The sequence below is a fragment of the Nocardia sp. NPDC050630 genome, assembly GCF_044457245.1.
In the GTDB taxonomy this organism is placed as follows: domain Bacteria; phylum Actinomycetota; class Actinomycetes; order Mycobacteriales; family Mycobacteriaceae; genus Nocardia.
In genome coordinates, this window is record NZ_JBITGN010000013.1 from 171,791 (window position 1) to 229,461 (window position 57,671).

At 63.1% G+C, this 57,671-nt stretch carries 59 protein-coding genes and 1 pseudogene (2 of these 60 running past the window's edge); 38 read left to right on the forward strand and 22 right to left on the reverse strand.

The annotated features are described in order from the left end of the window. Positions 1–368, reverse strand: partial view of a transposase gene (locus tag ACIBG0_RS28700; protein WP_397036490.1) — the 5' portion only. 4 nt of this gene lie to the left of the window's left edge; 368 of the gene's 372 nt are visible here — the first part of the coding sequence; it begins with the start codon at positions 366–368; its stop codon lies beyond the left edge, outside the window. An 11-nt stretch (positions 369–379) separates the two neighbouring features. Further along, the gene (locus ACIBG0_RS28705) at positions 380–832 is read right to left on the reverse strand and encodes an Lrp/AsnC family transcriptional regulator (RefSeq protein ID WP_397036493.1); all 453 of its coding nucleotides are present in this window, start codon (positions 830–832) and stop codon (positions 380–382) included. Positions 833–976: 144 nt separating this feature from the next. Between ACIBG0_RS28705 and ACIBG0_RS28710 the strand changes: the two genes are divergently transcribed. Both ACIBG0_RS28710 and ACIBG0_RS28715 read left to right on the forward strand, forming a co-directional pair. Next, complete coding sequence (locus tag ACIBG0_RS28710) at positions 977–1,912, forward strand: DMT family transporter (RefSeq protein WP_397036494.1); 936 nt, start codon at positions 977–979, stop codon at positions 1,910–1,912. A 460-nt stretch (positions 1,913–2,372) separates the two neighbouring features. Continuing rightward, positions 2,373–3,878, forward strand: a complete 1,506-nt coding sequence (locus ACIBG0_RS28715; protein ID WP_397036495.1) for an FGGY-family carbohydrate kinase — start codon at positions 2,373–2,375, stop codon at positions 3,876–3,878. An 85-nt stretch (positions 3,879–3,963) separates the two neighbouring features. Here ACIBG0_RS28715 and ACIBG0_RS28720 read toward each other — a convergent pair whose 3' ends face one another. The 4 genes from ACIBG0_RS28720 to ACIBG0_RS28735 all read right to left on the reverse strand — a co-directional run bounded on the left by ACIBG0_RS28720 (position 3,964) and on the right by ACIBG0_RS28735 (position 8,347). After that, positions 3,964–5,235, reverse strand: coding sequence for a sugar ABC transporter permease (locus ACIBG0_RS28720; RefSeq protein WP_397036496.1), 1,272 nt, complete (start codon positions 5,233–5,235; stop codon positions 3,964–3,966). Further along, positions 5,232–6,056, reverse strand: coding sequence for an ATP-binding cassette domain-containing protein (locus ACIBG0_RS28725; protein ID WP_397036631.1), 825 nt, complete (start codon positions 6,054–6,056; stop codon positions 5,232–5,234). Before ACIBG0_RS28725 ends, ACIBG0_RS28720 begins: the two co-directional genes overlap by 4 nt. A gap of 32 nt (positions 6,057–6,088) precedes the next feature. Further along, on the reverse strand, positions 6,089–7,051 hold the full coding sequence (locus tag ACIBG0_RS28730) for a substrate-binding domain-containing protein (protein ID WP_397036497.1): 963 nt from the start codon (positions 7,049–7,051) through the stop codon (positions 6,089–6,091). Between the two features lie 234 nt (positions 7,052–7,285). After that, positions 7,286–8,347, reverse strand: a complete 1,062-nt coding sequence (locus tag ACIBG0_RS28735) for a zinc-binding dehydrogenase (RefSeq protein WP_397036633.1) — start codon at positions 8,345–8,347, stop codon at positions 7,286–7,288. 193 nt (positions 8,348–8,540) lie between these two features. Between ACIBG0_RS28735 and ACIBG0_RS28740 the strand changes: the two genes are divergently transcribed. From ACIBG0_RS28740 to ACIBG0_RS28750, 3 genes are all read left to right on the forward strand, one after another. Beyond that, entirely contained in the window at positions 8,541–9,515 is a 975-nt protein-coding gene (locus ACIBG0_RS28740; RefSeq protein WP_397036499.1) for a sugar-binding transcriptional regulator, read from the forward strand. 459 nt (positions 9,516–9,974) lie between these two features. Beyond that, positions 9,975–11,351, forward strand: coding sequence for a serine hydrolase domain-containing protein (locus ACIBG0_RS28745; protein WP_397036501.1), 1,377 nt, complete (start codon positions 9,975–9,977; stop codon positions 11,349–11,351). 43 nt (positions 11,352–11,394) lie between these two features. After that, positions 11,395–12,126: a MerR family transcriptional regulator gene (locus ACIBG0_RS28750; protein WP_397036503.1), complete on the forward strand. Its 732-nt coding sequence runs from the start codon at positions 11,395–11,397 to the stop codon at positions 12,124–12,126. A 794-nt stretch (positions 12,127–12,920) separates the two neighbouring features. On the opposite strand, the gene ACIBG0_RS28755 is transcribed toward ACIBG0_RS28750, so the two are convergent. Next, entirely contained in the window at positions 12,921–13,529 is a 609-nt protein-coding gene (locus ACIBG0_RS28755; protein ID WP_397036505.1) for a hypothetical protein, read from the reverse strand. Between the two features lie 183 nt (positions 13,530–13,712). Between ACIBG0_RS28755 and ACIBG0_RS28760 the strand changes: the two genes are divergently transcribed. From ACIBG0_RS28760 to ACIBG0_RS28770, 3 genes are all read left to right on the forward strand, one after another. Continuing rightward, positions 13,713–14,027 (forward strand): hypothetical protein, encoded by a 315-nt coding sequence (locus tag ACIBG0_RS28760; protein ID WP_397036507.1) that lies wholly within the window; start codon positions 13,713–13,715, stop codon positions 14,025–14,027. Between the two features lie 475 nt (positions 14,028–14,502). Next, entirely contained in the window at positions 14,503–15,129 is a 627-nt protein-coding gene (locus tag ACIBG0_RS28765; RefSeq protein ID WP_397036509.1) for a dihydrofolate reductase family protein, read from the forward strand. A 490-nt stretch (positions 15,130–15,619) separates the two neighbouring features. Continuing rightward, entirely contained in the window at positions 15,620–16,555 is a 936-nt protein-coding gene (locus tag ACIBG0_RS28770) for an ADP-ribosylglycohydrolase family protein (RefSeq protein ID WP_397036511.1), read from the forward strand. Positions 16,556–16,838: 283 nt separating this feature from the next. Here ACIBG0_RS28770 and ACIBG0_RS28775 read toward each other — a convergent pair whose 3' ends face one another. Both ACIBG0_RS28775 and ACIBG0_RS28780 read right to left on the reverse strand, forming a co-directional pair. Next, positions 16,839–17,144, reverse strand: coding sequence for a hypothetical protein (locus tag ACIBG0_RS28775; protein WP_397036512.1), 306 nt, complete (start codon positions 17,142–17,144; stop codon positions 16,839–16,841). A 618-nt stretch (positions 17,145–17,762) separates the two neighbouring features. Continuing rightward, on the reverse strand, positions 17,763–18,629 hold the full coding sequence (locus ACIBG0_RS28780) for a LysR substrate-binding domain-containing protein (protein WP_397036514.1): 867 nt from the start codon (positions 18,627–18,629) through the stop codon (positions 17,763–17,765). Positions 18,630–18,709: 80 nt separating this feature from the next. On the opposite strand from ACIBG0_RS28780, the gene ACIBG0_RS28785 reads away from it, so the two are divergent. Together ACIBG0_RS28785 and ACIBG0_RS28790 are read left to right on the forward strand one after the other, a co-directional pair. Continuing rightward, positions 18,710–19,204 (forward strand): cupin domain-containing protein, encoded by a 495-nt coding sequence (locus ACIBG0_RS28785; protein ID WP_397036516.1) that lies wholly within the window; start codon positions 18,710–18,712, stop codon positions 19,202–19,204. A 58-nt stretch (positions 19,205–19,262) separates the two neighbouring features. Beyond that, on the forward strand, positions 19,263–19,625 hold the full coding sequence (locus ACIBG0_RS28790; protein WP_397036518.1) for a DoxX family protein: 363 nt from the start codon (positions 19,263–19,265) through the stop codon (positions 19,623–19,625). Between the two features lie 55 nt (positions 19,626–19,680). Here the strand turns inward: ACIBG0_RS28790 and ACIBG0_RS28795 are convergent, their stop codons facing one another. Continuing rightward, positions 19,681–20,364 carry a hypothetical protein gene (locus tag ACIBG0_RS28795; RefSeq protein WP_397036520.1) on the reverse strand — a complete coding sequence of 228 codons (684 nt, stop codon included), beginning with the start codon at positions 20,362–20,364 and terminating at the stop codon, positions 19,681–19,683. A gap of 1,132 nt (positions 20,365–21,496) precedes the next feature. After that, positions 21,497–22,324 (reverse strand): hypothetical protein, encoded by an 828-nt coding sequence (locus ACIBG0_RS28800; protein ID WP_397036521.1) that lies wholly within the window; start codon positions 22,322–22,324, stop codon positions 21,497–21,499. A 673-nt stretch (positions 22,325–22,997) separates the two neighbouring features. On the opposite strand from ACIBG0_RS28800, the gene ACIBG0_RS28805 reads away from it, so the two are divergent. The 3 genes from ACIBG0_RS28805 (at position 22,998) to ACIBG0_RS28815 (ending at position 25,677) form a co-directional block, all read left to right on the forward strand. After that, on the forward strand, positions 22,998–23,480 hold the full coding sequence (locus ACIBG0_RS28805) for a DinB family protein (protein ID WP_397036523.1): 483 nt from the start codon (positions 22,998–23,000) through the stop codon (positions 23,478–23,480). Positions 23,481–24,680: 1,200 nt separating this feature from the next. Beyond that, positions 24,681–25,169, forward strand: coding sequence for a PASTA domain-containing protein (locus ACIBG0_RS28810; protein ID WP_397036525.1), 489 nt, complete (start codon positions 24,681–24,683; stop codon positions 25,167–25,169). A 325-nt stretch (positions 25,170–25,494) separates the two neighbouring features. Then, positions 25,495–25,677, forward strand: a complete 183-nt coding sequence (locus tag ACIBG0_RS28815) for a hypothetical protein (protein ID WP_397036526.1) — start codon at positions 25,495–25,497, stop codon at positions 25,675–25,677. Positions 25,678–26,156: 479 nt separating this feature from the next. Here the strand turns inward: ACIBG0_RS28815 and ACIBG0_RS28820 are convergent, their stop codons facing one another. The 4 genes from ACIBG0_RS28820 to ACIBG0_RS28835 are packed head-to-tail and all read right to left on the reverse strand — an operon-like array spanning position 26,157 to position 27,407. Then, on the reverse strand, positions 26,157–26,561 hold the full coding sequence (locus ACIBG0_RS28820) for a type II toxin-antitoxin system VapC family toxin (RefSeq protein ID WP_397036528.1): 405 nt from the start codon (positions 26,559–26,561) through the stop codon (positions 26,157–26,159). After that, positions 26,558–26,794 carry a FitA-like ribbon-helix-helix domain-containing protein gene (locus ACIBG0_RS28825; RefSeq protein WP_397036530.1) on the reverse strand — a complete coding sequence of 79 codons (237 nt, stop codon included), beginning with the start codon at positions 26,792–26,794 and terminating at the stop codon, positions 26,558–26,560. Before ACIBG0_RS28825 ends, ACIBG0_RS28820 begins: the two co-directional genes overlap by 4 nt. Before the next feature lie 50 nt (positions 26,795–26,844). Continuing rightward, positions 26,845–27,000, reverse strand: a complete 156-nt coding sequence (locus ACIBG0_RS28830; protein WP_397036532.1) for a hypothetical protein — start codon at positions 26,998–27,000, stop codon at positions 26,845–26,847. Next, the gene (locus ACIBG0_RS28835; protein WP_397036534.1) at positions 26,997–27,407 is read right to left on the reverse strand and encodes a hypothetical protein; all 411 of its coding nucleotides are present in this window, start codon (positions 27,405–27,407) and stop codon (positions 26,997–26,999) included. The genes ACIBG0_RS28830 and ACIBG0_RS28835 overlap by 4 nt, the downstream gene beginning before the upstream one ends. Positions 27,408–27,714: 307 nt before the next feature. Here ACIBG0_RS28835 and ACIBG0_RS28840 point away from each other — a divergent pair, with 307 nt between their 5' ends. From ACIBG0_RS28840 to ACIBG0_RS28870, 7 genes are all read left to right on the forward strand, one after another. Continuing rightward, positions 27,715–29,523 carry a TOTE conflict system archaeo-eukaryotic primase domain-containing protein gene (locus ACIBG0_RS28840; protein WP_397036536.1) on the forward strand — a complete coding sequence of 603 codons (1,809 nt, stop codon included), beginning with the start codon at positions 27,715–27,717 and terminating at the stop codon, positions 29,521–29,523. After that, positions 29,477–29,818, forward strand: a complete 342-nt coding sequence (locus tag ACIBG0_RS28845) for a hypothetical protein (RefSeq protein ID WP_397036537.1) — start codon at positions 29,477–29,479, stop codon at positions 29,816–29,818. The genes ACIBG0_RS28840 and ACIBG0_RS28845 overlap by 47 nt, the downstream gene beginning before the upstream one ends. Before the next feature lie 318 nt (positions 29,819–30,136). Next, entirely contained in the window at positions 30,137–30,796 is a 660-nt protein-coding gene (locus ACIBG0_RS28850; protein WP_397036539.1) for a Crp/Fnr family transcriptional regulator, read from the forward strand. Positions 30,797–30,829: 33 nt separating this feature from the next. Continuing rightward, positions 30,830–31,555, forward strand: a complete 726-nt coding sequence (locus ACIBG0_RS28855; protein WP_397036541.1) for a hypothetical protein — start codon at positions 30,830–30,832, stop codon at positions 31,553–31,555. Continuing rightward, positions 31,552–33,717 carry a hypothetical protein gene (locus tag ACIBG0_RS28860; RefSeq protein WP_397036542.1) on the forward strand — a complete coding sequence of 722 codons (2,166 nt, stop codon included), beginning with the start codon at positions 31,552–31,554 and terminating at the stop codon, positions 33,715–33,717. Before ACIBG0_RS28855 ends, ACIBG0_RS28860 begins: the two co-directional genes overlap by 4 nt. Positions 33,718–33,755: 38 nt before the next feature. After that, the gene (locus tag ACIBG0_RS28865) at positions 33,756–34,784 is read left to right on the forward strand and encodes a hypothetical protein (protein ID WP_397036544.1); all 1,029 of its coding nucleotides are present in this window, start codon (positions 33,756–33,758) and stop codon (positions 34,782–34,784) included. Further along, entirely contained in the window at positions 34,759–35,325 is a 567-nt protein-coding gene (locus ACIBG0_RS28870; protein WP_397036546.1) for a hypothetical protein, read from the forward strand. The genes ACIBG0_RS28865 and ACIBG0_RS28870 overlap by 26 nt, the downstream gene beginning before the upstream one ends. Before the next feature lie 72 nt (positions 35,326–35,397). Here ACIBG0_RS28870 and ACIBG0_RS28875 read toward each other — a convergent pair whose 3' ends face one another. Together ACIBG0_RS28875 and ACIBG0_RS28880 are read right to left on the reverse strand one after the other, a co-directional pair. Then, positions 35,398–35,802, reverse strand: a complete 405-nt coding sequence (locus tag ACIBG0_RS28875; protein WP_397036547.1) for a Pycsar system effector family protein — start codon at positions 35,800–35,802, stop codon at positions 35,398–35,400. Between the two features lie 359 nt (positions 35,803–36,161). Beyond that, positions 36,162–37,100 carry an IS5 family transposase gene (locus tag ACIBG0_RS28880; protein WP_397036548.1) on the reverse strand — a complete coding sequence of 313 codons (939 nt, stop codon included), beginning with the start codon at positions 37,098–37,100 and terminating at the stop codon, positions 36,162–36,164. A 593-nt stretch (positions 37,101–37,693) separates the two neighbouring features. On the opposite strand from ACIBG0_RS28880, the gene ACIBG0_RS28885 reads away from it, so the two are divergent. The 5 genes from ACIBG0_RS28885 to ACIBG0_RS28905 all read left to right on the forward strand — a co-directional run bounded on the left by ACIBG0_RS28885 (position 37,694) and on the right by ACIBG0_RS28905 (position 42,368). Next, positions 37,694–37,969 (forward strand): hypothetical protein, encoded by a 276-nt coding sequence (locus ACIBG0_RS28885; protein WP_397036549.1) that lies wholly within the window; start codon positions 37,694–37,696, stop codon positions 37,967–37,969. Between the two features lie 475 nt (positions 37,970–38,444). Beyond that, positions 38,445–40,751, forward strand: coding sequence for a hypothetical protein (locus ACIBG0_RS28890; RefSeq protein ID WP_397036550.1), 2,307 nt, complete (start codon positions 38,445–38,447; stop codon positions 40,749–40,751). Continuing rightward, positions 40,748–41,110, forward strand: a complete 363-nt coding sequence (locus ACIBG0_RS28895) for a hypothetical protein (RefSeq protein ID WP_397036552.1) — start codon at positions 40,748–40,750, stop codon at positions 41,108–41,110. The genes ACIBG0_RS28890 and ACIBG0_RS28895 overlap by 4 nt, the downstream gene beginning before the upstream one ends. Positions 41,111–41,239: 129 nt before the next feature. Continuing rightward, the gene (locus tag ACIBG0_RS28900) at positions 41,240–41,920 is read left to right on the forward strand and encodes a hypothetical protein (RefSeq protein WP_397036554.1); all 681 of its coding nucleotides are present in this window, start codon (positions 41,240–41,242) and stop codon (positions 41,918–41,920) included. A gap of 4 nt (positions 41,921–41,924) precedes the next feature. After that, complete coding sequence (locus ACIBG0_RS28905) at positions 41,925–42,368, forward strand: YbaB/EbfC family nucleoid-associated protein (protein ID WP_397036556.1); 444 nt, start codon at positions 41,925–41,927, stop codon at positions 42,366–42,368. Between the two features lie 113 nt (positions 42,369–42,481). On the opposite strand, the gene ACIBG0_RS28910 is transcribed toward ACIBG0_RS28905, so the two are convergent. From ACIBG0_RS28910 to ACIBG0_RS28920, 3 genes are all read right to left on the reverse strand, one after another. After that, complete coding sequence (locus ACIBG0_RS28910) at positions 42,482–43,327, reverse strand: hypothetical protein (RefSeq protein ID WP_396958404.1); 846 nt, start codon at positions 43,325–43,327, stop codon at positions 42,482–42,484. Positions 43,328–43,794: 467 nt separating this feature from the next. Further along, positions 43,795–44,172, reverse strand: coding sequence for a hypothetical protein (locus tag ACIBG0_RS28915; RefSeq protein ID WP_397036558.1), 378 nt, complete (start codon positions 44,170–44,172; stop codon positions 43,795–43,797). A 754-nt stretch (positions 44,173–44,926) separates the two neighbouring features. Then, a complete protein-coding gene (locus ACIBG0_RS28920) occupies positions 44,927–45,343 on the reverse strand; it encodes a hypothetical protein (RefSeq protein WP_397036560.1) in 417 nt (138 codons plus the stop codon). A gap of 145 nt (positions 45,344–45,488) precedes the next feature. Between ACIBG0_RS28920 and ACIBG0_RS28925 the strand changes: the two genes are divergently transcribed. Then, complete coding sequence (locus ACIBG0_RS28925; protein WP_397036561.1) at positions 45,489–45,719, forward strand: hypothetical protein; 231 nt, start codon at positions 45,489–45,491, stop codon at positions 45,717–45,719. 2,255 nt (positions 45,720–47,974) lie between these two features. Here the strand turns inward: ACIBG0_RS28925 and ACIBG0_RS28930 are convergent. After that, the gene (locus tag ACIBG0_RS28930) at positions 47,975–48,412 is read right to left on the reverse strand and encodes a hypothetical protein (protein ID WP_397036635.1); all 438 of its coding nucleotides are present in this window, start codon (positions 48,410–48,412) and stop codon (positions 47,975–47,977) included. A gap of 90 nt (positions 48,413–48,502) precedes the next feature. Then, positions 48,503–48,733, reverse strand: a complete 231-nt coding sequence (locus ACIBG0_RS28935) for a hypothetical protein (protein ID WP_397036637.1) — start codon at positions 48,731–48,733, stop codon at positions 48,503–48,505. On the opposite strand from ACIBG0_RS28935, the pseudogene ACIBG0_RS28940 reads away from it, so the two are divergent. The 12 genes and pseudogenes from ACIBG0_RS28940 to ACIBG0_RS28995 form a co-directional block, all read left to right on the forward strand. Next, a pseudogene (locus ACIBG0_RS28940) lies at positions 48,734–49,159 on the forward strand (toxin glutamine deamidase domain-containing protein); the annotation flags it as partial. It lies immediately after the preceding gene. Between the two features lie 109 nt (positions 49,160–49,268). Next, positions 49,269–49,802, forward strand: coding sequence for a hypothetical protein (locus ACIBG0_RS28945; protein ID WP_397036638.1), 534 nt, complete (start codon positions 49,269–49,271; stop codon positions 49,800–49,802). Next, on the forward strand, positions 49,739–52,558 hold the full coding sequence (locus ACIBG0_RS28950) for a hypothetical protein (protein WP_397036640.1): 2,820 nt from the start codon (positions 49,739–49,741) through the stop codon (positions 52,556–52,558). Before ACIBG0_RS28945 ends, ACIBG0_RS28950 begins: the two co-directional genes overlap by 64 nt. A gap of 151 nt (positions 52,559–52,709) precedes the next feature. Further along, complete coding sequence (locus ACIBG0_RS28955) at positions 52,710–53,825, forward strand: DUF6301 family protein (protein WP_397036563.1); 1,116 nt, start codon at positions 52,710–52,712, stop codon at positions 53,823–53,825. Positions 53,826–53,889: 64 nt separating this feature from the next. Then, positions 53,890–54,240 (forward strand): hypothetical protein, encoded by a 351-nt coding sequence (locus tag ACIBG0_RS28960; protein ID WP_397036565.1) that lies wholly within the window; start codon positions 53,890–53,892, stop codon positions 54,238–54,240. Positions 54,241–54,415: 175 nt separating this feature from the next. Further along, entirely contained in the window at positions 54,416–54,913 is a 498-nt protein-coding gene (locus ACIBG0_RS28965) for a DUF6301 family protein (RefSeq protein WP_397036567.1), read from the forward strand. After that, complete coding sequence (locus tag ACIBG0_RS28970) at positions 54,910–55,359, forward strand: TY-Chap domain-containing protein (protein ID WP_397036569.1); 450 nt, start codon at positions 54,910–54,912, stop codon at positions 55,357–55,359. Before ACIBG0_RS28965 ends, ACIBG0_RS28970 begins: the two co-directional genes overlap by 4 nt. A gap of 18 nt (positions 55,360–55,377) precedes the next feature. Further along, a complete protein-coding gene (locus ACIBG0_RS28975) occupies positions 55,378–55,734 on the forward strand; it encodes a DUF6301 family protein (RefSeq protein ID WP_329414682.1) in 357 nt (118 codons plus the stop codon). A gap of 113 nt (positions 55,735–55,847) precedes the next feature. Further along, positions 55,848–56,330, forward strand: coding sequence for a DUF6301 family protein (locus ACIBG0_RS28980; protein ID WP_397036572.1), 483 nt, complete (start codon positions 55,848–55,850; stop codon positions 56,328–56,330). Continuing rightward, positions 56,327–56,896, forward strand: a complete 570-nt coding sequence (locus ACIBG0_RS28985) for a TY-Chap domain-containing protein (RefSeq protein WP_397036574.1) — start codon at positions 56,327–56,329, stop codon at positions 56,894–56,896. The genes ACIBG0_RS28980 and ACIBG0_RS28985 overlap by 4 nt, the downstream gene beginning before the upstream one ends. Further along, the gene (locus ACIBG0_RS28990) at positions 56,875–57,141 is read left to right on the forward strand and encodes a hypothetical protein (protein ID WP_397036576.1); all 267 of its coding nucleotides are present in this window, start codon (positions 56,875–56,877) and stop codon (positions 57,139–57,141) included. The genes ACIBG0_RS28985 and ACIBG0_RS28990 overlap by 22 nt, the downstream gene beginning before the upstream one ends. A 123-nt stretch (positions 57,142–57,264) precedes the next feature. Continuing rightward, positions 57,265–57,671: the beginning of an ADP-ribosylglycohydrolase family protein gene (locus ACIBG0_RS28995; protein WP_397036578.1), read on the forward strand. It continues 673 nt past the right edge of the window; the window shows 407 of its 1,080 coding nt (coding positions 1–407); its start codon is at positions 57,265–57,267; the stop codon falls past the right edge of the window.

Sequence of the window (57,671 nt, forward strand, 5' to 3'; positions counted from 1 at the left end):
TGCGGATCCATGGATCCGGCTGTCGGTTGTCGAGGGGCCAATCGCCGTGCCATGGTCATGATCGTGGCGATGTAGACCATGGCTTCGTGGTGCTCGGGTCGGGTTTCGTAGTCGCGGACGCAGCGGCGGTGCTTGCTGATCCAGGCGAATGTGCGTTCGGCGACCCAGCGGCGTGGCAGCACGACGAAGCCGGGATCGCAGCGTTTCACGATCGCTACGGTCAAGTTCAACACCTGCTGAGACCAGCGCACCAACCGGCCGGAATAGCCGGCATACGCCCAGGTCAGCGTGATTCTGGAGAACTTGGCGCGCACGGCCGCCAGCAATGGTTGTGCGCCGTCGCGGTCCTGGGTACTGGCGGCGGTCACGACCACCAGCCTCAAATCGGCTCGATGACGCTCTTGCGCAGGTGCCCGTAGACCACCGAAGTGCGCACGTCCGCGAGTTCCTGCCGCACGGTCAGCTTGTCCAAGACCACCGCGTGCAGATGGTCGGTGTCGCGAACCGCCACATGGAGCAGGAAGTCCTCGTTCCCGGTGAGCACGAAGACTCCGATCACCTCGGGCATCCGCGCCACGAAGGCCTGGAACTGCTCGATGATCGCCCGCGTCGGCGGCCGTACCCGCACGGCGATGATCGCCTGCAGGCCCCGGCCGATCGAGGGCAGGTCCACCTCGGCGTGGAATCCGAGCAGTACACCGCGCTCACGAAGCGAGCGCACCCGCTCCAGGCACGTGGAGGGCGCGATACCCAACTCCTGTGCCAGGTCCCGGTTGGTGCGCCGACCGTCCTGCTGCAGAAGCCGCAGCAACGCCGAATCTAGTTCGTCCATATTCCGCCTCATCCGCAAGGAACCGAATTTGGTTCGGCCAGCATCCCATAAGCCCGGACTAATTGCTAGCTTGCTCGCAGTATTCCGTTCATGATGCGCTTCTCCGCGACGCGGTCGGCGGCGATGAAGTAAGGGGTTTCAGTGGTGGACGAGCGCAGCACCAAGGTCTTGGCGATTAGTTCCGTCGTGACGGCCGCGCTGTTGTGGAGCAGTTCGTACGCGGTGACCAAGCAGGTGCTGGCCGATGTCGGGCCATTGACCATCGGAGCCATCCGCTTCACACTCGCCGCCATGCTGCTCGGGATCATGGTGCGCATGCGCCGCAACCCAGCCGCGCGGCCGGATGCCCGTCAGCGGCGAATGATCTACCTGAGCGGCGTGCTCGGCATCACGGTCTACTTCGTGCTGGAGAACATCGGCGTCGAACTATCGACCGCCTCCGACGCCTCGCTCATCGTGGCCACCTACCCGCTGATGACGATGCTCGTGGAACTGGTGGTCTTGCGGACCAGGATGCCGCTGCTGCGAGTCGGTGGCGTCCTGCTCGCCGCGGCAGGAGCCTTCCTGGTCGTGCGCAACGGCGCGGAAGTCGGAGGCAGCGCACGCTGGTTCGGCGATGTCCTGCTGCTGCTCGGCGGGCTGGTGTGGGCCGGATACAACGTGCTGGGCAAGTACGCGGGCCGCGACCAGGACGCAGTGAATCTCACCTACTACCAGACCATGGCAGGAGCCACCGGCTTCCTGCTCGCCTCGCTCCTGGAAATCCGGGACTGGCGGGTACCGGACACCACGGCCGCAGCGCTGCTCGCCTACCTGGCCGTGGCATGTTCCGTCGGCGGGTTCCTGCTCTATAACTACGGTCTGCGCCGAATGACCTCGAGCGTCGCGGTCAACATCCTCAACCTGGTGCCTGTGTTCGGTGTGCTCGGTGCCGTGGCGATCAACGGCGAGACGATCCGGCTCGGCCAGATCCTGGGCGGCCTGATCATCATCGCCGGTGTGACAGTCGGTTTGATCGAGCGCCGAACAGTGCTGGAGAAAGCCACGATTCCCGCGACGCGAATCGGCGAGTGCGCGTAAAGGAGTCCGAAGAGAGCCGATGACGGGGATTCGAACCACGTTGCGGCACTTGATAATAAGGCAGTCAGTCGGCCACGGCCGCGAGAGGACCCAGCGATATTCGATCAGTTCGATAAGGACCGCGCCGCGGCCGGTCCCGCACCGAAGGAACTGCACTTGGTTTCGGCGGCCGGTTCTCCGACGACCTGGAAGGCACCGAATTCGAGGGCTGAACCCGAGAACGGAAAACGGGCCAGTGGTTCGATAAAGACGGTCAACCAGGTCAGCAAGGCGTGACAAGGGAAATTGCTTCGGCCGATCGGCTGGACGCCCGCACACGTTCGGGGTCTGCCCCTGGGGTGCTGCCCGAGGTGGCGACGAACGGAAGCAAAGCAGAGCTGGACGACGGGAACGGTCCGGTATCCGCCGCCCGACTCTATTACGCTGATGCCGAACGCGCGGGAATGATGTGGAAGTGCGGGTGACTGGGTTGTCGGATCTGCTGCTTGGTGTCGACATGGGTACGGGCAGCACCAAGGGGGTGCTGACAACCAGCGACGGCAGGATCCTCGCGATGGCGGTCCGAAAACACGGCATGAGCCTTCCTCGGCCGGGCTGGGCAGAGGTAGATGCAGAGACCATCTGGTGGAGCGATCTGGTCGAGGTATGCCGCGAACTCGTTCCCCATATCGCAGAGCATCGTCTAGCCGGCATATGCGTCAGTGGCGTCGGTCCGTGCCTGCTGCTGTGTGACCAGGATTTGCGCCCGGTCCGGTCGGCGATTCTCTACGGAATCGACATGCGGGCTACGGCGGAGATAACTGAACTCACTGACCGACTCGGTGCCGACGAAGTGCTGCAGCGTTGCGGTAAAGCGCTGTCGACGCAAGCAGTGGGACCGAAAATGCTGTGGGTGGCGGGGAACGAGCCCGATGTGTGGCGACGGGCCACCCGGTGGTACAACTCCAGCTCATATGCCGTCGCAAAACTGACCGGGGCCTACGTGCTCGACCACCATACGGCCAGCCAGAGTGACCCGCTGTACGACCTGCGCGGGCAGGATTGGGCGAAGGATTGGATCGGCGATATCGTCGGGCATCTCGAGATGCCGCAGATCGTTTGGCCACATGAGGTTGTGGGCGCAATAACGTCAGCGGCCGCACAGGAGACGGGCCTACCCGCCGGCACTCCCGTCTGCGCGGGTACCGTCGACGCCTGGAGTGAGGCTTTCAGTGCCGGGGTGCGGCGCCCCGGGGACGTGATGCTGATGTACGGCTCGACGATGTTCTTCGTCCAGGTTCTTCCTACCCTCCAAACCCACCCGCTGCTATGGACAACCGCTGGCATCGAGCCGGGGCAGTTCACGCTCGCCGCGGGAATGTCGACCTCCGGGTCGCTCACGTCATGGGTTCAGCAGTTGACCGGGGACGTGCCGTTCGAGCAGCTCATCGCCGAGGCTGCGGCCGTGCCGCCTGGATCCGACGGCCTGGTACTCCTGCCGTACTTCGCTGGTGAGCGCACGCCGATTTTCGACCCGAGAGCACGTGGCGTCGTCGCCGGACTCAGTCTGCGGCACGGGCGGGGCCACCTCTTCCGTGCTGCCTACGAGGGCATCGCCTACGGCATCCGGCAGATCATCGAGTTTCTCGACAGCGAGCAGACTCCGATCGAACGGCTCGTGGCTGTCGGCGGCGGAACGCAGGGTGGCTTGTGGACTCAGATCGTGAGCGACGTCGTCGGCCGACCCCAGGTGGTACCGACCCAAACCGTGGGCGCTAGCTACGGCGACGCGCTGCTCGCCGCGATCGGAACCGGCCTGGTTCCACCGGAGACCGACTGGGCGACCGTCGGTCAGCTCATCGAACCCAACCCCCGCACCCGGACACTTTACGACGAACTGTTCGGCGTCTACGACAGCCTGTACGGAGCGACGAAGCCGCTCGTGCACACGCTGTCCTCCATCCAGGAGTCCCCCTTCACCGAGTGACTGACGGATGTTCGCCCGACATGCAAGTCCGGCCGCAATTGGCCCTGTTCACATCTCCCGAAGATGTTGGACGCTGGCGCGGACCTCATGCCTGTCCGTGCGAGACGCGGGATCGGCGCGCCAATGAATCGATGAGTACCGCCAGGGCAAGAACAGCACCGGTGATCATGAACCGCGGGGCCGACGACAGATTCAGCAATGTCAATCCGTTCGAGATGGACTGGATCACAAGGATTCCCAGCAGGGCTGAATACGCCGATCCTCGACCACCGAACAGGCTTGTACCGCCTATGACGGCTGCGGCGATGGCGTTGAGATTGACGTCGCCGGTGCCAGCACTCTGGCTGGCCGAGGCCAGCCGGGCCGCCATAAAGATACCTCCGAGCGCCGCGAGCGTGCCGGTGAGGACGAACGCAGACGTATAGACCCGGTTGACGTTGATACCGGCCCGGCGCGCGGCCTCCACGCCGCCGCCGACCGCGAACATGTGCCTTCCCCAGCGGGTCCGGGTCAGGCCATAGTTTGCCACCACGACCGCGATGACGAACACCATGAACATCCACGGCACTCCATTGTCCTGGTTGAGATACCAGGTGGCGGCGAGGAGGACGACCAGGAGCGCACCGCTCTTGATCAGCCGGGATTGCACAGAGGGCCGGGATAGATTGGCCCGTGCCCGTTCTCGGATGTTCGCCAGACCCGCGACCAGCACGCCGACCGCGGCGACGACGCAGATTACATAAGCCACAGCGGGTGGGAGGAACTGCTGCTGGCCGAAGGTCACCAGCTGCGAACCGTACGGGAGGTTGATCGACCCGTGGCTGCCGAGCAGCTGGAGCTGAAGTCCGAGGAAGGCGAGCAGGCCGGCCAGAGTCACAACGAAGCTCGGCATACCGAATCGGGTATAGACCAGTGAATAGAGCAGCCCGATCAGCGCACCGCTGAGCAGAGCCGCGAGGACGGCGACCGGCATGGGCCAGCCCTTGTTGACCCACAGGACCCCGAGGAACGCCGCCGAGAGACCACTCAGGGAACCCACCGACAGGTCGATCTCCCCGAGAATCAGGACCAGCACGATGCCCAGCGAGATCATGCCGACGGCCGCACTGTCGTACAGCAGGTTGACCAGGTTGGTCGAGGTGAGGAAGACCGGGTTCAGGGTCTGGAAAACAACGGCGATGCCGACCAGACCGACGAGGACAGGGAGCGCTCCCAGGTCACCGGAGCGCACGCGGCGACCGAATCCGGTGATCACCCCGCCGACGCCGCCAACACCGACGGTTACTCGGCTGTCCTGGCGGTCGAGTTCAGTGTGCTCGGTCACCTCGGACTTCGTGGACGTTTCCGTCTGACTCATGACAGCTCCTCTGCGGTGTTCGCAACAGCCGCGTCGACCTCGACCGCGCGCCGGGCCGATCGACGAGCGACGACGTTGTCCGTGGCGCCCGTGATTGCCGCGACGAGCTCGTGGTTGCTCACATCAGGACCGAAGGTTCCGTTGTTGCGGCCGAGCCGGAGCACCACGATCCTGTCCGCGACCGCCCGAACGTCCTCCATGTTGTGACTGATCATGATGACGCCGAGCCCCTTGGCGCGCACCCGCTCGATCAGGTTGAGGACTTCTGCGGTTTGCGCCACCCCCAGCGCGGCAGTCGGCTCGTCGAGCATGATGAGCCGGGGGTTTACCAGCAGCGACCGGGCGATAGCGACAGTTTGGCGCTGACCACCTGACAGCGACGCGATGGGGACGCGAACGCTCGGGATGCGAGCCGATAGCTCCCCGAGGAGCTCCCAGGACCGGGTCTCCATCTCGACCTCGCTGAGCCGCGCCCTACCGAGCTCTCGACCGAGAAACAGGTTGGCGACGACGTCGAGATTCTCACAGAGCGCGAGATCCTGGAAAACGGTAGCGATGCCGAGTTCGAGTGCCGCGTTCGGCGAGGGAATGGTGACGGGCTTCCCGTCGAAGAAGAGCTCACCTGCATCGGGCTGATGGACACCGGACAGGACCTTGACCAGGGTGGACTTACCAGCCCCGTTATCGCCGACGAGGGCGACCACCTCGCCGGCGTTGACTTCCATGTCGATGTCGGTCAGCGCGGAGACCGCGCCGAAAGTCTTGCCGACACTGCGAAGGCTGAGCACCGGCGTCGTGGACGATGTTGCCGTGGCTGTCATAAGAAACTCTATCGATGACGTGAAGGCCGGTTTCAGGAGATCCCCAGTGCCGTGCATCCGCTGGCATAGGCACCAGTACACAGCTCCGCCGCGGTGTTGATCTTGGCGTCGACGATGTCGGCCTTCAGGTTGTCCCGTGTGACGACCTTCGGCACGAAGAGCATGGTCGGGGCCGTGAAGATGGTTGTGAGGTTGCCGCCACCGACGGCCTCGACCTGCTTGCCCTCGACGAGATCGACGACGACTTCAGCTGCCGCGGAAGCAACTATCTCGCTCGGCTTAGAGATCGTGTTGTACTGGTCCCCCGAGATCACGAGCTGGAGCCCGGCGTTGGTCGCGTCGTTACCAGTAACCGGCGGGATAGGTTTGACGTTCGCGGCCTTCAACGCGGCAATGGCACCACCGGCCGTCCCGTCGTTGGCCGCGACGATCCCACCGATCTGCCCGCCGAACCGGGAGACCTGGCCTGCGACCCACTGCTGAGCAGCGGTCGGCTCCCAGTCAGGGGTGTCGTACTCGGCGAGCGTCGCGTACCCGCCGCTGGCGAGGCCTTCGTGGATGCCCTTCTTGATCAGACCTGCTGCCGCGTCGGTCGGTGATCCATTGACCTCGAGGATCCCCTTGTCGGTTGGGACGCCGGTGTCCTTCATGTGCTTTACGAGCGATTCGGCGATCGCCTTGCCGATGGCCTCGTTATCGAAGGACACGTAGTAATCGACCTTCGCGTCCGGGATAGGCCGATCGTAGGCAACGACCTTGATTCCCCTGGCCTGAGCACGTGACACCATCGAGGCCGCGGCGGTGGAGTCGACCGGATCGATCACGATGGCCTTGACGCCCTGCGAGATGGCAGCGTCGAACTGCTGCTGCTGCTTCGCCGCATCAGCGTTGGCGTTGTTGTAGAGCACCGTACAGCTCGCGCACAACTTGCTGAGCGCAGCCTTGAAGCCCGGCGCATCGTGCTGCTCATACCGGGTCGATGCCTGGTCCGGCATGAGGAAGGCGACCTTCGCGCCATCGATACCGCCGGTAGCGGTTTTGGCGTTCTTACCCGAGCTACACGCCGCGAGCGGCAGGGTGAGGGCAATAGCGAGGACAATGGCGGCCCGGGTCGTCTTGGTAACGTTCATAACGATGTCTTCCGATCTGATGTGATGTCCGGGTGGCAGTGGCGACCATGGTTCGGCCAGTCGCGAGCCGATCGTTTTCTGTCAGCTCGAGCCGACTGATCAGGGAATGAGTGAGACCTTGATCGACTCCTTGCCCGACGCGACGAGGTCGAGTCCGCGCGCGAACTCCGCAATCGGCAGCTGGTGGGTGCAGATGTCGTCGAGCGGGAGCTTGCCGCCCTCGATGAGCCGGATCGCAGCAGGCCAGCAGTTCGGTCCAAGATGGGCGCCACGCACGTCGAGTTCCTTGTCATCGCTGATGATCGTCCAATCGACGGTCACCGCCTCCTTGAAGACGCTGTATTCGATGAAGCGACCGAGCTTGCGCAGCAGGTTGAGGCCCTGGATCACCGCCGACGGGTGCCCGGTCGCCTCGAGGTAGACATCGGCGCCATAACCACCGGTAAGTTCTCGAACGCGGGCAACGGGATCTTGCTTGCTGATGTCTATCGTCATCGTGGCCCCGGCGCGCGCCGCAAGCTCCAGCTTGCGCGGCTCCATGTCCAGAGCAATGACCTGGGCCGGAGATTTCGCCGCCGCACCCGCGACCATACCGAGGCCGATCGGCCCGCACCCGGCGACGACAACCACATCGGAGAACGTGATGTCGGCCCGTTCGACGGCGTGGAGTGCGCAAGACAGCGGCTCCGCGAAGGCCGCGTGCGCGGGGGGAATGTCAGCGCTGATCCGATGGACCAGAGAACCCTGCGTGATGACCATGTACTCCTGCATGCCGCCATGGGTTGCGCGCTTGAAGCCGTAGATGTCGTGCACCTGACACATGTGGTAGTTGCCCTCGGCACAGTAGCGGCAGCTCCAGCACGGAACGATCTGCTCGACGACGATGCGATCGTCGACGTCGACGCCCCAGCGCTCGCGAGCGGCATCGTCGAGCTCCACCACCCGCCCGGTGATCTCATGCCCCGGGACGACCTCCGTCTCCGCCCATGCCGCCCGGTTTTCGTCACCCCAGAACTTCGATGCGCCGTGGTAGCACTTCAGGTCGCTCGCGCAAATGCCGACGGCCTCAACGCGTATGAGCGCCTCTCCCGGTCTCCGCGACGGGACCGGTAGCTTCTCCAGCCGGTAATCAGCGGGACCGTGACACACGACTGCCTGCATCGTGTCACCAGCGCGAACGGCTGACCGGGTGCGTTGTCGATCAGTCACCAGCGACTCCTTCTGCCATGCTGCCTCCCGAGGGAGGCGTGTTCTATGTCACTATAGACATCGGTGAAAAAATGTACAGCACGAATGTTCAGACGCGATCGAATACTCTGAACATGTGCACGCTGAGCACGAAAGGAGGATGCCGATGACAGACCGAGCAGCCGGGAGTATTGATGCGGGCGCCCGCCGCCGGTTTCCTCCCGGGCTGGTGTACCAGGCGGCGCGGCTGTATTACCTGGACAACGCGAATCAGGCCGAGATCGCACACCAAATCGGCACCAGCCGTGCGACCGTGAGTCGTCTCCTCGCCGAGGCGCGCGAGACCGGCATCGTCCAGGTCACGGTCCGCAACCCGCAGAAGCGGGCGCTGACCGACCTCGAGCATGATCTCCGCCAGGCTCTCGGACTAACGGCGGCATACGTGACACCGGAGTCCCCAGGCGTCGAATTGGGGACGCTGCTCGCTCCCCGCGTCGCCGACGCTCTCACCGAGGCGCAACTGCGCCCCGGAGACACGCTTCTAGTGTCAACCGGCGCAACGGTATTCGCAGTCGCACGGCACGATCTTCCACCACTGCCCGGCGTCGTCCTGTGCCCGACAGTCGGCGGTATCGAAGAGCCGGAAGCGCACTACCAGTCGAACGAGATCACGCGGGCGCTGGCGCTGCGGGTCGGCGGGGTCCCCGTCATGCTGTACACCCCCGCCATGCCGACACCGAACCTGCACGAAGCGTTGATGAGCGACCCACAGATCCAGCGGGTCCAGCAGCTGTGGCGGTCTGCGCGCGCCGCACTACTCGGGATCGGTGCTCCACCGCTGCACCGCTCGTCGCTGCCGAGCGTCATCTCAGCGCGGGAGGAAACGCTCGAGCACGCCGTCGGTGACATCTGCGCCCGCCCCTACGGACCCGACGGAGCGCCGATCGAGTCCAGTGGGTTCGAGCGCCTCATCGCCATCCCGCTAGAGGACCTCCCACGCATTCCGCACACAATCGGCGTGGCCATCGGCCAAGACAAGGTGGATTCAATCCTCGTCGCGGCTCGCGCCGGCTACGTGAACACCCTCGTGACCGACAGTCCCACGGCGGAGGGTCTCCTGAGAGCGGCTGCCGTCAGATAGACGACCGGCACAGCACCCCCCACCCGGTTCCGTGTGTTCCGGGTCGACGTCAGCACGCCTTCCAGGCGTGGAATGTCCTCGGGGCCGTAGAGGCGGGTGCCACCGAGCGGATCCGGTCGGGCGCTCGCCGCGGATAGGACCTCGGCCAGCATGCCGCCGACCGACTGAATGAGTCGGCGCGACGGAGAGGTACCCGCCGCTGGCTCGACGTCGCCGCAACCCGACACCTGGCCTCCCTGCATGACCATCTACCGCAATATCCGCGTCGGCCCGCGCACCACCGCCACCTGACCCGCTGGCACACGAGTGCGGGAATTCCTGCGGTGCAGTCGACTTCGAAAATCGCCAGGTGGTCCACGCACCAAGTCGGCGTCCGGACTCGACTCGATCACTCTGCGGTCGGCGAGTTTCGCCTAGGGGCTTGACCTTGCCCCGGGGGCAAGGTTCGAGCATAGTGGCATGAACGAGATAGCCCAGGAACTTTCAGAATTCGTTGCGGCCTCGGCCGAGAAGTTGGGCGTACCGGGTGTCGCCGTCGGGGTGTTGGCCGGTGGTCGAGAAGACTTCGCGTGCCACGGGGTGACGAGTGTGGACAATCCGCTTCCGGTGGACCGGGACACGATGTTCGTGGTCGGGTCGGTCAGCAAGACCTTCACCGCTACCGCGTTGATGCGGCTGGTCGCCGAGGGCCGGGTGGAGCTGGAGGCGCCGGTGCGGCGGTATGTCCCCGAATTCGCCCCCACCGATGCGGGCGCGGACGAGATCACGGTGATGCGGCTGCTCAACCATACGGCCGGGCTGGAATGGAAACTCAGCGTCGACACCGGCGAAGGAGACGACGCGTTGGCGCGACACGCGGCGAAACTGGCCGAGTCGCCCCTGATCTCGGAACCGGGCGCGCGGGCGTCCTACAGCCAGGCGGGGTTCAACCTTGCCGGCCGGATCATCGAGAACGTCACCGGATCGACCTTCGAGCGGGCCGTCGCGTCACTGTTGTTCGAACCGCTCGGGCTGGCACACAGCTGCTACGCGGTCAACGACGCCATGACCCGGCGGTTCGCGGTGGGCCACAACGTCGATGCGGACGGTGTGCTCACTGTGGCCCGGCAGTGGAAGGACAACCGTTCCAACAACCCCGGCGGCGGTGTGGCGACGTCGGTGAGCGATCTGCTGCGCTGGGCGCGATTCCATGTCGGCGACGGCCGGACCGAGGACGGCGAGCGCATTCTCCCGACCGAACTGCTGCACCGGATGCGGGAACACACCGTAGAACTGCGCGGCAGCACCTTGGGTGACGCATTCGGTATCTGCTGGTTCCTGCGCGAGGTGAACGGTGTCGCGACGATCGGACATGGTGGATCGGGCAATGGCCAGTTCGCCGACCTGCTCATCGTGCCGGAACGGAACTTCGCGGTCGCCGTGACGTCGAACGCGGGCCCCGACGCCGGCCTCGCGTTCAACCGGACCCTGATGAACTGGGTGCTCGAACACTACCTCGGCGTGGTCGAACCCGACCCGGAACCGCTGCCCTACGACGCGGAGCGGGCGGCGGAAATCGCTGGTAGCTATGAGAACGAGATGATGCGGCTCACGCTCGACGCCGACGGAGCTGTGTTGACGATCGGATGTGCCATCAAACCGGAGGTCCGGGCCGCGGCGGACACCGAAATGCCGCCCGACCTGCCACCGGCTGTCCTCGGTCTGCTGCCTGGCGACGCGGACGAGTACATCGTCACCGAGGGCGGTCTGCAAGGACAACGTGGGTTCTTCACCCGTGATGAATCCGGCGCGGTGGCAGGAATCGATCTCGCGGGCCGGTTGTTCACTCGCGTGTGATGATGTGCCACGCGCCTGGGCGCATCGACGAAGGGAGACGCGCATGATCACGATCGGGCAGCTCGCGCGGTATGCGGGCGTGACGATCAAGGCCGTGCGCGTCTACCACGAGCGCGACCTGCTCCCCGAGCCGCCGCGCGACTCCTCCGGCTACCGCCGCTACCGTGCCGAAGACGCCATCGATCTGGTCAAGATCAAGACACTGGCGCAGGCCGGCGTGCCCTTGGCACGTATCAAGGAATTGCTCACCGCGAACTCCGACGAGTTCGCGGCGGCGATCGCCGAGATCGACCGCATGCTCGCCGAACGCGCCGAGGAGATCCACCGAACCCGTGAGCGGATCGCCGAATTGGGTTCCGGCGACCGACTATTCGTGTCCACCGAAGTCGCCGAGTACCTCGATCGCCTGCAACAACTCGGGGTCAGCGACCGGGCCGTCCGGATGGAGCGCGACCTCTGGATTTTGCTGCAATCGGTCGCCCCGAAAGAGGCGGCCGGCTGGATCGCCGACAAGCTCGACGCCATCGACGACCCGGAATTCGCAGCCATCTACCTCGACTATGACGCAGCATTCGACTGGTCCCCCGACGACCCGCGCCTGGCGAACCTGGCCGACCGCACCCGACGGTGGCTGACCGGCAGACGCACGGGAGCAGGCCGGACAACCCCGACGCTGGATCCGAAGCTGATCCGCCTGGTGAACGAATCCGTCGGAATCACCTCGCCCGCCTGGGAACGGCTAGCGCAGAGCACCCAGAATTCCACTACCGTGTAACGCTCGCGTCGCAGCGTCAGATCCGCCCGGACAGCTCCCAATCCTCGATCCGGATTGCGCCCGATATTCTCACTCCCCGCGCTCACCGCTCTTCTGCTACCGGACCATCGTCATCGCCACCCCGACAGCGCGAAAGCCAGGCGATCGACCCGTTACCCGGGACGCGAGCGTGATGTGAGCTCGACTGACCGGCGGCAAGATTCTCAACGTACGAGCTGGGTCTTGGTGGATGCGTCACGGAAGATGAAGCCTCCAGAGCCGGTGGGTTCCCTGAGATGCCGTTGCGGCCGCATGTGGTGACATACGCACCTGACTAGGCTGGCTCAACGCTACTGCCTCGCGTTTCGTGGGACGGATGACGGATTCGAACATGTTCCGGCGCTTGACTATTCGCCTGGTCAATAGACTGAACTAGTCCAAATATTTTGCCGCAACAGACCTTTCAGAACCTTTGAGCATGAACTCGATGCTTTCGAATTCTGCACACCCGAACAAGCCACAAAACGCCTACGCCCCTACATCTGGGCCCGTGTCGATGCATGCCCACGAAACCAGCCGGGTCGCGTACCCCCACGACGGCAAGAAGCCCTGACCACGTCGTGGGCCACTTTCACCGTTACGCCGGCGGTGACCCCGGAAACGGTCGCCAGGAACTCTCGGTTTGTCGCCTATCCGTGCAGCAGGGCCGACATTGCAGATATTGATGCGACTCTGACGACACCAGGTATGGGTTCCGCGCGGTCCGGTCCACCACTCGCTGCGGGCTCTTCCGATCCGTCGCGCCCGCAGGTGCATCAACTTCTGCGCGTCGCATCCACTACACAGGCATCCACGGCTCGCACCCGCTCGTCTCCCGGCGAAATACTCAGCGGTGACGACGAGGCTTTCGGGAATTGCGAGTTGCTGCGTGCGCCACCGGTGGAGGCGTAGACGACGTGGTCGCGCAGGATCCACACGTCCGAACGCTCTTCCATCTGTCCGGATGCGTCGAGGGTCGTCGCGCCGAAGAACGTGAGACGACCGTCAATGATCACCGTGGCATTGGTGAGCCGGTAGCCATCCATGGTGAGGCCCGCTTGCACCTGCGCGACAACATTTTCAGGCGCTGGCGCGCATCGCGGATCCGACAGGGGCGCCGGCGCAGCGGCCGGTGTGGTTGCCGGCGCGGTAGGCGCTGAACTGCCCGTTGTACTCGCCGCAGTCGATTCCGACTCTTCCGCACCCAGACCGAGCGCCTTCGAGATGAGCACGACGACGACTATCAGTGCGAACACACTGACAACACTGGTGATCAGAGCGTGCACCACAGCATTGGCTTGCCCGCGTATGCCAAGGCGTTCGTCTGGTTCGATGGACATGGGAATCCCTTTGTGCGATTGACGGATTGACCGCGCCGCGAGCACCTGTTGACTCTGCGCACAAGGCGCAGCAATCAGCCTTCTCACGGCACGCCATGGCAACGTTAGCGCCATAGGAACCCGAGCAGCGCGCCGATCTTCACTCACGAAATCGTGCCACGGCGCGACCACCAACGCAGTGTTACAACAAGTTTGGCCGTCTGTCGACTGCCAGTGGAAGGGTTATGCGTGCCGCGTCTGTTGCCCGAGCATCTGCGCAGCGGTTGGATGGCGAGCTTGGGTGGGCCGGAATGTGGTGCGGGAGCAACGACGATCGGGGGATTCTCAGCGAACGAGAAGCCCGGCTGCACCGGGTACGCCGACACCTGCCAGATTTCGGTCTCGACTGATCCGCAGCCGCCGGTGCCGGTCAAGAACCGAGACCTCCACACGCCCGAACGAAAGATCAACGTCATCGAGGTCCGCGTTGACGGCGGCGGCTGCGACAACGCCCGTGCCACCGCCGAAGAGCTCGTCCGGCGCTACAACCAGCTTCCCGGGTAGCCGTGATCTGATTTCCACAAGCGCGGCGTCGACATTACGGGTTCGTCGCTGGACAACACGTCCGCGAACGCAGCTCGGATGTGGGTCAAGATTCCCTACGCCCCACTGGGATCCATTGAGCGACGCGCTACATCGATGCCGTCCTGACCGACACTGGCTGCGGTACTTGCACGCTGTCAGGTCCAGTGATCGCGCTCCAAAACGATCGGCAAGTTGGAGCTGGCCGCCGACAAGGTGGCGATCGAAGAGCCAGCGCTGGCGATGACGTTTTTCGGTGCAGCCGCTGCCGGGTGACGAGTGGACCAGCCTATTCCGTCAGTGCAGCGGGAGGCGTTCCATCTTGAAGTCGAGGACGCCTACGCTGTTGCGACCGAATCGGAACACCTCCGGCGGTCCTTGATGGAGTTCCGACACGGTCGGCAGCGATTCGGCCTGAGACCGCTCAGAATCAGCGCACCACTCCGTCTGCATTCATATGAAGCTCACCGTTCAGACATTCCTGACCCTCGACGGCGTGATGCAGGCCCCCGGCGGACCCGAGGAAGATCCCAGCGACGCCTTCACCCACGGCGGCTGGCAGGCCCCGTTCCCGGACCAAGCCATCGGCGAGTTCGTCACCGAGCTCAATAGCCACGCCAGCGCGTTCCTGTTCGGTCGCAGAACATTCGACATCTTCCGCGGCTACTGGCCCGATCAGACCGACCCCGACAACACCATTGCCACCGCGATCAACTCCCTGCCCAAATACGTCGTGTCCAACTCGCTCAGTGAGGCCGATGCCACCTGGCGCGGCGAACACCCCGACACCGCTCGCCTACTGACCGGCGACATCGTCGCAGCGGTACAGGCACTCAAGAACCAACCCGGCGACGAGCTGCAGATCTGGGGAAGCGGCAAACTGCTCCAGACACTATTGCAGCACGAACTCCTCGACCGCTTCCGCCTGATGACATTTCCGCTGGTACTCGGCTCCGGTCGCCGCTTGTTCAACGACGGCATCCTCCCGGCGACGATGCGCCCAGTCGAGCTCACCGTCACCGATCTCGGCATCGTCCTGGGCACCTACGAACCAGCCGGCCCGGTCCGCCACGGCCAGATGTAACCCGGCTAACGGGATGGCCGTCCTTGGCCGTCACATCACGGCTGGCCATCACCGTGGCGATCACGGCGACACGCACCGGACTGATGTCGTACTGATTCCCAACCTCGGTCAGCCTATTGATCGACAACCCCGAGCACTCGTCCTCGATCGACACCATCCGCGCTGTATCCAAGCCTTGAAGCTCGACGCGCGCGATGTCGCGCATAGGTCCGGAATCGCGCTCGAACTCGACGAGGCATCCACCACGCCAACCGAAAGCAGCTCTGCTGGGCACGAGCAACGCAAACACGTCACCGAACACATCCACGCACCTGCGGCGACGAACCGACATCCACAGCCGCCGTTGAGGATTCAGACACACAGCCGTCAACGGCAGCTGAATTCACGCGCCGTCGACAACAGTCGCCATACACGTCGATCGCCTACCCCTCGGCTATCATCAGAGCCAATGCATGTCGAGTTGATGCTTGATTCCTTGGATGGACTATCCGTGGGCGACGCTTTAGGACAGCAGTTCCCGATCATGGGCCGATCCATCGCAGACCTACGGACAGACAATCTTCCCGCCGGACCATGGGGGTGGACCGACGACACCGAAATGGCCTGCTCCGTGGTTACCGAGCTGTCCAGTCGCGGCGAGATCGACCAGGATCGGCTTGCCACCGCTTTCGCGCGACGCTTCGACCCGGCACGTGACTACGGCTTCGCCACAGTCGCCACCTTGCATCGAATCCGCGACGGCGTGCATTGGCGCACAGCCGCCGCGGCCGCGTTCGGTGACGAAGGTTCCTGCGGCAACGGCGCGGCCATGCGCGTCGCCCCATTAGGTGCCTTTTACGCCAGCGATATGGAAAAGGTTGTCGCCGAAGCGATCCGGTTGGCACAGGTGACCCATCTACATCCCGAAGGGATCACCGGCGCCGTCGCGGTCGCACTCGCCGCAGCCCACGCCGCCCAAGCCCGCCTGAACGGGACACGGCCCACACCGACCGAATTCATTACCGGCGTCCTGGACCGCCTCGACCACGGTGACACGACCCGGCTGATCCGCCGCGCCCGCACCCTACTCGGAGCCCCCGCCGCCGAAGCCGCAAACGAACTCGGCAACGGATCCCTGGTCACCGCACAGAACACGGTGCCGTTCACGATGTGGGTCGCGGCCACATATCTGCACGACTACCCGGCCGCAATCACCACATGTATTGCCGCAGACGGAGATATCGACACCACCAGCGCCATCGTCGGCGGGATCGTCGCCGCCTACACCGGCAACCGCACGGGTCCGATCGTTGGGATACCCCAGACATGGCTTGCCGCGCGAGAGGCGTTGCCCCGCTGGTGCAACCCGATCGATCGAACACGCGGGCGCAAGAATTCTGTATTCGACCGCGCTCGACGATGGCTGTCCGGCACATCATCGCGATAACCACGCGCGGCCCGGCCGATGGTGACCTTCGCGATCGACCGGCCAGCATCCACCACCTGTCAGCATTCCTGCCCAGGCCCCCGGATCGGCCTCGGCATGCCCGGCCCGGAAATCCTTCAGCCAACGTGGCTGGTCTCCATCGTCCTCGACAATCTTTCGCAAACGCACGGCCAGTTCGCGCAAGTTGCCGGTTGCCCGGGAATCACGACACCAGGTGTCGAGCTGGTCGCTGAGGTGAGCCAGGGACATCCCGGTCTGCGAGCTCGGCCTCCATCGCAGCGAATCATCTGTTCTGTTTCTTCGACTTGATCGGCTTCTTCTTTGTCTTCGGCTTGTCGTGGTCTGGCTCCCACTCATAGCCCGCCAGGTTCTGCTCGCAGTGCCAGTTTTCAACCAAAACATCGCCTTGGTCTCGTTCGCACCAGCGTTCCGCCTTGCCACACGCAGTGAGACCGAATCCAGCCGCTACCGCGATTGCCACGGTGATCACGGTGGCGCGGAATCGGGTGTTACACATTGAGGTTTCTCCGATCTCGGTAAGTGAGTTCAGCCGCCAGTCCTCGTCGGTGATCTCAGCGACGTACTGCACGGGCGTCGGTGAAGGAATCGTGGTCGCCCTCACCCGATGACACAGCAACTTCGGCCGGGGTGGCCCGAACCCGAGCCGCCACCGAATCCATGAGCCACAGCAACGAAGGCGGCTGAGTCGAGTCTCTGCTGGTCAGTATCAGAGTCGGAACGCATATGAAATCCATTGATAGACTGCCGGTTTGGGCACCATCATCGCCAGTGCGCCTTGCAGGAACCTTAACGATTGATGAGTGAGCACCGGACGTCCAGTTCCCTTGGGATACCGAACCAACCGACGACGCCCACATCCGCAGCGAGTACGCGTTCAGGTCAGCGACCGCCATGCTGCCCATCACACCGTCGGCCGGTGCCTGGTAACCATCACGCTGTCCAGTCGGTGAATATGCCCGGCGTTCAGCGGCGAGAGTTCGGAGCGCCTCTTGCTAGTCCGCGTGAACGCGGGAATCTCGTTGCTTCTGGCGGCGATGGTCTGGGGCGGCGCGCGGGTGATCGCGACTGACGCTGGTCGGCGAACGAGATTGCGCTGTTTCGGAGCGTCGTGCGCCGGGATGCCGTCGGCATCGGACCGGTTGTGCCCGCGGTGATGCCGAACCGTTTATTCGTGGACCGAGTCGCATCACGGCCGACGTGGGGGATCGCGGTATGCGGCGGTTGCTGCCTGGGCGAACGATCGGATCAACGGGTTGGTGTCGCCCTCGTTCCAGACCACCACCACGCTGCTCGGCGCCATATCGATCAGCGGGATCGCGGCCAATTCCTCGGGGACGGTGTGCCCGAGGGGGCTTATGCCGACGGTGCCGTTCCAGAGCACGGCCTGCATGCATTCCTGGACGACCCGCACTACTGGGCCTTCACGCGGCTCGCCTCCGTTCCAGTAGGTCTGCCAGATGGGGTCGGTGCCGTCGGGGAACTGGAACCAGCGGCGGCCGGCCAAGTCGGCCAGTGTCAGATGGTCGCGATGAGCCAGTGGATCGTCGGCGCGCAGAACCGCGCCGACCGGGTCGGCGCGCAGTTCACGCACGATCAAGGCGGTGTCGTTGAACGGTGCACGGGTCACGGCGACGTCGACCAGTCCGGCCTTCAGCCCACAGGTGGGGTCGGTGAGGTCGGTGTCGCGGATGCGGATGTCGACCTCGGGGTGCTGGCGGTGGTAGGCGGCGGCCAGCCTGGTGATGCCGGGGTCGGTGGCGTCGCCAAGGATGCCGATGGTGAGGTTCGTGTTTCCGGCTGCGGCGGCCACCCGGGTGCTGACGCGGTCGGCCTGCTCGAGCAGGGCGCGTGCCTCGTCCAGCAACACGGCCCCAACCCGGGTGATTCCGACTCCGGTGGGTGACCGGTCGAACAGGGCAGCGCCGACTTCCGCCTCCAGCTGCCGGATGGCGCGGCTCAGCGGCGGTTGGCTCATGTGCAGCCGGGCGGCGGCGCGACCGAAGTGGCGTTCCTCGGCGACAGCTACGAAATAGCGCAGCGTACGTAGCTCCACGCTGGCACGATACCTGTTCGGTATTGCCATCGCGGAACAGGTCTTGGACACCCGCAACGTCCAAGCGGTGCAATCGAAGCATGACTGACGAATCAAACAGCGACGAAAAGGACTCCGGTGCAACAGTTTCGGTAGTGCGATCCGGCGAGGGTGAGACGATCATGTTGGGTGCCACGCGAATGCGGGTCCTCGAGGACGGCAGCAATACCGGCCACCGCCTCGGACTCGCCGAATCCGTCTTGCCCCCTTACACTCCGGGACCGCCCCAGCACCGGCATGCCCAGCACGACGAGGGCTTCTACATCATCTCCGGCACGGTGCGGTTCACCGTCGGCGACACCGACTACGACGCGACAGCGGGCACGCTGGTGATGGTCCCACCCGGCGCTCCGCACACCTTCGCCAACATCACCGGCCAACCGGCCGTCATGCTCAGCACCTTCACACCCGACCTGTATGTGCAGTACTTCCGCGACCTACGGGATCTGATTGCCGACGGCCGGGAACTGACACCCCAGGTGAACATGGAAGTGATGAGCCACTACGCCACCGAGCCCGTCACCGGCTCGGCCTGAACCCGAGCGCGCGATTCGTTGTGCCCTCGGCCCGCACCTGCCACTGCTGGATGGAATTGTGAACATCGCTTTCTGGATCACCGCAGGCCTGCTCGCCCTCTTCTACCTCTATGCAGGCGCACTGAAGATCACCCGAAGCCGGGATCGACTCCGGCCCACGATGACTTGGGTGGACCGCCTACCACTACCCGCCATCCGAGCCATCGGCGCGCTCGAGATTCTCGGCGCGCTCGGACTGATCCTTCCACCGCTGACCGGCCATGCACCTTGGCTCGCCGTGGCCGCAGCCATCGGTTTCGTACTCCTACAGCTCGGCGCGATCCCGGTCCATCTGACCGGCAAAGACCGACAAGTCGGCCTCAACATCACGCTTCTTCTCGCAGCTGCGGTGACCGTGTGGCTGGCGACTACCTGGGTGTGATCTCCGGTGGCAAACGACAATTTTGGGTCCGGCGTATACCTTTGGCCAGGCTTTGTCAGGTCGGCCACTCACGGGGCCTGTGCGCTCGTTCCCGCGGTTCTTGCGCGATACGGTCTGGCCATCGGGGGCGATCGTTTTGGATCCAATCGTCGACCAGTGCCTGGAGCAGCCGCATGTCGTTAGCCTGAATCTTCTTGGGATTCAGAGGTGGGGCTCCGCCGAATACCACGTTGAACCATCGCTGCACGTCATCGTGGTCAGGGGCTTGCATCAGCAGCGGAAGCAGCGACGGGCGCGGTATGGCGGGGATGTCAGCGCGACCGCCTAAGTAGGAGTAGAACTGGCGCCGAACTTGGATCCATCGGTAGATCGCGAATGTTTGGGGGAGGAAAAGGTACGGGGTCACGTTGGCCGCGAGGAAACACGCGAGCCCCCACCATCTGTGATGTTCGAGGACTGCCAAAGCGACGGCGCCTGCCCCGCTCGTGGCGGCCGCTGCGCCGATCAATAGCCATTTGATGGCGGATTTGTCTTTCCGGGTGTAGCGCTCTGCGCGGTAGGCCGCTACCCAATACGATTCGCGGATCAGGCTCTCACGCAACACCTTCGGGCAGTCCTCGCCAGTAGCCGCGACGATCTCGGCTAAACGTTTCAGGCGGTAAAGGTGGACGCGGGCTGTGGTTAGCGGGATCAGCGACCACAGCGAGGTCAGTGCGACCGCCGCCCCCGGCAACCCCACCAGAACTGCTGGCCATGGAGCACCCACAACAAGCAAGAGTAAGTCGTAGCTTTCGACGACACGACCGGAATGGGACTGCAGGCCAGAGGCACTCGGCACCAACCGGGTCAGCGGCCATCAATCGATCAATTCCCAACAACCCAGGCTCATCTCCTGTCTGCTGCCGGGCCGGCGGCCTGGCAGCAGGTGGGCAGACTTCACCCCTCAACGAAATGAAGTCCAGCAGTGCGCGAATGGCCTGTGCGACATGACGCAGGGCCTCAGCGCTCCTAGTCCGCAACACCACTACCGCGCACAGCACCAAGTAGGAGATGAAGCACACCGCAATGATCCCGACGATCTCGACCACCGAACCTCTTGGGCTCTCCGGACGCACTTCTCATTAGTTACGTCGAATCAAACCGAGGAGCTCGACGGCTCCGAATTCGACCACGGAACTGGGAGGCAGGCTTGGCGGCAACGGGGTTGGAGGAGAAGTGGCCAGTGCTCGGGCAGCACGAGCGGGCGGCGGAGTGGCTGCGGGGTGGACCGACTGTGGCCGGGCGCCGCGCACGATCGATGCGTATGCGCGGGGACTGGCCGAGTTCCTGCGGGTCTGCGAGGACAACGGCATCGATCCGGTGGCCGCGAACCGGGCTGACGTCGCGGTCTTCGTTGACGAGCTGACCGGTCGGGCCAGCCGGCGCGGCGCCAACGTGGTGTCGGTCGATTCCAGGCGCGGGCGTTGTTGGCGGAGTTCCCGATGATGCCGGCGGCGGTGATCGCCGAGCGGGTCGGCTGGTCGGGGTCACCATCGTGGTTCCGCAAGAAGCTGCGCCCGGAGTACGCGCCGAAGGATCCAGCCGACCGGCTCGAGAATCGGCCTGGTGATCAGCCGCAGTGTGATCTGTGGTTCCCGCCGACACCGATTCCGTTGGGCGCCGGACAGATCCGAACACCACCGCCAACTGGCGGATCGTGTTGTCGCACAGCAGGATAGGCGCCCTCCGGCGTCGACCGATCATCAGGTCCCGCGCTCGGAATCGGTCATCCCCATAGCCCCTCGGTTCCGCAACGGGCTCCCGTCGACCTCAACTCCGACCCGATCGTATTCCAGCCAGCGTCCGTACCGTTCCGCTAGAGTCTCCGGTCTCTACTTCTCCCGCAGACCATCCAGCGTCCTGCGGACCTGGGACCTGGCGATCGAATCGAGTTCCTCGCGCCGCACCGCGGGAGAACCCTGCTCACGCGTGAGGGAGATCTTCACCCGCACCGAGACATTGCCGTCCTGCACACAGACCACATAGGTGATGTTCGCGACGAGGTTTCCTCTGACTTCGGAGTACCAGTAGCCCTGATTGCCGAGTCCGGTGACCTCACCGGAAGCCGACTCCGCTTCGGGTGTGGCGACGTCGGCGTGCTTCCAATGGTCGTAGAAGGGCGGCGCCGCACCGTTGGTGAATTCGGCCTCGACGCTCATGCCGGCCTTGTTCATGGGGAACTCGCCGGCGGTCGCGCTGGTGTATCCGGCATCGCACTTCAGGCTGCCGCTCTCGTAGGCGGTTGGCCGCGTTTCCCTATGCTCGGGAGCACCTTTCGGCGTGGGCGACCACTTGGTCAACGGCGTGGGGTCGACAAGGTCGCATGCGTTGGTGATCGCATTCATCGAATAGGTGCCCGTTTTCCCAGTAGCCGAGGCACCGGCGGACTCACTGCTACTGTCGCCACCGCCGACGACGATGCCGATCACAACACCGAGCCCCAGCGCCACCAGCAGCCCAAGAACACCGGCGATGATCAGAGCCGCTCTGCGGCTGCCGGTCGCTGGTTGCAGATACGACAGTGTCGGCCCATATCCCTGGCCAGGTGGCCCGTAAGGCGTGCCCCAGCCGCCTGCCGGCGGATCCGGTTGCCGCGCAGCGGGATCGACGCTACCCAGCATAGGAGGCCGACCACCAGGTCCGCGCTCGGAATCGGTCATCCCTGTAGCCCTTCGATTCCGCAACGGGCTCCCCCGTCGCCCCGCAACTCACAGCAGATCGTATTCCCGCCACCATCGTCACAGGCAGCAGCCGTCTGTGTCGCTCCCGGCACGTCAGCTCCCTGGACAGAGGCTTTCGTGGATGACGCGCTTGGTCGGCATCCACCGGTGGCAGGTGCAGCCCTCAAATTGCCTCCAGACCGACGCGATCGGCCATCGAGGGCGAGCGGTTCGGCGATGTCGAGGGAGCGAGGCTGGCTGGCCATGCGGAACTGTACGAGCAGGTTCTGACAGGACTTGTTGAACACCAATCGTTCGACACTGCTCCGACGCGCCCGTCCTGTGACTCGCAGCGGTAAGTGGCGGTTTCTCAGCTTGCTATGTGGCGGCCGATGACGGTGGAGCGCGGGCGGTTTCGACGACGCGTGGAGTTCGTTGATTCAGCATCTGGGGGCATTCCAGGGCCGCCGTAGTGGTAAATTCGTGAGTGGTCCGCCGCGCCTACTTCTGACGTGGGTTGCGAAACCATCGGCGGCCCGAATCAGGATTCCTGGTCGCCAAGCATGCGACCACCCCCGTCGCCGATTCCTTCCGGCGAACCGTTTCCCAACCACCATCAGCAGATCGGTCTGTCTGGCGTGCGCCGGACCGGCCGAGGAAGGGCCAGCCTGCAATGACCACTTCGATCCGCACCACCGGCACTGAACGAGAACTGCTCGAGACCATGCTTGACCAGGCACGCGCCGACCTCATCAGCACGGTGCGCGGCCTGTCCGAAACCGACGCCAGGAGTCGGCTCGTACCCTCGCTGACAACCCCGATAGCTCTGATCAAACACGCCGCGTTCGCCGAGCGAATGTGGTTCCAGCGCACGCTCGGACGGCTCACCGACGACGACTGCGACGGCCCGCTGTGGGCACACGGAGGGTTCGAGGTGGACGATGACGAGACCGTGACCGAGGTGATCGCGGAGTTCGAACGCGCAAGCGCCCGAGCCAGGTCTATCGCAGCGCGGATCCCCCTGGACGAGACCCGCGAGCATCCACACACGGGAGCCGTCGTCAGCCTTCGCTGGATCTATGTATTCACGACCGCCGAGTTCGCCCGGCACGCCGGCCACGGAGACATCCTGCGCGAACAGATTGAGGCCCGATGACGGCATCCCGATAACCCGGCCAGTGTGTGACCGTCTGAATCTCCGCGTTGGTCGGTGTTCGCAAACGTTCGCGAGACACTCGCGGGCGCAGACCGTCCGTTGTGACCGCAAGTGGTGACATACGCAACCACACCAAGGTAGGTCACGCTACTGACCTGGCGTTTCCGTGGAGCGGATAACGGGATTCAAACCCACTGGTACGCTTCACAAAAGCCCTGGTCAATCGGCTGAGCTAATCCAAATGTTGGGCCTCAACAGACCTTTCAGAACGCTTCAGTACGTTGCGATGCACCAAGCTACCACCTGTCTGGTGACATGGTCACCAGCCCTTTGCCCGCTGCGATATTCGGGGTGAGGGAATCGCGTCCGGTATTGCGGTTACGTTCTGCGGTTTCGTTTTCGGAGCGGTCATGCTGTGGCCGCGCCGGATTCCGAAGGGCCACAGCGTCGACGAGATCGCACAACGCATAGCCCGCGAACGCACGGCGAGCTTTCACCTGAAACCGGCTTCTAGGGGGCCTATTCGGCTAACGCCGGTCGGCTCGAGCGGGTTCGCCCAAGCACGGGGGCGACTCCTTGGGCAGAAGCGGTGTTTATCGATGAGTGTGGATGCGGGTCGGCCGCCTGCCGTAGGTGTGATCCGGACGGATCTCGCAGGGGCGCGCCGCGACCGCTACGAGCTGAATATGCACGGGCTGGCTCGGCGCTACGATTTCGCACGGCCCGAAATTTTACCCTCACCGACGAAACTGCGTGCTCCACAGCAGCTCTCGTTCTGACCGATGCTCCGGAGCTCCGAAACACGAACGCTCCTCGTTTTCGATTCGGGAGGCGGGGCGCGTTGTCTGTCGAACAGACTGATTAGTCTGCGCTCGTGGCGATCCGTGAGGAGAGCCAGTCCATCTCGTCAAGGGCGGGCTCGACGTTTTCGAGGTGTTAGAGATCGGCGTCGATGGTGACCCCCAGGTCGCACTCGTCGAGGCGATTGGCGATCCCCGGCCTGGGTTCTACCCGATTTCGACGCCCATCCGCTATCTAGTGTCTGCCGACTCGCCGACCGAGGCAGATTGATTTCCCGGAATCTGCTGCTGTTAAACATTTCCCCTGTCAGGATGATCGAGCACGCGACGACTCCTGTCGGGGGAGAGCCGCCTATGAGACCCAATCCGGGCGCGTCACCACACATCGCAGGGGAGAAACATGAGCTACCAGCAGCCGCCGCATCCGCCGTACGGTCAACCGCCACGTCCTCCGATACCGCTGAAAAAGAAGTCGACGCCGGTGTGGGTGTGGATCGCCGCGGTTGTTGGTGGGTTGCTGGTGTTGGGCCTCATCGGTAGCGCGGTCGGCGGTACTTCGAAGGACACCGCTGGAACCACCACTACCCAACGAGCGGCACCCATCGCAACCGCCGCACCAGCGGTCACCGCATTCGCCACAGCCACAACTACAGTGGCGCCGGCCGCCGACCTCACTATCCCGAACGTGGTCGGCAAGAACGGCGCGGTCGCAGCCGACGAACTGAAGAGAGCCGGGTTCACCAACGTCACCTACGGGTCAGCAACACCCGGCGTTGAGATGGTGATAATGCCGTCGAACTGGACCGTGAAATCGGTAGAGCCCGGCGTGGGCACTGCCGTCGCGTCGAACTCGGCGGTCGTGCTGACGATGACGAAGAACAACCGGTGACCGGCCCATCGTGATCGACCGCAAAATGCGGAGCCCGTTGCCGCAAAAAGCTTCCGCTGCCAGGATGGTTCAGCACGCGAGGACTCCTGTCAGGGAAGAGCAGCCCACCGCGCCGATCCGGTCGCGGCACTCATCAGCAGGGGAAAAATTGAGACATCAACTCATCGCGGCCGTCACGACATTCGCCGGTGCTGTTCTGGCGTTCGCTCTCACTATCAGCCTCGCATCACCCGCCTCGGCCACACCGCAGGCGCCGGTACCAGAACCGGTTGCTGTCGCGGTCGAACCGAACGCGCCCACACCAGCCGAGCCAATCGGGATTTGCATGATGCCGGGCGACACGATCGAACTGCGTGCCGGGATCGGCGCTGTGCTCGGCGCGCTCGCCGGACTCCCGATATTCATTATCGGCGCAATACCCGGCGCTCTGATCGGCGCCGGATTCGGGGCACTGTCCCACATCATCGCGTCCTGGTCGATGCAGCAGATGGGCGGTTGCAATCCGTGACCCCAGTGCGAGTCTGAAATGACAAAGCGCCCCGACCCGGATACTTGGTCGGGGCGTCTTTGCGTTCGGGTCAGCTGCCTACATTTCGTAGGCCTCGATCGAGTCGATCGCAGGTGACCTGTACTCGGCGTTGAAGATCGGGTAGTTGCCCTCGACCACGAGACCCTACGATTCGTCGCACCGCTCGACCGTGTATGCCGCCGCCACCCTGCCACGACCCCCAGTTGCCCACGCGCCCATCACCATTCGACATCGCCTTCATCTGGGCGCTTGGTGGCAATCTTGGGGGTGGCTGTTGCGGTCGACGCGCCAATCAGTGCTGCCCAGTGATTTTCGTTCGTCTCGGACGCGGAGATGTTGTCGGTGTCGTCAAAAATCGAAGCCAATCGAGATATGTGCTCTTCGGTGGGGACAAATGCGCTCGAGCAAGTCGATACACCGGACGCGAGGGGCTTCGCGTCATTGGTACCCAGCCCGAATCAGAGCAACGTGACGCGGATGTCTGGTTTGGTCTGTTCGGCGGCCTTGGCGAGCCGGGCATCGAAAGTTATGAGCGGAGCGTCGTGTAGGACAGCGACCGCCAGGTAGGCCGCGTCGTATACCGAGACGTTGTGGCGCATCGCCCAGACCGTATGTAACAGAGAGACATCGGTTCCTACGTAGACGATCTGCATAGCGGCGAGCGCTCGGAACGCGGCATCGGCGTCATTGGCGGTCAAGCGATTGCCGAGCACGGCTTTGCGGAGGGTGCGCAGCACCTCCAATGGCATGTGCGCGGGAGCGATCCAGTCGTCGTCGGCGAGCATCGCCGCTCGCGCGGTATTGCCCTGAGTCGCAGGGCTCGACAAGGCCATAACCATGACGTTCGCGTCGACGACGATCACTCGTCGTCCTCGCGGCCGCCACGAATCTCCTCGACGACATCCTCGGCGCCCATACCGAGGCTGCGGTGCCCTGTCAAAGTCTCGAGCAGATGCTTGTTCCGCTCGGCACGCAACTCGCGTTCCAGCAGGGCACGTAGGTACACCTGAGTGGACTGACCGCGGGCCGCGGCACGTGCGGCGATAGCGTCCCGCACTTCCTCGGGCACGTCCTTGATTTGAATCGCAACGACCATATCTACAGAGTACATGCAAATGTCATGCGCATGTAGCCTATACGGTGCACCTACCCGACATCGGATTCGGTCGAGACATCACTGAGGCGGACGATCTCACCGAGGTTGGCGGTGAAGCACGGCTGAGTTCGGATGGCTTGCCGGGCCAGCCGTGTGTCGACGACCACGGTGTCGGCATAGAGGTGCTCTTTCGCAGCCGCATTCATGTTGAGTGCCGGATGCTCTGAAGAGAATTGCCCGACCCATCGTCCAATGTCCAGAAGGACCACCCGTTGCGGTTGGGGCTGACGGTCGGCTTGTAGTGCGCCACCACGGCCCCGGCCGCGCCGGTTGGTGTCTTGAAGCTCCGTCCGGCGAGCGGTCCCGATGTGATGTCGATCCGGCTGGTGTCGCGGTCGTAGGAGCCGTGCGTACGGTGACCCTCGTAGTCGGCGTAGACCGAGACCTTGATCGTCGTCTTGGTTTTCTCTGCCTCCTCGCTCGTCGTGGGGTTAGGAATGCTTGCAGCAGCCACCAGTTTGGCTACAACATCACCCGCCGTGCTGCCGCTCATGCGTGCCGCGAACTCCAAGGATCTGTAGGTCTGATCGTCCACTTCGATGGTTGCGCTCACGAGACTCCTTGTTCTTGTCGGGAGGTCACCGTAACGCAAATAGAGAATTTTACGCAAGTAAATAGAGGAGAGGACGTAAAAATAGTATGCTGTAGCGTGCTCCGGCTGGACGACTCGGTCCTCCGAACCAGATGAGGAGTCACGATCCGTGTTGGCCGAAGTTGCCATCGCGGTCGGAGGCGGGTGAGGTTGCGGGAGCAATCGCGTCGTTCGATGAGGCCTGTCCGCAACCTCACGCAGTGGGCGGAACGAGCAGCCACAATGGATAACCACCCTCAGCGGCAGAACCGATGGCACGGCACACTGGATGGCCGTGGAACGCTTCCCCGGCGAGCTCGAGTCCCTCCGTGCCGACAACGCCCGCCTGCGTCTGTTGCTCGACCTCACCGAAAACCAAGCCCGCGCAGCCGATCCGGACCAGACCGCCCTGTCGACCCCGGTCGACATGCGTTCTGCTCCGGAAGCGAAGGTCCGGTTCTACCTCGACTTGTTCCGTTGCCGCCCCGATATTTACGCGATTCGCTGGGAGAACCGCCAGGACGGTCGATCGGGCTGGATGCCCGCGATCCGGGGACGTTGGCGCACCGGCATGTCACGATCGGAGGCGTCGTACCTGCCGATCACCGACGAGGTCGTTGCCGCCCATCTTCGCGGGGCGCACCATATCGGCTTGTATCCGCTGGGCGACGACGACACCTGCTGGTGGGTCGCCGCGGACTTCGACAAAGACACCGCGATGCTCGACGCCTTGGCATACCTCAAAGCAGCCCGCACCAAGGACATCCCCGCTGCGCTCGAGGTGTCACAGTCCGGCCGAGGTGCGCATGTGTGGATCTTTTTCGCACAGGCCACCGCCGCTGCCCTGGCTCGACGGATCGCCACCGGCCTGCTCGCCGAGGCGATCCAGCTGCGCGGCAGCATGAACCTGTCCAGCTATGACCGACTGTTCCCGTCGCAGGACACGCACACCGGCCGCGGCATGGGCAATCTCATCGCCGCACCATTAAATGGAACCCGACGCCAGCACGGCACCACATTGTTCCTGGATCCGGCCACTCTCGAACCTTTCGAGGACCAGTGGGCCTACCTGTCGAGCATTCCGCGACTGTCACCGAAACAAGTTGCCGCACTTGCCAACACACTGCCCGAGCCAAAAGTCGGACACGATGTTCGGCGCCTGCAGCTGCCGACCTCTTCACGGATCATGCCACGCCCGGCAGCCGTGGTGCGCGCAACGTTCGCAGCCAGGCTCCAACTGACCGCTGCTGATCTGGGCCCCGCCATGATCTCGGCGGTCAAGCACGCCGCGTCCATCCCGAACCCCGAGTTCTACATCCGCCAGCGCGCCCGCCGAAGCATCTGGGACACACCACGCTTCCTGCGCAGCTACGACGAAACCCTCGACGGCGACCTCGTCCTGCCCCGCGGACTATTGCCCTTACTCACCACACTGGTCGAATCCGCCGACAGCACACTGCGCATCGAAGACAACCGGATCGAAGGCGTCCCACAGTCGTTGCATTGCTCGGCCGAATTGCGGCCCGAACAGCGAGCCGCGGTAGGCGACATCGAAGTCGACGACACGTGTGTAATTGTCGCACCACCCGGTACCGGTAAAACCGTCATCGCCTGCGCCGCAATCGCATCCCGGGCCACCACAACATTGATCCTCGTCGACCGCAAAGCCCTGGCCGACCAGTGGCGGGCCCGGATCGCTGACCATCTCGGATTCAAGTGTGGACAAATCGGCGGCGGCCGATCAAAGACCACCGGCGTCATCGACATCGCCTTGCTCCCCACCCTGGCACGCCGCACCAACGTAGCCGAACTCACCAACGGCTACGGATTCGTCATCGTCGACGAATGCCACCACATCGCCGCATCCGCCTTCACCGAAGTCCTCAACCAAATACCCGCCCGATACTGGCTCGGACTCACGGCCACCCCCTACCGGCGCGATCAGCTCAACGACCTGATCTACCACCAACTCGGCTCGCGCACCCACACTGTCGACAGTCCCGCGGCAGGACAACTACCGACCAACAGTGAAACGCCTGCACCCCCACCCCGTGCTCGAGATTCACCCGACGCAATTCGTCTACAACGGCGACGCTAATCCGTCCCAACCGGGCGGAATGGCCGAAATCTATCGCGCGCTGGTCACCGACGAAGCACGCCTACAGCAGATCACTACCGACATCCAGACCGCGCACCACGCCGGCGCACAAATACTGGTACTCACCACCTGGGTCAACCACCTCGAAGCGATCACCGACCGCCTCACCGACGCAGGCTGCCACGACATCATCGTGCTCCGTGGCGGCATGAAAGCGCGCGACCGCCAAGCAATTACGGAAACGATCCGCACCCGCCAAACCGATGGATCACCACTCGATGCCGTAGCTCAGTAGGCGGGGCACGGGCCGTGAACCGCCAAATATCCTCGCTGCAATAGGTTTCATCGGTTGTCCATGAAGATCGCATGTCGCGCCCCGGTCGCGGAAGCCAAACCGTGCTGGCCTTCGAGCGCGGCTTCAGTGCTTGCCGGGTCCAGCGCGACCATCTTCTTCCGCTAAACCGTTGTGCCCGAAGGCTTTCAGTGTGAGCAAAGCGGGAGCGGAATTCTAGCCGATTCATTAAGCTCAAGGAGATTGCCACGGTGAGACGCGATTGCTCACAAGGGGGAGACACTGGAATACGACGAGGCGCTCCAGTTCAGCCGGAAAGCCATGCTCGATGCCGGCATACGGCGCCAGTGGCCTGCCGGATCCCTGCTGTTGCGCGAGGGCGAATTGTCCGACCACGTGGTTGTGATCGAAGCCGGCCGGGTGAAGGTAAGTTCGTCGGCGTCGAGCGGCAAACAAGTCCTGCTGGCCGTCCGGGGTCCTGGCGATTTGCTCGGCGAGTTCTCAGCGATCGACGGAAGAGCACGATCCGCGACCGTCACCGCGTTGTCACCAGTGACAGCGATCGTGGTGCCGGGCAAGGTATTTCGTGCACTACTGATCAACGACGGCAAAGCCACGTTCAGTCTGTTACGAATGGTGGTGAGTCGGCTACGCGAAGCCGACTTACAACGCCTGGATTACGGCGCGTACACGGTCAGTGAACGCCTCGCCCGCCTGTTGCTCGACTATGCCGGTCGATATGGACAGACGGATGACGACCGAGTGGTCATCACCTTGCCGCTTTCCCAAACTGAGCTCGCACACGCGACCGGGGCGTCCCGGGAAGCGGTGGCAAAGGCATTGAAGCGACTACGAGAACTCGGCGCGGTAAAGACCGCCCGACGCCGCGTGGAACTCCTGCAGCCTGACCTACTCGCGGAACTTGCCGAAGGTCTTCCCAGTGTGCATTTGGACGCAGACGGAGACGGTCTTCCCCGATAGACATATCGGAAGTCACATCGTCGCGGAGGAGCCATGACCGAACCCACCCACCGATCCCTTCTCGTTCTGGATGTAGAAGATTCAGAATCCCTGAGCAACGTGCAGCTCGAATCCATGCGATCGACGCTCTACCGGGCACTCGACGAGGCGATCCCACACCCCGAAGTCGTTGTGGCCAAGGAAGACCGAGGGGACGGGGCCATGTTGGTGCTCGGCATTCCGGTCCTCGATGTGCTCGACCAGATTGTCGAGGCGCTGCTGGCCGGTGTTCAGAAGCACAACAACCAGGTCGGTCCGCTGGACTGGTTGCGGGTGCGTATCGCAGTCCACGAGGGCTACGTCGGCAAGGACGACAACGGCTGGTCAAGCGATGCATTGACCGCGACCTTCCGGATGAACGCAGCACCAGCGGTCAAACAGGTTCTGAAGCGCGCCCCACGTACCCATGGCGTGGTCGTGGTCTCCGATGTGGTGTACCAGGGAGTGGTTCGCCACAGCTACCGTGCCACGGTCACGCCGAACGAGTATCGCAGCACTGTGATCAGCATGAAGAACGGCGACGTCCGGATCTGGGTCCGCGTGCCGGGCTATCCAGAGCCGCCGCTTCCGGAATCCGATCCCGCTCCAGCCGGATCCAAGAGTGGCGGCGCCACCCCGCAGGCAGACGAAAACAATGCCGTCACAGCCAACAACCTGATCCTCGGCAGCGTTCGAGCGCGCACGATTATCGGTCGCGACAATATCGGCGGGCATGTATGAGCGAGCCCAACACCGAGACGACCACTGCAGACGATCGCGTGGGCGGTCAACCGGCTGATGGTGCCGACCCACCCACTGCCCATGCCGAGCATCGGGGACACGCCACGGACCAGGACCTTCTGAACGAGTCCCGCACCGCTGCCGACGCGCTATCCAATGCGGTCGACTCCTTGTGGGGGATGTCGGTCGGTGCTCGGGGGCTGTCGATCACCGCTCACACCGTCATTGTCGGCGACGCATCGGTCGGCACCCTCGTGGGCCGGGACAACCTCGGCGGCGCCCCCGGTCACCGCATCGTGCCCAGCGGACCAGTACCCGCCGTCCTGCTCGAGCAACTCGACAACACTTTCGTCCCCCCGAAGGTATTCGAGGAGATGCGACGCAGGCTCCGTGACCAGTCGCTGCTTCTGCTGCGTGCACCACTGGGCTGGGGTCGAACAGCAGCGGCTCTCCGCGCGCTCGCCGAGGAGTGCACAGCCGGTGTACACAAACTTAATCCCGACGTGCAGCTGCGATCGCTGGAGATCGAGTTCACTCCCAAATTCGGATACCTGCTCGAATCGTTCGGCGCGGAGCAGGCGAGCAACCTGCGGACTTTCCATCTCGAACAGCTGAGCCAGATGCTGACCGAGTACGGCTGCCGCATGATCGTCGTGCTGGACAGCACGGCTCAGATTTCGGCCGACGTCGACCAATTTCTACTCGACGGCGGCGAACCCGCCGACGCGACACAGCTGGTACACAGCCATTTGCGCTGGCACCTCGCCACCAGACCGCCGGACCTGCTCAAGCGCGCCGAGGTGGGGCAACTGCTGACCGATGTAGCACAGAACCGACCGCCCACCCGCGACCTCGCTCTCCTGGCAGCCGAATTGGCCGATGTGTCCGCCGGCCGAATCGACATCGTCGACGTCGTGAACCGGCACTCCGCAGCGGCCGACGGCCGTTTCCGGCAGTGGTTCGACGATGAACTGGACGTGGAGACTCGCGCGTTCGCGATCGCACTGGCGGTGTTCAACGGTATGCCGCTGCATGTCGTGTCCGATGCCGGCCGCGCGCTGGCCCAGCTCATCGCCCACGAGGAGGAACCCGACGAAAACAAACACTCGCGGTCGGTGTTCGGTTCGCGCAGCACCCAACTGCTCAGCGCGTCGCACGCGGAGTCATACCGGTCCACCGAGGAAACCACATACGGTCAAATCCCGGTCCAGGCCGTCAAATTCGCCGACGACAGCTACCCCCGCCGAGTTCTCGAGTATGTGTGGCAGGAGTACCACGCTGCGCACCATCTAGTCCGAGACTGGTTGCGAGACTATGGCAGCAACCCCAACCTAACCGTGTGCACTCGCGCCGGGGTTGCGGCGGGCCTGCTCTCCACATTCGAGTTCGAGCACGCCCGGAAGCTGATGATCGAACCGTGGGCAACCAGCGGCGAAAGGCACGACCGGCTGGCCGCGATCGGCGCGCTGCAGTTCCCCTGCCTACAGCCAGAGCTTGCGCCACTTGTCGTACGGATGCTCGCGGCATGGCTGCGACGAGACCAGCCTCTGCCCCGTCGGGTGGCCGCTGCCGAGGCACTGGGCAGCACAGTTGGTCAGGCGATGCCGGACAGTGCCATCACATTGCTGCGAAGGGCGGCACGCAGCAGCGAGTCACCGCTGCGAAAGGCTGCGTCCTTCGGTCTGGTACAGCTGTTTTGGTCGGCCGGGCTGACCAGACGGGTCCTGAGCGAACTCCGGAAATGGACCGGATCTAACCGTCCTCGCTTGCGCGACACCGGTTTCCGATGCGTGCTGGACTTGAGCCTGTACAAGGGCGTCGACACACCACAGGGGATGCGAGAGTGGCCGGTGATGGTCTGGCTGGCCGATGCGGCGGACGACCACCGCGACGACATCATCACCCTCTTCGCGCGCCTCATCGAAGCGCCGATTCATATGCCCGCAGCCTACGAGGAAATCCAGCGCTGGGTCGAGATCGCCGAGAAGGATCCGCAGCTGCGTCGACCACTGGGGAGATTTCTGATCAGTCTCGGGCAGGCCATTCAGGACACGGAGATCCTGCCCTACTACCTGCATGCGTGGGCCGAAGAACCCAATGGCCCGCGGCGTGCCGTGAACGAGTTGCTGACAACGCTCGACTCGAAGGAAAAAACGGTATGACCGCAAACGATTCAACCTCGCTGATCCACTACGTGGAGATGACCCGCGCGGCCTGGCGAAAGTTCCGTCCGGTGTCCGATGGGCACTGGGCAACCATAGCTCTGGACAGCCGCGGCGAACTTCTACTGATCAACCGGAGGCCCACCGCATCCGAAATCTTCTATAGCCCGCCCACCGGGGTGTATTGGGTGGATGTCTCGGTGCACCACGCGTCTGTGAAACTCGAGCTGCCCACCGCAGAAGGTGTCTTCAACTTCCTCGCCGATGCCGACTTGTCGTGGCGGATAGCGAATCCGGTGCAGGCAGTGCGGGACAAAGTGATCAGTGGCGAGGATATCTATCGTCCGTTCGTCGAGCATGAGCTCCGGGTAATGAGCCGGGAATTCGAGGTCGACCGCTTCATCGATGCCGAGAAACATATCAACACCAATTTCGCAGTCCGACCAGTCGATTTGCCCTGCGGGGTAGCTCTGCTGGACTGCAGAGCGAAGCTCAGGCCAGAGGCAGATACCCTGAGTCACATCAAACATCGGACCTTCGACGAGCGGGCAGAGGAACGACGGCTAGCCGAGCACGAGGCCCAACTGCGCAATGCGCGACTGATGCGGGATGAGAACGAGACTGAACACGATCTGGCGCTGCAGTCTTCGAAATTCGAGCACTCGATCGCTGAGCTCGAGCTGCGGAGCCAGCTCAACCTGGAACGCAGACGGATGGCCCACTACGCCGACGCTCTGCAGGCTGGAGACCTCGGTATGCTCGCCCTCCGGCTGGCGTCCAGCCGTGACGATGTGAACGACGTAATTCAGTTGCTGATGAACCAGAAGCAGATGGATTTGGAAACAGCGCAGGGGATTGTGAACGCGCTACTGGACCAGCGTCTCTACAACAAGAGAGATGCCGAGCCCCTTATGGCGGGCGCGAATGCGATCCTCGAGAACCACATGAAACGAACGTCACAGCGGGTTCCATCCGCGGAGCCAGCCGGAGAGTTGACCAAGTCGTCCATTCTCGAGGAAGCCGAAGCAGTCGACGACCCGGATGATGATGGCGACGACTATGTCTAGTCGTTCCGCAGCGGGAAATCCGTTGATCGACTTTCCGATTGCCGGGGATGCGGTAGCGCTCTCAGACAAGTTCCTGCTCGACCTCGGCTTGTCCGCCTTGTGGGCGGAGACTATCGAATTCGCGGTCCTGATGATCGTGTTCTTCGTCGTGCTCGTATCCATCCTCGGCCGATTGGTTCCCTGGCTGAGCAAGAGACTTTTCGAGCCGGCTCGGCAGCTGGTCGCGACGGTACCGGCGCTGTTGTTGGCGCCGGAATGGGTTGTCACTAAGCTCCTCCGCCGGTTCGGCCGTGTACCGGGGCCGATGGTGTACAGCTACGGTGAAGGCGTATTTGCTCTTACCGACGGCATACGTCTGTTCGTGTCCGAGGCACTGCAGCTGCTCGGCGCACTCGGCAGGTTCAGTCGTCCGATCGCCGGTGTGGTTGTTGTCGCCGGCGTGCTGTTGTGGAACAGCGGATCCTGCGTAGGTAGTTCGAATCCCTGTGTTTCACCGGTGCAGAGTTGGGTTCAGCTGGTAGGAACATCCAAAGACCATTGAGTTGTCTCGGTTCCGCGGCACTGGGTCGGCTGCGGCTCTCGGTCGAAAGTCGCAGCCTGATCTTTCCTCCAGTCATCTTTCGCTGAGCAATGACAGGGTGAACCAGATCAGAAATACGACCAGGCTGACCGCGCTCCAGCGCAACGCGATCCCGAACCGCCGATACTTGCGTCGGGCGATCCCCGCAAGTACCGCGGCTTGCCGCCACGCGTGATCGGCCAACACCGATTCTGTAGGCCGCCGATCGATCTCGGAAGGGAAGGTCGGGAAACTGAACCAGTTCCCGGCCCCAGCGCCCCGCAGACTGGGCCACAGCGTAGCTGCCAAGTACACCATGCACACAAGTAAGACCACCTCGAGTGCGGTCGCCACCGTGTAGACCGCTACCGTCTTCCGCGCACGAGAGGCGGATATCAGCCCCGTCAGAGCGAATCCGTTGGCGGTCAACAACATTCCGACCTTTGTGTCGGCTGCCACGATAGTGCGGTTGATCTCGGAAATAGTGCGGAGTGCTGCGGCCAAGTCATCTTTGGGTTCGAGCTGTCTTCTGCCAAATTTCATGTACTTAGAACAGCAGTGGCGCGAAGTGATCTCCACGTACAATTACACATCGGTCGAATTGAACCGCGCCAGGATTCACACCCCAGGGCTAGCCTCGCCGGCTGAACTTCTTCTACCGAGATCGTTCCCGCCTCGAAACCCGCTATCCGCTCGACATTTCGGCGCACTGAACTGAGCACCTGCAAGGGCACCTTGCCGCTGATCACTGCGAGCCCTCGGACCAACTGGCAGCCGACTGCAAGTGAGCTCAGCTAGGTCGTGTTTCGAAAGTCGGGTCACCGTAGCCACAGGTCGATGGCGGCGATGTGGACGGTAGCCAGGAAGCGGACGGCGAGTTTGTCGTATCTGGTTGCCAGCGCCCGGTTTTGCTTGAGCTGGTTGATGCCACGCTCGACCGCGTTGCGGTCACGGTAGATCTCGGCATCGAACGCATGCGGCCGACCACCTCGCGCGCCGCGCCGGAGCCGGTGACCGACCTGGTCTCCCGGCACCGCGATAGTGGCCCGGATTCCGCGTCGAGCCAGGTAAGCGCGGTTGGCGCGGGAGGAATAGGCCTTGTCCGCCAACACTCGGTCTGGGCGCACACGCGGCCGCCCACCACCGAGCCGCGGTACCCAGACCGCATCCAGCACCGCGGTGAAGTACGGACTGTCACCGGCCTGACCACCGGTAATCAGGACCGCCAACGGAGCCAAACCCTGTTCACAGGCCAGGTGCAGCTTCGTCGACCATCCACCCCGAGACCGGCCGAGCGCGTGATCGGCCGGCTCGACCTCGACCCCACCCGGCGGCTCGGCCTGAGCGCTGCCATCGCGCACAGCCCCAGCGGCATGCTGATGGGCCCGCATGATGGTCGAGTCCACACTCACCTGCCAGCCGATACCGCCATTCGCATCGGCCAGTATCTGCAACAACTTCAGCAGCAACGCCCAGTTCCCCGCACGCTGCCACCGCCGGAACAACCCATACACCGTCTGCCAGGGCCCATACCGATCCGGCACATCCCGCCACGGCGCACCCACCCGAATGCGCCACCGAATCCCGTCGATGATCTGGCGTTTGCTCCACTTCGGCGGACGACCCGCCTTCTTGCCACGAGGCAGCAACGGCTCCAACCGCGCCCACTGGGCATCGGTCAAATCCGCTCGCCCCGCCACCGCTACGCTGGCCACGAGGTCTCCGGTATTCAGGTTCTGCTTGGTCGCTGAACCCATCTACCGGAGACCTCACCCATCTCACGGCATCGACACACCCACCCCGGCAACGACTTTCAGCCGCAATCACGACGGCGGCGATCACCCCTCAGCACTTATGAAACACGCCCTAGTGGTGCCGCGACCCGTCCATCGCCCGCGACGTTGACATCAACGTCCCGTCCCCTCGCGTCGATCGACATACGCCCTGGTCGCGGAAGCTCGAATAGGGACACTGCTGCCACAGCATGCTCGCTCCGTGGCTGCACGATCGTTCCGAATGGACTTTCACGAGGTGCAGCAGCAGTCCGAAGAGCAGTTGCAGCGATCAGCACAACCAGTCATTGTCGGGGTGAGTTCGGCCCAGCACCCCGAACCGGTGGTGGATCAGCGAAGATCCTGACGGGTACACGCGGAAGGGCGAGCTCCTTCGACCCCGGTGACAAGTTCCAATACGAATTGTGCCTCGGCAGTGGAACTTTCAGCAGACGCCAACCCCGTACACAACCGTGCAATCGCATCGTCACGACCGACCCGCTTCGCCGCGATCTCGTCCTCATCCCGGCGTGCCGCCAGCCCGGCCTGCATCATCGCGATCTGTATCGTCGCGCGCAATGAGCGAATTCCATGTGGAAGACATCTTCCCGGTGAGTTTTAGATCGAATCCGTTCGTCGTCGGTCGGACCGTCGGGGACTTCGCGGTGGACCAACAGGTCGAGTTGCACAAGAAGGACGGAACGACCTACCGCGGAGTCCTGGAAGCGCTCGACTTCCACCAGACCGCGCCGGGCAAGTTCTCGCTGGTCTTCTCCGCTGATGTGTCGTCTCGAATCGAACCCGGCGACGTGGTCTACTCGGTTCCCACCGGGAAAGGTCTGCGCTCACAGTGACTACAGACATCGAGGAATGCTGGCGGCAACTTCAGCGAGAACTCGCCGAGATCCGCAGCAACAGCCAGCAGCTCACCGCGGCGATTGCTGGGGTGCGCGGCCGCAGCGAACTACGAGGAGTACTGGTCGAAGTTGTGGCTAGCGGATCCACGCTTCTGCCGCTCTGCCAGGCGGTCGGTGTTGCCGGTCGGGGGTCTCAACGCCGGGGCGCGTAATCCTGGGTGACGGCGGGTGGTTACCCACCGAATCCACGCCTGCTGCCATACATGGGTAAAGACATTGCAAAGCAACGTCTTTCAAATCGAGCGCTTCTTCCGGGTGTGTCATGATCATGAAGCCGACCGGTTTCGACGGGTTGGTATTTTGTGGGTGACATCGGAAAATGTGGAGGGGCAGTGCTTTTCGTTCCGGAGTCGGTGCTTGGTATGGCACGCACGATCGAGCCGGCGGTTGATGCCACCCAGGGGCACGCGACGTGGATCGCGGGTGTTGGATTCGAGGCAGCCCATGCTGGACAGGACTATTTGGAGCAGGGGAACAAGCTCGCGGCGGGTGTCGACGGGATCGTTACGATGCTGCAGTCGTGGTCCGAGGCCTCTGGCGCTACGGTCGAGGTTCTGCGGCAAGCAGTGACTACGACAGTGACTACCGACGAGCAGTCTCATGCTCAAATCGCCGCAGCCGAGGGCCAGTTGGGATCGGCATGACGACTCCCCAACAGTATGAGCGGCAGTATCTAGCTGGCCTGGGCAAGGCTCAGCAGGACCTCGCGCGTTTTCTTAAGGAAGACGGCAATAGCGTCTTCGATAAGGCGATCTGGAACGACAAGCCGAAACTCACTGGTTCCGATGTCAACAAACTGCTCGATCAGGCTGCTCCGGGGCTCGAGTGGTTCCGGTTGGCGCTGGTTCGCTATCACCGTGTGTGGGATTTGTTGAAACTGCCAGGGTTCGACAGCATCGTCGTCGAGCCGCTGAGTCTCGACGATTCGGCGGTTGGCGGTGAACGTATCGACACCATCAAGGATCCGAACGACGAGATGCGCCGACTAGAGGGGACCTACTACGACCAACAGCGCAGCATGAACCTCGACAGCCTGCGCAGCCTCTCCGCAGCGCTCGCCGCTGCCTCCTCAGGGACTGATTCTCACCCCAGCACGGCTGATATCACGACCGACCTGGCCGGTATAAAAGACGCGGTCCCTGAGGTATGGCAGGGAAACGCCGGCGGAGCCGCTCAGGATTATCTGGCCGGATTGCACGCGCATGCCGATCAGCAGAGCCAGTACGTGCAAGCGGTTACCGCAGCTGTCAATGGGCTGCCCGACGTGCTACTGCAGATCGTCAGGGACAAGGCGAATTTCGTCGCGGGGTTCGACAGCTCCCAATGTCCGGTCGCCGGGCACGCTATGCGGCTCGACGGCGCCGAAGACCCCGTGAGCGCGATCATCACGGTGGCATCGGGAGACAGGGACTGGTTGGGTAACGACACGCAAGTCGCAATCCGGCAGCTGCACATTACTGAGTCCGACGGCTCGGTCATGCTGAACAACGCGGCCAATATGTCGAAGATCCAGCCGGTGTGCAAACAATGGCTGACCGATCATTTCGGTCCGGCGGTGCGAGAGGCTTTCAAGGCTTTCATTCATCAGTGCGCGCTGGCCGACTACTACATTCGCCGTGCCTATCAGCCGGTGATGGACCTGCTGGACAACCACGATCCCAAACCGTTTCCCAAACCGCAGGACCAGCAGACACCTACGCAATCTTCCACGTCCCAGACCAGCGCGGCGAGCACCGGCGTGCAGACCGCGGGGGTCAACTCGGCCACACCGCAGACCACGCCCCAATCGACATCAACAATCCCCACATCGGCTACCTCGACCACTTCGCAAACGAATCCGCTGCAGACGCTGACGAGCCTTGCCGGCCAAGCCAGCCAGGTCGGACAGACAGTGCAGCAAGGTCTCAGCCAGCTCGGGACCACCGTCCAACAAGGATTGACCGGACTCAGCGGCACCACGACCGATACGGGATCAACGATTGCCGGCGCGAAGGATACATCCGGATCGAAGACCCTGGCGAACTTCACTGTCGCCGGCCAACATATGACGGTAACGCAGGCCTCGGACGGCACGGTCACCGCGAAGATCACCGGCGCCGATGGTAAGTCGCAGCAGTACTCCATGGGGATCAAGGACGGCGTGCCGTTCTTCACTCCAAGTGGGGATTCCACGACAACTCCCACGACGACCAACGCATCCAACGACTCCGGAACCCCTACTGCGGGACCCGCATTAGGTAGCGGGGCAACAACGCGGGTGGAGGCGCCGACGGCGACACTGTCTGTGCCGGTGACGCAGTCGGGAACGTCGGTGGAGCAGACATCACACACTGCGACCACCGATTCCACGTCCGGATCCTCCTCGAGCGGATCGCAGGCAACCACGGGTTCGACATCAAGCGGCATGCCTGGAAGTAGCGCGGGCGGAGGCAAGAACACAGCAGAACGCGACCGCAGCTCCACCGGACTCGTGTTGCCCCAACCGATGTGGGTCTCCCCCCCAGGTTTCGATGGGGTACTCGCCACCCCACCCGGACCGGACGGCGCAATACCCCTAGGACCGGTGCTGGCAACAGCTGGACCATTGGACAGCGGATCACAAGTTGCCTCGGACATTGAACCGCCGACCGATCCGGCGCCCCTACCCGAGCCCGCGACAACGCCGGTTCCACGAGTCGACGGTGTGAAGATCGAGATAGAAATGGGCGATCGGAAATGAACTATGCGGCCGAGATGGACCGAATCGTCGCCGAATACACGGCGGCCTCACGCACGGTTCTCAACCGGTTTCTCGACGCCGATGCCCGGACAGCTCATAGCGGTGCCGAGGTGTTCGACGACGTCCGCCAAGAGCTGATCCAGCGCGAACAACAGCACCAGCAGACCCGGGAAGAGACAGCGGCTGGCGAGGCTCGTGCCGAGCATGATCGACTGTTACGCGAAACCGCCGACAGGGCCAGGGCTACCGCGGCCGGCCCCAGAAACAGCAGGGACAACTACGTGATGCCGTCCGATTGGACCGATGAGGACGAGGCCAGGGAACAAGGTTATGGCCAACCGAAGTCCTGGCTGATCTAGCGAGTTCTATCAGTGGGCAGTTCTATTGGCCTGCGCAACAAGGTGTGTGGTTTAGATGTGGTTGCGAGTTGATCTGGCCGGGGCGTCCACATGTGTCCATCATGGCCCGAACGAGTGGTAGGGGCGGTTATGAATCTGGGCCAGCGGGCTCAACAGGGCAAGCTCCATATTTCCGATTATCTGTCGGACAGTACCCAGGTCTTGCCCGAGCCGACGGAGGCGGATTTCGCGTGGGCACGCGCCAATCCAGGTAAGTGGCAGCATTTCGTGGACCCGCGGGCCGATAAGTCGGCGATCGGGCAGACCAACGTGATCGGCGGCTGGTTGGCCGATGATAAGGGCGGATTCGCTGAGATCTGGTTGAATCCGGATTTCATTCCGACTCCGCAGTACGCGCGTCGGGACATCGCGAACGAGTTCGAGCTGGTGATGTGGCGAGTCGACTACGGGTTCAACAACATCGGTCGATTCATCGACGCGTTCAGCCGCAGCGAGCTCATTGTAGTTCTGCCCACCGATGATCCAGATGGGCGGCGGGGTTTGCCGCTGCACGCCGTACGCGACGCCATGCTCTTGCAGGTTCATACCTCTGCGGGCATGTTGCTCAGTGATGTCAACCCGTGGCTGCGCCGGACGGTCTCGGGCCGGGAAGTGCTCGAGCAAGTGTGCACGCAGGAGCAGACGTGGGTGATCGTCAACCCCGACAGCTTCCCGAACATGGAGTTGCGTGGCTCGGATCTGGCCGATTGGTGGCAGGAGTGGAATGCCGCCGAAAGTCGCCGTCTCGCAACCGAATCCGACGGGAGATGATTGCGTGGAGCGATGGGAACAGGAGCAGATCCGGTCGGCCAACGCGGGGCTGCGTTCGGCATTGGATGCGATACAGAACGACTTCGACCGTGAGATCGATGAATTGGGCGAGATCCAGCACAAGCTCGCCGCGATGAAGATCCATGCGACGACACCGAACAATCTCGCGCGGGTGACCGTGAACTCCTCCGGGATGGTCACGGAGATAACCATCGTCGACGATGCCTACCGTCGCAGCACACCGCAGCAGTTGACCGAGGATCTCAATGCCGCGATCCGGGGCGCGGTCGAGGCGGCGGCTACGGCCCGTGAGAAGGTGCTGGTGCCCATCAAGTCGATCGTGGACGGTATGGCGGATCTCAACGAAATCATTCCGGGCGCACCGAGTTTGCGGAATCTGCAGGCGGTGCTGTCCAGGACATCGCCGCCGCCCGAGCAATCACGTTGAGCTGAAATAGCTTCTTGGAACCAAAGGCGCTGCCGCAGCGTCGAAGTCGAAGACTGTCCGAAACCTGATGTGGGAGTGCGAACGTGGCTGAGCTGTGGGCTGATCCGGACCGGTTACGTGCGGTATCGCCGCTGTTCGAGCAGTTGGGCGATGACGTGAATTCGGCCTTGGAGACGCTTCGGCAGGGTATTGAGTCCGAGGGTCGCTGCTGGGGTGAGGACAAGCCCGGACAGCAGTTCGAGCAGAACTACCCCCAAGGCGACGGTCAGGGCAGTGTCGGGGAATGCCTTGCCGCGCTGGCGAACCTGGCGACCAAGCTGAAGACGACCGGTGATCGCATCACCACCACCGCCAACGGCCTGCAAACCCAAGATCAACACAACGCCGACCCGTTCCGGCCACTGTAGGGACGAACACCTATGACTCTGTGGTTTCCGCAGCTTCCGGGCCCGTTGGGATGGCTGGAGGACTTCCTTGTCGGTCATTGGCCCGAGGGCGACGAAGACGCCATGCGCCGAACAGCCGAACACTGGTCGAACATGGCCAATGCCCTGCGGGAACTGCAGCAGCCTGCCGATCAAGCGATGAACACCGCTTTGTCGGCTATCGACGGCAAAATCCACGACGCGATGTCCACCTACTGGGAGGATGTCGCCGGCGGAGACGGCAGCGATCTGCAAGGCCTCATCAACGCCTGCGACAGCTTCGCGAAACAACTCGAACACGGCGCCACCGATATCGAATACGCCAAGCTGTCGATCTACTTTTCGTTGATCGCGATGGTGGCGATAGCCTTCGTACCCGGTATCGGTCAGGTCGCCGACTTCGCTGCCGCTGCCGCCGTCAAACTCATCATCCGTAAGACGGTGCAGGAGCTGATCGACAAGCTCGCTGCCAAAGGCGCGACATTCCTCGCCGAACGAATCGGTCTGGAAGCAGCCAGCCAGTTGGGTGAGCATGCGGCATCAAAACTGACTGCCAAGATCGTTGGGGAAGCCGCCGGCGGCTCAGCTTTCGGAACGGCTTTCGGCGCAGGCACGGATCTAGCCGCCCAGAGTGTCCAGATCGCCGAAGGCAACCGCGACGGCCTCGACCTAGGCTCCATTGGCCGATCCGCCGGCGCCGGCGCCGTCGCCGGCGCGGTGGCCGGGCCGATCGCGGCGAAAGCCGGCCAGAGCCTGGCCAGCACGGTGGGCACCGACGTCGGATCGAATTCGCTGGGCGCAGTGCTGACCCGCGGCGTGGGTGCAGTCCCCGGAAACATCGCCGGCAACACCGCAGCCGCGGCCGCGGCCTCCGGGGGGCACGTCGACTTCAGCACCGTCGCCGACGGCGCAGGCGCCGGATTCGGTCGCGTCAAACCGCATGAAGTTGTCACTCCGCACGAGACCGGATCATCGACCAGCACCACGACCCCCGCCAGCACTCACGCCGACTCCTCCCATGAATCCTCGGTCACCGCTGGCAGTGGGCAACCCTCGACCACCGCCGCATCCACACCGACGCCCCAAACCCACCCCGACACCGCGGCCTCGTCCACCGCAACGAACCCAGAGGCGAGCACCTCATCGGCTGCCGCGACGACAGCAGAAGTCCAGGACACCCACGGCCCGACTTCCACTGCCGTCGGCCACGACAACCCGATTGGGACCCAATCGAATTCGGCAGGAACCGGCCATACCGCCGACAGCCGTTCCATTTCCTCCGACCCATCTGCCGCACCCACAAGCAGCACCAGCGGGCACTCGACGCCCGACCGCGGCACTGTCGGACAGGCACCGTCGGCGACCACCACGACACCCACACCGGACCGACAACTCGCGCATGGGTCAGCGACACCTGTATCCAACGCGGCTACACCCAACAGCGACCGTCCCTCGCCCACAAGTACAGCTCGGGCATCCACCGACGTCCCCCAGCGTTCGGAGAGTTCGCCCCGATCAGAGAGCCCTGCCCCGACCGATCGCAGCACAACCCCACAGCGCCCCGGCGATACTCCTCGTTCATCCAGCAGCGTCGACACCCCGGATCGGACGGCATCAACACCCCCGGCACGTGAAACGGCCAGCAACACACCATGTCTCGATTCCGCACCGCACCAGCCAACTGAGCGGACACCCGCCAACGGGGCCGGTGACCGGTCCCCACACCCCAACTCAGCCGCCAGTCGACCCGATACCCACCTGCCGGGTCCACGTGACACCGCATCCCCGCCACGAGAAACCACAAACTCGGCGAGTCCGCGCAACGCGGACACGGGACAACGCGTCGCGCCCCGCTCCCCGGAATCTACGGCCAACCGCGCGCCCACCGCCGACCGCAATACACCTGCTGCGGACCGCAATACAGAGCCCCGCAGCCACCGTGCACCAGGCGACGATCCCAACAGCGTCCCACCTCGACGAACCGCCGATCTTTCGGACCGGCCCGACGATACAAGCCACCACACACTCGAGCCAGAAGTTCGCGACACCTCGACCGAGGGCACGGGCAACCAGGCACCGCAGGTCATTACGCACCCGCCTTCCAGCGGTGACATCCGTGGAGGTTCTGCGGCATCAGGTGAGCATCGCACCGACTCGCCACACACGGATTCGACTGATCACGCGCCACGTGACGCCGCCACACCAGACGAGCCGGACGTCGCCTATTCGGGTGGAGCGGTCCGGCCACGCGACGATTTCGCGGCGTTCGAATGGGCCGAAAACGCCTACGACCATTTCCGAAGCGACGACCGTGATATCGACGACATCGCCCATGTGCTCGCCGACCATCCGCGTGACAACGGGACGCACTTCACACACGACGATATCCAGCAGATCAAGAACCACCTGTTCCGCGAAGAACATCCGATCCAGGACTACGACGGAACCGTCACACACCGGCGTTACGACGCGGACCCCGACATCGCCGAAGCATGGATCCGACTGCGATCCGGTAGACCGCACCCCGCCGATCTCGTGCTGCTCGAACACGAACTAGCCGAGTCGAACTACTATCGCGACAACCCGGGGGCGCTCTATCAACAGGCCCACGCACACGCCAACATCGACCACAACTGGGCACCAGTTGCGGCACCGCGCAGCGGCGAACGATACGACACATTATGGGGACCACACGATGGCACTACTGATCTACTACAACCAAATCAGGAACGACCCGAACGAGGTGGAATACCAGTTCGGGGAGACGAGGGACAACCTCGACCGCGTCCTGACGATCGACACGACGAACAACACCGCCCGCACGGACCAACCGGAGGACGTGATCTTCCGGTCCGCGGCGGGACAGATCATGCTCCGGGCCAAACGCGAGAAAGCGTGGCCCCAGAACGGAGTAATCGCCTCCTAACCGACAGCGGCGAGCGCCACGACACATCGGCCCCCGAACCGATTACTGGTCATTCACCTCGGCCAGAAATGCCCAGCGGAGGCGAGCACGCCTTCCCCGACCCCGGCTCCCACGACTCGACAACAGACCACAACCGCCCACCAGGGCCACGTGACGACCCCAGCGTTACGGGTGGTGTTCCAGCCGACCGGTCTGCATCGCCCTACGAGCCCGGTACCGCACCGTTCGAGTTGGCCTATCACGAGCAGAAGTTCGTCGAGAAGTACGCCGCGAACAGTGGCATGTCGTTCGACGACGTCGTCCGCGGTATTCAGGACGGCAGCCTGGTTCTCGGTAAGTACGACGTCTACAAAGTTCAGCCGCAACAACCGCGGCTGGAGACCCCCGACAAGCTCGACCCGCGCTACCTCACCGAGGTGGTGGCCCACGAGCTAGCCAACCCGCAGGAGAAACGGCTCTACGCGAGCGTCGAACCCGACGCGTTCAAACCGGGATGCCACGACAGCGAGTTGCCCGATCATCTGACGCGGTCCATGCCACGTGACGCACTGAACGACACTGTGGCACCGATCGATCCCACGCAGATGGTGGTCAGCCATCACGGCGACGACCTGTCACCGATATGGCGTGACCTCAGTGCGGGGGACGCGTTCTTGGACGCCGAGAACGCACTGTTCCGGATGGATTCGCGCGGTCCGGAGGTCTTCGGTCCAGGCTTCGCGCCACGCGACCCCAGCAACCTCAACATCGGCGCCCACGTCGGCCACACCGGCCCTGGCCAGGGTGATGGGTTCGTATCGCTGTCGCGAAGTCCCGAGCACACCATCGCACGGGAAACGGAGATCGCCGGCAACGACTTGAACCGGCTCGCCGACGAGGGAAAGCTACAACGTCTGCCCGACGGCACCTACCGGCAGACGCTGTACATGCATGAGCTCTACCACCCGCACGGCATCGACGTGGACGCCACCTTCCACGACGCCACTGCCCGCAGCCGGTACCACGCGGGCAGCCACCAGGAAGCCGAGGTCTTGGCCCCTGGTGGAATCTCAGGCGACACCGTGTACCGAATTTGGCCGCGGGAGATCATCCTCGACGCCCACGGCAACCAGGTGTCTGTCAAGGTGAGCGAACCTGTCTATAACCCGCGCTTCGCCCATCTCGACAACCCTCGATTCGCCGAAACTCATGACTTCGGCACGAATCGCGATGATCATCAATCCGCAGGAAGAACGGATCGCTCAGGAACAGGGCAAGCGAGCGCGTCCGAATCGGTTGTACCGCAGGATAATCCGGTCGACCGCTCGGAAATGTCGTCGATGCGAGCACCGGAATCGGAGTCGCCACCGCACCGTCCGGGCTTCGACCCCGAAGTCCACAAATACGTCGCGCGATTCGACGACGGCCGCATCATTCCGATGGACCCGTTCTACAGCGGCGAATACAACCCCCACATCGGCCGCTACCAACCCACCCAACAAGAAATCGCCGCCGCCCGCGCCCACCCACCGGGCGAGAGTCCACACGACATCCAGGTGCGCAACTGGCTCGACACGCAGCGACAATCGCACCCCAGCGATCCTGCTCCGGAATCCCAGCCTCCGGCACCACAGGAACCATGGAGGTCGTCGCGAGCACCGGAATCGCTGCCACCGATAACTCACGCACCGACGCACGAGCCGACGACACCACATCCGCCGACCACGCCTGACCCGGTTCCACGGCAGCCTGTATCGCCAGATCACTCACAGGCACAACCGCATTCGATGTCGCAGCACGCTTCCGAGTCACCCTCGCCGCACGCGCCGTGGATGTCCTCGCGTGCTCCCGAGTCGCCACTACCGACACCGCATGCGCCTGCGCCGGAGTCGCACTCTCCGACACCGCCGACGCAACATTCCCCTGAAACACATCGACCCGTCTCACCTTCGCCGCATCACTCACCAACGAATGTGGCGCCAGCGCCCCACAATTCGCCCACTCATAAGCCGACACCACCACACCAGCCGGTAGCCCGCACACCGTCGACACCACACCAGCGTCCACCAGAACTCAGCCCGCACCAGGTCCCGCCACCGCACTCCCGCACTTCACTGGCACCTCCCGAATCCCCTCGCAGCTCGACGCCCCCGCAAGTCATCGCGTCACACACACCGGTCCCGCCAACACCGGTACGACATGCGGGTCCAGCGGAACACTCAGCGCCGTACTCGGATTCGCGCGCACCGCAGCAGCGCGGTCCGCACGCGCACAGCTCAAATGATCCCCAGCATCCGGGCAGAGCGCCGAGGCCGGATCAGCCTGGTCCACACCAGGATCCGCAACGGCTGTCGCCTCAGGAGTTGCAGCAGGCACATCAGGTGCGACAGATACGTGAGTGGTACCGCCAGCAGCTGCCCGAGGGCGGCCACTCCACTCCGGTGCCCGCTGAGCATGGATCGAATGCCAAGCCCGCCTATGACTTCCGGCGCTACCCCGACGAGCACCAAGGCCCCGTCGCGGTAGCTGGCATCAAGGTGCATGTCACCGCCGACCGCAGCGTATCCCCAGAACAGGTGGCGCGGTTGTGGGAAAGGGCGCAGTTTGCAACGGATCTGACCTTCAATCACGGCCAACGGTTGCTGTCCGGTGACCGCGTGCTGATCGACTTGGTGCACACGCCGGATCCGGCAGCGGCGAACCTCCACATCCACGTCAGTGACACCTCCGGTCCATGGCATCCCGACGCCCACCCCGACGCGATCGTCCAGCAGTTACGCGACCATCTCGGACTGCAAACCGAATCAGGCCAGCGCGGACACGGGTTCAGCCCGGACGAGATTCGCCAGCTGAGCAACGACATCGCCAAGGCCAATACCCCAGTCACCCGCGGCGACATCGCCGATGGTCGGGTGATCGGCGAAGGCAACCTCGACAACATCGAGGATCCCGCGTATCAACACGTAGTCGAGGATTCCGTCCGTGCTGGCAATCGATTCCTTGTCGGTGCCGATCCGCACCTGTACGCACAGCACATCAACGATGGTGGCCCCACGAAACCGGGTCGTAGCAACGACTGCAGTGATTGCACGATGGCGATCCTGTCCACGCACAACGGTCGGCCGATGGTCGCTGCCCCTCGATGGCCGGATGTGTTGCCTGACGGCAGCATCGACACCCACGGAGGTGAGGCGCTCGGTCTACAGCGCGCCGAAGCATGGATCGGCGGCACTTGGCAACATTTCAACGACAGCGGCAGATCGATACCCGAGCAGTTCCAGGCATTGCATGACTGGGTAGCTCAACAAGGACCGGGTGCCTCGGCATACGTGCACAATGCCTGGCATGCCCTCGACCCCCAAACTGGGCAAAAGCTCTACAACCCCGACGGCAGTCCGATCATGGGGGGTTCGCATGCAACCGCGATCGTCTACCCACACGGGGCAAGCGGGCCGATGTGGGTAGACGCGCAACCGAAGCCGCCGATCATCTCCGATAAGCCCCCAACGCACCTGGTCGACAGGTCGATGGGGGTGCGATTCATGATTTGCGACCCGAATGGAGGATCACATGGCGGCACAACGGTTCCAAACCGAGGAACAGGTCCAGCAGTATCTGGCCCAAGCATTCCCGAGCCTGCAGTTCGAAGGGCCGATTTCGTTCCAGCACGGATGGGTGTGCCGTCCGAAACTCACCCCGGAGGAGATAGCGCGGGGCATGGATCTGGGCCTGACCAGCTACGTGGTGAACCGGGAAACGGGCGTGGTGACGGTGCACCCGAGTCTGCATCCGTTCACGATCGGGGAGATGTACGACCAGGCGATCGAAGCGGGCCAACCGGTCCAGGGCGCCCAGATCTACCCACATCGCACCCGGACGACAATTCAACGCACACACGAGGACTCGGAGACAATCCAGTATCAAGTCCGAATCGAGTCGCTGCTCCAACCCCCGGAGCCGACCGAGGAATTCCAACTGATCATCACCAAGCACCCACTCAGCGTTCGGCCGACCCGGGCTGGCGCGTCACGCACAGCGGCGTGGGCGCAATGGAAATCCCGCCAGGACGGGACCTGGCCGGAACAAGGGACCTTCGAGGACTAGGCCCCGACCACACGCAGCTACCGCGCGACGTTGCTACTCCAACCACGGCGCCGGCAGCCGACTGGATACCAGCAGGCACAGAAGGGTTCGACGTACCTCGGGACCATATTCAACCGCCGGACCAGCCACATGATCGACCCGCGTCCGACAAATTCCACCAACATGGAGCACCCGAATATCGCGACCAGTCCCATATCGATCGCAGCGACCCAAGCCTTAACTGGAAACCGCTGCAGGACAACCTCAATATCGGCAAGCCCGAGCACAACGCCCAGCCCGTCCGTGAAGCAGAAAGCTCTGGCGGCAATCAGTCCCGCGAGCCGGTCGACAAGGGTGAACTCAGTCGCCGCCTCTCCGACGACCGATCACAGACCCCAGCCAAGGAACTCATCGACAAGGTCCGGGACCGAGTCGCAGGCGACCCCGACAAATTCACGCTCAGCTACAGCGACCGAGAGCTCAGCGCACTGGTCGAGCAAGGGCGCCAGCTCGGGCTCAGCGATCGCAGCATCGCCGATCTCATACAGACCGGATCGCGCATCGCGAAACCCGTTACCGCAGACACCCTCGCGCGCCACATGGATAACTGGGCCAACGTTGTTTCGGAACGCGGCTACCCGTACCGCTTCGACAGCGCCGAACACTTCAACGCCTTCGCCCGAGACTTCCACGAAGCTCTCCACCGCGCAGGGCTCGGCGACCTCGACCCGTACATTCAAGGGTCTGCACTGCGCAAACCCGAAGCGAAAGATGTCGATTTCGCGCTCGTTATCGATCGGGACCGGTTCTATGAACTGCTTGCCGATCGCTTTGACGGTCGGGCTGCAATCCGAGCCGCTGATGCAACGCCGACAGTGCCGTTGAAGCTGAAAGATCTCACCCGATCCGAGATATGGGATCTAGCCCAGCAAATAGATGCCAATAAGAACGCTTACAACAGCCAGGCAAGAACCTTCTCGAACGCTGTCCTGAAAGGAGTTGTGAGATCCACATCCGATATCTCCAAGCCACTCAAAGCGGCAGGTAAGGAAATTCAGTCAAAATATCCAGAATTGAACATCGAAGACATATCTTTGATCGTTCCGGATAGCGCGTTCGATTCAAGTCCCGAACTTCCTGTCGTCGAAACAACCGATAAGGATCGGGCACAAGAACTCGCCGACCGATTGAACGGAGCCCGAGAGCGCGAGTCGCAGCGCGCGATCGAGGATCTCTACCGCTTCCAGGGTGAGCTCCCCAACGACAAACCGGCTCCCGAGGTTGCCGAAAATCTCGACGGCAATCAGCGCGCCAGCGCTCCCCCACGCGACCTGATCACGCAACGCGGGCAGGAGCTGGCCCGAGATTTCGCGGCCCAGCGCGAGCAGGCATTGGAGAGCCTCGCCCCCTATTGGCGGGAGAGTGTGGAGCTGGTCGTCGAGCTGGCGAATTACCGACTGCCGGATATCGAGGCAACGATCGAGCGCGCCCAAGCAAAGGAAGCCCTCGACCGGGCATGGAGCGCACTGGAGCGGGGAGGTCCACTGTCCGGGGTGAGCAGGGATCTCGTTTTGGCAAGAGATCATTTGACCACGGGGCAACGGCTCGAACTCGAAAGCCGCCTGGACGTGCTGCGCGACTTCGATCTGGGCAACTCGGCAAAAATTGCCGAGCACCTTCTGGAAATCAGCATCCACGAGCAAAATCATTCGGTAACAGCTGAACTCGAAGTCGCCGACCGACACCTCCTGGAGACTGCCACTCAGAAGGTACTAGAATTCCGCGAAGGGCATCTCGAGGAACGTGCACGATTCGTCCAGCACGAGCTGAACAGAGCTCATGAATTGGAGCGCATCCTTGCTGAGGGCAAGGCCCCGGAACTGGCCGATGTGCTACAGAACTACGATGCCGTGGAACGCGTCATTCGACATGAGCGAGAAATGGAAGCTCGAGCGATTCAGAAATTGGGACTGGATCCGAAGCACGAACGAATTGTCGCTCACGGGCTGGAACTCGATCGCGCCAGCACCCTCGGCAAAGCAAGCGATGCGTTCCGAAATGAATTCGTGCGGCAGGCTACCGAAAAGGTCATGGAGGCTCGCGAACCGGAGGAACGAGCAACTGCACAATTCGTGGAACTAATCCGCGAACGGGCCCGGGAACTCGAACAGGCCGCCGCGCTGGGCAAGGAACCCGATCCCGCGCAGGTGCGCGAGATGTATAACCAGATTCACCGCGCTGTGGAACATGAACGAGCAGTCGATTCACGCGCGCTCGAAACGCTGGGGCTGAATCGCGTGCAGACCGATATCACGACCCGGATTTTGGAGGCCGAACGCGCCCGGACATATGAAAACGTATTAGATGTTTTCGGTCGTGAGCTCGTTCGGCAGGACCACAACGAGACCGTCGGGCAGGCAAAGAGCCTCGAGCTGGCTGCGGATAAAATGCGGACCCTCGATCCGAAAGTCTATCAATTGGTCCGCAATCACGATCCGATCGGAAGGTCTGCGGAGAAGGGGGTGTTGATTTACCGGCAGCCAGGACGCGAACCGATCGAAGTTCCGTACGACTCGCTCGCGCGCCGCTATGCGGAAGCTGCCAAGGGAATCGACCGCGGGTTCCCGAGCGAAATCATTGTCCAACGCTTCCTATGGGAGGTCAGTCAAGGCCACGATGCGCGCGAGTCTGTGCGGGAGCGTCCCGAAGAGGCCCCGCACCGGACAAGAGCCAGAGAGAGCGAGGCGCGCGAGCGAGGGCTGGAGCGCGAACGCTAGCGTGAGCGGAAGGATATCGGATGCCGCTGTTGGCCAGAGATCGAGCAACTAAAGGTGATCACGTGATGGAATGGCGTCGATCGACACCCTCGAATGACGATAACAAGTCTCTGAGCCTTCCCTTGCTGGGACCTAACTGGATCGATGCGACGTGAAACTTCTGAAAAGACAACTGACGCTGGTCCTGCACGATCGGCTCGACCCATCCCACCTCGATCAACTGCGAGACTGCCTGGGACTCAGCCTATCCGGAAGCGGGGCCGCCCCCGTTGGCACCGAATTGGGACGCCGCACCGAACAGCACCCCAAATACCGAACGGTCACCTCGATGGTTCTCGCTCTGGTACGCACCGGCACCAAAGAATGGACCGTCACCCTCGATGCCATACCCGGCACAAAATACGCCAAGTGGCTTTGTCTCGCCGAATTAGGTTGCCGTGCAGTAGGGTTCACTATTGCCGAGCGTCGACGACCAGTTGCCGAACCTCCCTCAGCCAAGACCGAAATTGCATCACCGGAACGCTCGGCTACCTCTCCCACGCCGATACCCACACCCGATGACGCCACCGCGGTCGCCGATCAACCGCTGCCACCTTTCGATCCCTCTATCTACGCGATCCACGACACCCTCCCGTTACGGTCGACCGTCGTCGGCAATCCGGAAAGACGTCGAAAAGCAAACAAGATCGTTGACCGAGGACTGCGTGACGAGACTTCGAACTCAGCGTTCGAACCGTTCGTATACAAGGTCGATCTCAACGACCGACCGATGCGGTCTGCTAACGAAAACCAACCCCACACCCCACCTGTTCGACGATCAGCACTGGAGGATGATGAGGTTGTCGAACTGGCCGGTGAACTCCGTAACATGGTTTGGTCGTGGCGGATGGATGACCTGCTCGGCCTCGGTGGCGCGGCAGCGTTCTGGACACTGGAAAACGTAGAATCCGACCAAATCACCATGGACACCAGATCCGTTCCTGGTAACTGCTATATCGGTGGCAGCGGTGGCGATGCCGAATTCATTGATCTGCCGGTCGCCACCCTGACTGAGGATGACAACAGTAGCTCACAACTAAATGAAACGTTCACTCGAATGACAACGGCTCTTACCGCAAGCTACGGCGAGCCGACCAGGCGCGCCACGGGAACAATAACGTGGGTCCAATGGGAAGGCATCGAGAACACGTTGACACTTTCCTACCAGCCGCCCTCGATCCGAATGATCCTGCGGCAGGGCCCAGCTATCACGAACCTTCTACGATGAGGACTAAGCCAGACGCCGCTCGGTAGAATAGCTGAGATTACGATTGTGAGATTGGAGTAGATTCGTGCCGAGTACGTCGTTCCACGGAAGCTTCGAAACCGGTGATCCGGAAATTGTCGAGCAGATATTGAGATCGTGGCTTTCGACCGACGATCTACGTGTGCAGCCTCGCCGAGGATGGGAAACGCATTACGAAACAGACGACTTCGAACTGCTCTGCTATGAGGCATCACCGCAGAATCCCCCGAATTACTTCCTCCTCGAAGGCCATATCGATGGCGCCGTCGAGGCCGCCGTCGCCCGGCTGCATGAACTTGCCGAACAGTGTCGAAGCGCGAAACTCGAATTCAGTATCGACTATGAGGAAGTCGATGCGGCCGGTAACCCGTTGAGCGAGGAACGTACCATCAACTGATCCAGTGGCCTAGAGATAGATCCGTATGCGCTGAGGGCTATTGCTGCTGAAGCACGTCTCTGCGCCAGCGCTTTGCATGGCCATGACCGTGACATTGATCGGGTTGGCGATGATCGGATCTCTGGTCTTCACTAGTGCCAGCCGTCCGATCCGGTGATATGAATAAGGTGAATCCATGGTGGTATGGCGCGCGCTGACCGATGACGAGATAGTCGAATTGGCTACCGGATTACCGTCATTGGACTGGTCGTGGCAGCTGCAAGAGGTGCCCGCGATAGCGGCAAGGTTCGACTGGAAGGTATTAATGACCCGAGCGGATTGGGTCATGCTCGACTGCGGTTTCGGGCTGAGCAGCGGTGCGGTAACAGGCCGCGACGGGGTGGCAGAGTCCATCAAGTTGATGGTGACAGGCTCCGCGAGCGAGGACGCGACCGGCCAAGCAATGGTGCGTGACGCGTTCGTCAGGATGTCCGGCGCTATAACCGCCGCTCTCGGCGAGCCAACTGCCCGCATGCCGGGGGAAGCCGCAGAAATCCGTTGGGCATTTTCGGAAACAACATTGCTCCTGAAGAATCTGAGTCTCGCACATACTGTCCAGGTGACGTATCAAACGAACGCCTCGCTGGCTGCTTTCGATAGATCCATCGAATTCGAACGGCAGGGCCTGACATGACGAATTGGACGGGATTCGCCGAGCGACTGGCCGAGCAGTTAGCGGTACTACCCGCAGGCGCGATTGTGAAGATCGTAGAAGCAGGACTTCCTCCAGGCCACCAGCGGTTCGCGCAGTTCGCGCAGACCGACAGCGAGCTACTGGCCGAATTGGTGGGCGATGAGTTCCTCGAACCCCCCGCACGGCCGGACGAAACGGGATACCGCCTGATCACCGAGTCAGGCTGGCAGGAACCCGATGACGACCATGGCCCCTACTGGTGGATCGAGCTGCCTTGGCCGGTCAATTCAGCCATATACCGCCAGTTGGCGGCAATGGTGGTGACCGGACTCCGTGACGCGTTCCGAATCAGCGACCCAGAGTCGTTGACCTACGCCGCGTGGAACAAGAACGCGGACGAACGCGACCTCAACCTGCCACTGCTCGGGCTGGCACGCCAGGACTGATCGGTTGTCATCCGAGCTTTGGGGACACGGAGACCATGCCACTCAACGGACCGGGTTCAGTTCGCCTCCCGTCTCGGCCCGGACACCGTTGACATCATCGGCTTCGACGGCGACGCGGTACGCATCGAAGTCACCGTCAGCACCCAGGCAGCTGATACACCGGACGTCCGCGATGACACAGTGGCGGCGTATGCCCGGATGGCGGACGTACTGACCAGATCCCTCGGCGAACCAACCGCTCGCCTCGACGACAGGGTTCCCGAAATCCGCTGGGCCGGTCCGGAAACAACCCTGCGGCTGATCGACTTCCACCACACCGTCCGGCTACAGCTGGTAACCAACGACTGGCTCAACGCCCTCGACCAAGAGGATTGACAACACCCGTCGACCAGCGAGCCGAAATTGACGGATCAGGCCAGGGCGCGTGAACGTGACAGTGTGGGCAGGCGCGGAATGGCCGTGTTCGAGAATAACGATAGAGCGGGGTCATGACGGGTTGGCGGACGCTGGACGACACCGAGATTATCGAGCTGGCGCTTCGATTGCGGTCGCTGGATTGGTCGTGGCAGTTGGCTGACGTGCCGGAACTGGCCGCGGAATTCGGTTGGCACATCGAGCGGATCGGCCCACATTCGGTAAGCGTTGACGTTGAGTTCGGGATGGATAGCGGTGGAGTCGACGGCTGGGACGGACAAGCCCATCACATCGTGCAGTCGGTGACCGACAGCGATTCCGATCAGGCCGACAGCGTGTGGGATGCATTCGTGCGGATGACGCGCGCGCTCACGGGCGCACTCGGTGAGCCGACCACCCGAATACCGGGTGAATACCCCCAGGTGCGGTGGGCCGGGCCGCAGCAGACTCTCGCGCTGACAGCGCTTCCAAACGTGGTGAACCTGGAGTTGGTGCCCAACGAGCAGTTGGCTCTCGATGACGAGGGAGACGCGCTCGCCGAGGCAGAACGGTTATGACCGGCTGGGACGAGTTCACGGATCGATTGGCCGCCCAGTTGGCGTCGCTGCCCGCAGGTGCGGTTGTGTCCATACGGGAGCGTGTACCGAACCCGGATCGACGCCGGTATGCGCAGTTCTATCAGACCGATACCGAGCTGTACGCCGAGCTACCCGGTCCTGGCATGCTCGACCCCGAGGTGCGGGCCGATGCCGCGGGCCTTGAGCACATCACTGATCTGGGCTGGCAGCCGCCAACCGGGCGCGACAGCTGGAACTGGTCGTACAACGTGAGGTGGCCCGCGCTACGGGCCGAATACCATCGGCTGGCGGCGATGATCACCTCCGGTTTGCGGGATGCGTTCGGGATCGCTGCACCGGCGCAGTTGGCCTATAGGGCGTGGAACGAGAACAAGGGCAACGCCGACCTCGCCCTTCCCCTGCTGGGACTGGAACCAACCCCCAACCAGGCGGCATCGGCGACAGAGCCGAAACTCCCGGCCAGGCCGAAACGCCGGTTGCTGCTGACCCTTTCGGGGAACCTCGACGACGATCGACTGGACAGTTGCGTGATACCCTCGGCCTGAGCCGCCGCGGCCGTCTCGATGACCCCGAGGCCATACAGTTCGGTTCACGTGAGCTCGGCGCGGGCGGAAATGCCTCGGAGCTGGCCAAGCTGTGGCGCGACGGCGAAAACCAGTGGTCCATCAGCGTCGAGGTCATGCCTGATGCCCTGATAGACAGCACCGACGTGGACCAGTGGCAGGAAATGTTCGAAACCGCCGCCCGGTCTGTAGGCCTCGACGTTGTCGAAGTCCATGAATTTCCATGACCGTTGCGGGACTGTCGGTACATACTGATTTCCGTACTGTCGCACGGTCAGGGGATGTCCCGCGGGCCCTCGGGTGTGGCTGGGTGGTGTTTGTGCCAACCGGATGCGCAATGATGTTGTCCCGTGGGTGATTACACGCCGGTCTTCGACCGGGTACGGGGTTCGCTGCTGGGTGGGGCGATCGGCGACGCGCTCGGGTGGCCTATCGAATTCCTACAACTGGCCCAGATTCGCCAACGGTATGGAGCCGACGGGGTGCAAGGTTTTCTGCCTCAGCACGACGCGAGTGCGCCGCAACAGATTACCGATGACACCCAGATGACATTGTTCACCGCGGAGGGCCTGCTGCGGTCGGTTCCGGGAGTTGACCCGGTGCCAGCGCTGCGCAGAGCGTATCTGCGCTGGTTGCACACCCAGACACCCGATGCTGCCGTACTGGACAGTGACGGCTGGCTGGCCAGTCAACCGTTTCTGTATGCGGCGCGGGCACCCGGGAATGCCTGTATGTCCGGGCTGAACAGGCAGGCACT

Bases quoted from the DNA above. Each gene is read 5' to 3' on its own strand.
- ACIBG0_RS28705 (WP_397036493.1), bottom strand. From the start codon at position 832: ATGGACGAACTAGATTCGGCGTTGCTGCGGCTTCTGCAGCAGGACGGT.
- ACIBG0_RS28720 (WP_397036496.1), bottom strand. From the start codon at position 5,235: ATGAGTCAGACGGAAACGTCCACGAAGTCCGAGGTGACCGAGCACACT.
- ACIBG0_RS28725 (WP_397036631.1), bottom strand. From the start codon at position 6,056: ATGACAGCCACGGCAACATCGTCCACGACGCCGGTGCTCAGCCTTCGC.
- ACIBG0_RS28730 (WP_397036497.1), bottom strand. From the start codon at position 7,051: ATGCCGGACCAGGCATCGACCCGGTATGAGCAGCACGATGCGCCGGGC.
- ACIBG0_RS28735 (WP_397036633.1), bottom strand. From the start codon at position 8,347: ATGCAGGCAGTCGTGTGTCACGGTCCCGCTGATTACCGGCTGGAGAAG.
- ACIBG0_RS28740 (WP_397036499.1), top strand. From the start codon at position 8,541: ATGACAGACCGAGCAGCCGGGAGTATTGATGCGGGCGCCCGCCGCCGG.
- ACIBG0_RS28745 (WP_397036501.1), top strand. From the start codon at position 9,975: ATGAACGAGATAGCCCAGGAACTTTCAGAATTCGTTGCGGCCTCGGCC.
- ACIBG0_RS28750 (WP_397036503.1), top strand. From the start codon at position 11,395: ATGATCACGATCGGGCAGCTCGCGCGGTATGCGGGCGTGACGATCAAG.
- ACIBG0_RS28765 (WP_397036509.1), top strand. From the start codon at position 14,503: ATGAAGCTCACCGTTCAGACATTCCTGACCCTCGACGGCGTGATGCAG.
- ACIBG0_RS28785 (WP_397036516.1), top strand. From the start codon at position 18,710: ATGACTGACGAATCAAACAGCGACGAAAAGGACTCCGGTGCAACAGTT.
- ACIBG0_RS28800 (WP_397036521.1), bottom strand. From the start codon at position 22,324: ATGACCGATTCCGAGCGCGGACCTGGTGGTCGGCCTCCTATGCTGGGT.
- ACIBG0_RS28805 (WP_397036523.1), top strand. From the start codon at position 22,998: ATGACCACTTCGATCCGCACCACCGGCACTGAACGAGAACTGCTCGAG.
- ACIBG0_RS28810 (WP_397036525.1), top strand. From the start codon at position 24,681: ATGAGCTACCAGCAGCCGCCGCATCCGCCGTACGGTCAACCGCCACGT.
- ACIBG0_RS28815 (WP_397036526.1), top strand. From the start codon at position 25,495: ATGATGCCGGGCGACACGATCGAACTGCGTGCCGGGATCGGCGCTGTG.
- ACIBG0_RS28825 (WP_397036530.1), bottom strand. From the start codon at position 26,794: ATGGTCGTTGCGATTCAAATCAAGGACGTGCCCGAGGAAGTGCGGGAC.
- ACIBG0_RS28830 (WP_397036532.1), bottom strand. From the start codon at position 27,000: ATGAATGCGGCTGCGAAAGAGCACCTCTATGCCGACACCGTGGTCGTC.
- ACIBG0_RS28840 (WP_397036536.1), top strand. From the start codon at position 27,715: ATGGCCGTGGAACGCTTCCCCGGCGAGCTCGAGTCCCTCCGTGCCGAC.
- ACIBG0_RS28850 (WP_397036539.1), top strand. From the start codon at position 30,137: ATGCTCGATGCCGGCATACGGCGCCAGTGGCCTGCCGGATCCCTGCTG.
- ACIBG0_RS28855 (WP_397036541.1), top strand. From the start codon at position 30,830: ATGACCGAACCCACCCACCGATCCCTTCTCGTTCTGGATGTAGAAGAT.
- ACIBG0_RS28860 (WP_397036542.1), top strand. From the start codon at position 31,552: ATGAGCGAGCCCAACACCGAGACGACCACTGCAGACGATCGCGTGGGC.
- ACIBG0_RS28865 (WP_397036544.1), top strand. From the start codon at position 33,756: ATGACCCGCGCGGCCTGGCGAAAGTTCCGTCCGGTGTCCGATGGGCAC.
- ACIBG0_RS28870 (WP_397036546.1), top strand. From the start codon at position 34,759: ATGATGATGGCGACGACTATGTCTAGTCGTTCCGCAGCGGGAAATCCG.
- ACIBG0_RS28880 (WP_397036548.1), bottom strand. From the start codon at position 37,100: ATGGGTTCAGCGACCAAGCAGAACCTGAATACCGGAGACCTCGTGGCC.
- ACIBG0_RS28885 (WP_397036549.1), top strand. From the start codon at position 37,694: ATGAGCGAATTCCATGTGGAAGACATCTTCCCGGTGAGTTTTAGATCG.
- ACIBG0_RS28895 (WP_397036552.1), top strand. From the start codon at position 40,748: ATGAACTATGCGGCCGAGATGGACCGAATCGTCGCCGAATACACGGCG.
- ACIBG0_RS28900 (WP_397036554.1), top strand. From the start codon at position 41,240: ATGAATCTGGGCCAGCGGGCTCAACAGGGCAAGCTCCATATTTCCGAT.
- ACIBG0_RS28910 (WP_396958404.1), bottom strand. From the start codon at position 43,327: ATGCTCACCCAACTGGCTGGCTGCTTCCAGACCGATTCGTTCGGCGAG.
- ACIBG0_RS28925 (WP_397036561.1), top strand. From the start codon at position 45,489: ATGGCACTACTGATCTACTACAACCAAATCAGGAACGACCCGAACGAG.
- ACIBG0_RS28945 (WP_397036638.1), top strand. From the start codon at position 49,269: ATGGCGGCACAACGGTTCCAAACCGAGGAACAGGTCCAGCAGTATCTG.
- ACIBG0_RS28965 (WP_397036567.1), top strand. From the start codon at position 54,416: ATGGTGGTATGGCGCGCGCTGACCGATGACGAGATAGTCGAATTGGCT.
- ACIBG0_RS28970 (WP_397036569.1), top strand. From the start codon at position 54,910: ATGACGAATTGGACGGGATTCGCCGAGCGACTGGCCGAGCAGTTAGCG.
- ACIBG0_RS28980 (WP_397036572.1), top strand. From the start codon at position 55,848: ATGACGGGTTGGCGGACGCTGGACGACACCGAGATTATCGAGCTGGCG.
- ACIBG0_RS28985 (WP_397036574.1), top strand. From the start codon at position 56,327: ATGACCGGCTGGGACGAGTTCACGGATCGATTGGCCGCCCAGTTGGCG.